Source organism: Bacteroides sp. D1 (genome assembly GCF_000157095.2).
GTDB classification, from domain to species: domain Bacteria; phylum Bacteroidota; class Bacteroidia; order Bacteroidales; family Bacteroidaceae; genus Bacteroides; species Bacteroides xylanisolvens.
In genome coordinates this window covers 379-58,049 of sequence record NZ_JH114330.1, presented here as the reverse complement: position 1 = coordinate 58,049, position 57,671 = coordinate 379, and the positions used below count along the sequence as shown (strand labels likewise).

The 57,671-nt window shown below is 43.6% G+C and carries 39 protein-coding genes and 1 pseudogene (1 of these 40 running past the window's edge); 31 read left to right on the top strand and 9 right to left on the bottom strand.

Annotation, left to right across the window (positions count from 1 at the left end):
* The 11 genes from mutA to BSAG_RS22295 form a co-directional block, all read left to right on the top strand.
* Positions 1-1,810: the 3' portion of a methylmalonyl-CoA mutase small subunit gene (gene mutA, locus BSAG_RS22245; RefSeq protein WP_008770738.1), read on the top strand. Its footprint begins 92 nt before the window's first position; 1,810 of the gene's 1,902 nt are visible here — the last part of the coding sequence; its start codon lies beyond the left edge, outside the window; the stop codon is at positions 1,808-1,810.
* A gap of 1 nt (position 1,811) precedes the next feature.
* On the top strand, positions 1,812-3,959 hold the full coding sequence (gene scpA / locus BSAG_RS22250) for a methylmalonyl-CoA mutase (RefSeq protein WP_008641116.1): 2,148 nt from the start codon (positions 1,812-1,814) through the stop codon (positions 3,957-3,959).
* A 148-nt stretch (positions 3,960-4,107) separates the two neighbouring features.
* Positions 4,108-4,659, top strand: a complete 552-nt coding sequence (locus BSAG_RS22255; protein ID WP_004313560.1) for an RNA polymerase sigma-70 factor — start codon at positions 4,108-4,110, stop codon at positions 4,657-4,659.
* Between the two features lie 63 nt (positions 4,660-4,722).
* Complete coding sequence (locus BSAG_RS22260) at positions 4,723-5,730, top strand: FecR family protein (protein ID WP_004313561.1); 1,008 nt, start codon at positions 4,723-4,725, stop codon at positions 5,728-5,730.
* A gap of 206 nt (positions 5,731-5,936) precedes the next feature.
* Complete coding sequence (locus BSAG_RS22265; protein WP_004313562.1) at positions 5,937-9,299, top strand: TonB-dependent receptor; 3,363 nt, start codon at positions 5,937-5,939, stop codon at positions 9,297-9,299.
* Between the two features lie 5 nt (positions 9,300-9,304).
* On the top strand, positions 9,305-10,945 hold the full coding sequence (locus BSAG_RS22270; protein WP_004313563.1) for a SusD/RagB family nutrient-binding outer membrane lipoprotein: 1,641 nt from the start codon (positions 9,305-9,307) through the stop codon (positions 10,943-10,945).
* A 25-nt stretch (positions 10,946-10,970) separates the two neighbouring features.
* On the top strand, positions 10,971-11,873 hold the full coding sequence (locus tag BSAG_RS22275) for a glycoside hydrolase family 18 (protein ID WP_004313564.1): 903 nt from the start codon (positions 10,971-10,973) through the stop codon (positions 11,871-11,873).
* A gap of 12 nt (positions 11,874-11,885) precedes the next feature.
* On the top strand, positions 11,886-13,181 hold the full coding sequence (locus BSAG_RS22280) for a DUF1735 and LamG domain-containing protein (protein ID WP_004313565.1): 1,296 nt from the start codon (positions 11,886-11,888) through the stop codon (positions 13,179-13,181).
* Between the two features lie 22 nt (positions 13,182-13,203).
* The gene (locus tag BSAG_RS22285; protein ID WP_008015585.1) at positions 13,204-14,757 is read left to right on the top strand and encodes a glycosyl hydrolase family 18 protein; all 1,554 of its coding nucleotides are present in this window, start codon (positions 13,204-13,206) and stop codon (positions 14,755-14,757) included.
* A gap of 188 nt (positions 14,758-14,945) precedes the next feature.
* Positions 14,946-15,713, top strand: coding sequence for a DNA-binding domain-containing protein (locus tag BSAG_RS22290; RefSeq protein ID WP_004313567.1), 768 nt, complete (start codon positions 14,946-14,948; stop codon positions 15,711-15,713).
* A 285-nt stretch (positions 15,714-15,998) separates the two neighbouring features.
* Positions 15,999-17,717 (top strand): ATP-binding protein, encoded by a 1,719-nt coding sequence (locus tag BSAG_RS22295; protein WP_008015586.1) that lies wholly within the window; start codon positions 15,999-16,001, stop codon positions 17,715-17,717.
* Positions 17,718-17,764: 47 nt separating this feature from the next.
* Here the strand turns inward: BSAG_RS22295 and BSAG_RS22300 are convergent, their stop codons facing one another.
* Positions 17,765-19,327 carry an ATP-binding protein gene (locus BSAG_RS22300; RefSeq protein WP_008770741.1) on the bottom strand — a complete coding sequence of 521 codons (1,563 nt, stop codon included), beginning with the start codon at positions 19,325-19,327 and terminating at the stop codon, positions 17,765-17,767.
* Between the two features lie 123 nt (positions 19,328-19,450).
* Here BSAG_RS22300 and BSAG_RS22305 point away from each other — a divergent pair, with 123 nt between their 5' ends.
* Both BSAG_RS22305 and BSAG_RS22310 read left to right on the top strand, forming a co-directional pair.
* Positions 19,451-21,628: a DNA topoisomerase 3 gene (locus BSAG_RS22305; RefSeq protein ID WP_004313571.1), complete on the top strand. Its 2,178-nt coding sequence runs from the start codon at positions 19,451-19,453 to the stop codon at positions 21,626-21,628.
* Between the two features lie 109 nt (positions 21,629-21,737).
* The gene (locus BSAG_RS22310) at positions 21,738-23,774 is read left to right on the top strand and encodes a hypothetical protein (RefSeq protein ID WP_004313572.1); all 2,037 of its coding nucleotides are present in this window, start codon (positions 21,738-21,740) and stop codon (positions 23,772-23,774) included.
* 27 nt (positions 23,775-23,801) lie between these two features.
* On the opposite strand, the pseudogene BSAG_RS25875 reads toward BSAG_RS22310, so the two are convergent.
* Positions 23,802-23,945 (bottom strand): annotated as a pseudogene (locus BSAG_RS25875) (formylglycine-generating enzyme family protein); the annotation flags it as partial.
* 181 nt (positions 23,946-24,126) lie between these two features.
* Between BSAG_RS25875 and BSAG_RS22315 the strand changes: the two are divergent.
* Entirely contained in the window at positions 24,127-25,185 is a 1,059-nt protein-coding gene (locus BSAG_RS22315; RefSeq protein ID WP_004313574.1) for a linear amide C-N hydrolase, read from the top strand.
* Positions 25,186-25,298: 113 nt separating this feature from the next.
* On the opposite strand, the gene BSAG_RS22320 is transcribed toward BSAG_RS22315, so the two are convergent.
* Together BSAG_RS22320 and aroC are read right to left on the bottom strand one after the other, a co-directional pair.
* A complete protein-coding gene (locus tag BSAG_RS22320) occupies positions 25,299-26,663 on the bottom strand; it encodes a dipeptidase (protein ID WP_004313575.1) in 1,365 nt (454 codons plus the stop codon).
* Positions 26,663-27,739, bottom strand: a complete 1,077-nt coding sequence (aroC, locus tag BSAG_RS22325) for a chorismate synthase (RefSeq protein WP_004313576.1) — start codon at positions 27,737-27,739, stop codon at positions 26,663-26,665. Before aroC ends, BSAG_RS22320 begins: the two co-directional genes overlap by 1 nt.
* A gap of 162 nt (positions 27,740-27,901) precedes the next feature.
* Here aroC and BSAG_RS22330 point away from each other — a divergent pair, with 162 nt between their 5' ends.
* Entirely contained in the window at positions 27,902-28,468 is a 567-nt protein-coding gene (locus tag BSAG_RS22330) for a calycin-like domain-containing protein (protein WP_004313577.1), read from the top strand.
* A 105-nt stretch (positions 28,469-28,573) separates the two neighbouring features.
* On the opposite strand, the gene BSAG_RS22335 is transcribed toward BSAG_RS22330, so the two are convergent.
* The gene (locus BSAG_RS22335; protein ID WP_008997271.1) at positions 28,574-29,359 is read right to left on the bottom strand and encodes a porin family protein; all 786 of its coding nucleotides are present in this window, start codon (positions 29,357-29,359) and stop codon (positions 28,574-28,576) included.
* A gap of 121 nt (positions 29,360-29,480) precedes the next feature.
* Complete coding sequence (locus BSAG_RS22340; protein WP_004313579.1) at positions 29,481-30,566, bottom strand: PCMD domain-containing protein; 1,086 nt, start codon at positions 30,564-30,566, stop codon at positions 29,481-29,483.
* 133 nt (positions 30,567-30,699) lie between these two features.
* Between BSAG_RS22340 and BSAG_RS22345 the strand changes: the two genes are divergently transcribed.
* A complete protein-coding gene (locus tag BSAG_RS22345) occupies positions 30,700-31,986 on the top strand; it encodes a serine dehydratase subunit alpha family protein (protein ID WP_004313580.1) in 1,287 nt (428 codons plus the stop codon).
* A gap of 127 nt (positions 31,987-32,113) precedes the next feature.
* On the opposite strand, the gene BSAG_RS22350 is transcribed toward BSAG_RS22345, so the two are convergent.
* Positions 32,114-32,692, bottom strand: coding sequence for a peptidylprolyl isomerase (locus BSAG_RS22350; protein ID WP_004313581.1), 579 nt, complete (start codon positions 32,690-32,692; stop codon positions 32,114-32,116).
* A 480-nt stretch (positions 32,693-33,172) separates the two neighbouring features.
* Between BSAG_RS22350 and ilvD the strand changes: the two genes are divergently transcribed.
* From ilvD to BSAG_RS22380, 6 genes are all read left to right on the top strand, one after another.
* Positions 33,173-34,972, top strand: a complete 1,800-nt coding sequence (ilvD, locus tag BSAG_RS22355; protein WP_004312414.1) for a dihydroxy-acid dehydratase — start codon at positions 33,173-33,175, stop codon at positions 34,970-34,972.
* A 124-nt stretch (positions 34,973-35,096) separates the two neighbouring features.
* A complete protein-coding gene (ilvB, locus tag BSAG_RS22360) occupies positions 35,097-36,791 on the top strand; it encodes a biosynthetic-type acetolactate synthase large subunit (protein ID WP_004313582.1) in 1,695 nt (564 codons plus the stop codon).
* Positions 36,792-36,848: 57 nt separating this feature from the next.
* Complete coding sequence (gene ilvN / locus BSAG_RS22365) at positions 36,849-37,406, top strand: acetolactate synthase small subunit (RefSeq protein WP_004299476.1); 558 nt, start codon at positions 36,849-36,851, stop codon at positions 37,404-37,406.
* 5 nt (positions 37,407-37,411) lie between these two features.
* Positions 37,412-38,155, top strand: coding sequence for an acyl-[acyl-carrier-protein] thioesterase (locus tag BSAG_RS22370; RefSeq protein ID WP_008015591.1), 744 nt, complete (start codon positions 37,412-37,414; stop codon positions 38,153-38,155).
* A gap of 67 nt (positions 38,156-38,222) precedes the next feature.
* The gene (ilvC, locus tag BSAG_RS22375; protein ID WP_008015592.1) at positions 38,223-39,266 is read left to right on the top strand and encodes a ketol-acid reductoisomerase; all 1,044 of its coding nucleotides are present in this window, start codon (positions 38,223-38,225) and stop codon (positions 39,264-39,266) included.
* Positions 39,267-39,457: 191 nt separating this feature from the next.
* On the top strand, positions 39,458-41,425 hold the full coding sequence (locus tag BSAG_RS22380) for an LruC domain-containing protein (protein ID WP_004313294.1): 1,968 nt from the start codon (positions 39,458-39,460) through the stop codon (positions 41,423-41,425).
* Positions 41,426-41,568: 143 nt separating this feature from the next.
* On the opposite strand, the gene BSAG_RS22385 is transcribed toward BSAG_RS22380, so the two are convergent.
* Positions 41,569-43,506 carry an AAA domain-containing protein gene (locus BSAG_RS22385; RefSeq protein ID WP_008997269.1) on the bottom strand — a complete coding sequence of 646 codons (1,938 nt, stop codon included), beginning with the start codon at positions 43,504-43,506 and terminating at the stop codon, positions 41,569-41,571.
* A gap of 66 nt (positions 43,507-43,572) precedes the next feature.
* Between BSAG_RS22385 and BSAG_RS22390 the strand changes: the two genes are divergently transcribed.
* The 9 genes from BSAG_RS22390 to BSAG_RS22430 all read left to right on the top strand — a co-directional run bounded on the left by BSAG_RS22390 (position 43,573) and on the right by BSAG_RS22430 (position 56,879).
* A complete protein-coding gene (locus tag BSAG_RS22390; RefSeq protein WP_008770744.1) occupies positions 43,573-45,816 on the top strand; it encodes an aconitate hydratase in 2,244 nt (747 codons plus the stop codon).
* A gap of 3 nt (positions 45,817-45,819) precedes the next feature.
* Positions 45,820-47,016: an NADP-dependent isocitrate dehydrogenase gene (gene icd / locus BSAG_RS22395; protein WP_004315788.1), complete on the top strand. Its 1,197-nt coding sequence runs from the start codon at positions 45,820-45,822 to the stop codon at positions 47,014-47,016.
* Positions 47,017-47,036: 20 nt separating this feature from the next.
* The gene (locus tag BSAG_RS22400; protein ID WP_004299485.1) at positions 47,037-48,380 is read left to right on the top strand and encodes a citrate/2-methylcitrate synthase; all 1,344 of its coding nucleotides are present in this window, start codon (positions 47,037-47,039) and stop codon (positions 48,378-48,380) included.
* Positions 48,381-48,574: 194 nt separating this feature from the next.
* Positions 48,575-49,336, top strand: a complete 762-nt coding sequence (locus BSAG_RS22405; protein ID WP_004315787.1) for a DUF1295 domain-containing protein — start codon at positions 48,575-48,577, stop codon at positions 49,334-49,336.
* Between the two features lie 51 nt (positions 49,337-49,387).
* Positions 49,388-50,611 carry an NADH:flavin oxidoreductase gene (locus BSAG_RS22410; protein WP_004315786.1) on the top strand — a complete coding sequence of 408 codons (1,224 nt, stop codon included), beginning with the start codon at positions 49,388-49,390 and terminating at the stop codon, positions 50,609-50,611.
* On the top strand, positions 50,608-51,459 hold the full coding sequence (locus tag BSAG_RS22415) for an SDR family oxidoreductase (RefSeq protein WP_008770745.1): 852 nt from the start codon (positions 50,608-50,610) through the stop codon (positions 51,457-51,459). The genes BSAG_RS22410 and BSAG_RS22415 overlap by 4 nt, the downstream gene beginning before the upstream one ends.
* A gap of 191 nt (positions 51,460-51,650) precedes the next feature.
* Positions 51,651-54,065 (top strand): TonB-dependent receptor, encoded by a 2,415-nt coding sequence (locus BSAG_RS22420; protein WP_008997267.1) that lies wholly within the window; start codon positions 51,651-51,653, stop codon positions 54,063-54,065.
* 40 nt (positions 54,066-54,105) lie between these two features.
* The gene (locus BSAG_RS22425) at positions 54,106-55,494 is read left to right on the top strand and encodes a DUF4374 domain-containing protein (protein ID WP_004315782.1); all 1,389 of its coding nucleotides are present in this window, start codon (positions 54,106-54,108) and stop codon (positions 55,492-55,494) included.
* A gap of 89 nt (positions 55,495-55,583) precedes the next feature.
* Entirely contained in the window at positions 55,584-56,879 is a 1,296-nt protein-coding gene (locus BSAG_RS22430) for a PepSY-associated TM helix domain-containing protein (protein ID WP_004315781.1), read from the top strand.
* Between the two features lie 568 nt (positions 56,880-57,447).
* Here BSAG_RS22430 and BSAG_RS22435 read toward each other — a convergent pair.
* Positions 57,448-57,671 (bottom strand): transposase (locus BSAG_RS22435; protein WP_008997266.1); only part of this gene is annotated, 224 nt, incomplete at its 5' end.

Below are 57,671 nucleotides of genomic sequence, written 5' to 3'. Positions count from 1 at the left end.
TGATTTTGAGAAGAAGCTCGTTTGGAAAACAAACGAAGGGTTTAAAGTGAAACCTTTCTACCGGATGGAAGATCTGGAGGGTTTAAAAACTACTGATGCGCTTCCCGGAGAGTTCCCTTATCTGAGAGGAACTAAAAAAGACAACAATGAGTGGTTGGTTCGCCAGGAAATCAGGGTAGAATGCCCCAAAGAGGCCAATGCAAAAGCACTGGACATCTTAAATAAGGGTGTTGATTCACTATCTTTCCATGTAAAAGCAAAAGAACTCAATGCGGAATATATCGAGACGCTGTTGAATGATATTCAGGCAGAGTGCGTTGAATTAAATTTCTCAACTTGCCAGGGGCATGTTGTGGAGTTGGCTAATTTGCTGGTGGCTTATTTCCAGAAGAAAGACTATGATGTGAAGAAGCTGAAAGGCTCTATCAATTATGATTTCTTCAATAAGATGCTGACTCGCGGTAAGGAAAAAGGGGATATGGTACAGACAGCGAAAGCGTTGATCGAAGCTATCCAGCCGCTTCCTTTTTATCGTGTATTGAATGTAAATGCAATCTCATTAAACAATGCCGGAGCTTATATCTCTCAAGAGTTGGGTTATGCATTGGCTTGGGGTAATGAATACATGAATCAGTTGACTGATGCCGGTATTCCTGCTGCCGTAGTAGCTAAAAAGATAAAATTCAACTTCGGTATCAGTTCCAATTACTTCCTTGAAATTGCGAAGTTCCGTGCCGCACGTCTGTTGTGGGCAAATATCGTAGCTTCTTATAAACCTGAATGTCTGCGTGATTGTGATAATAAGGGAGCTAACGGCGAATGTCGTTGTGCAGCAAAAATGGCGGTTCATGCTGAAACTTCTACTTTTAATCTAACTTTGTTTGACGCACACGTGAATTTGCTTCGTACACAGACTGAAGCAATGAGTGCCGCTTTGGGTGGGGTCGATTCGATGACAGTCGTTCCGTTTGATAAGACTTATGGGACTCCGGATGAGTTATCAGAACGTCTGGCTCGCAATCAACAACTATTGCTGAAAGAAGAATCTCATTTCGATAAAGTAATTGATCCGGCTGCCGGTTCTTATTATATTGAGAACCTGACTGTATCTATTGCTAAACAAGCGTGGGAACTTTTCCTTGCTACCGAAGAAGCAGGTGGTTTCTATGCCGCATTAAAGGCTGGTACAGTTCAGGCAGCAGTAAACGAAAGCAATAAAGCTCGTCATAAAGCAGTGGCACAGCGTCGTGAAATTCTGTTGGGTACTAACCAATTCCCGAATTTTAACGAAAAAGCCGGTGACAAGAAACCTGTGGAAGGAAAATGCTGCTGTGGAGGTGACTCTCATACTTGTGAGAAAGATGTGGATACATTGGTATTCGATCGTGCAGCCAGTGAGTTTGAAGCGTTACGTCTTGAAACGGAAGCATCGGGCAAACGTCCAAAAGCGTTTATGCTGACAATCGGTAATTTGGCGATGCGTCAGGCACGTGCACAATATTCTTGCAACTTCCTGGCTTGTGCCGGTTATGAAGTAGTCGATAATCTAGGATTTGAAACAGTAGAGGCAGGAGTAGAGGCAGCGATGGCTGCGAAAGCTGATATTGTTGTCATCTGTTCCAGCGATGATGAATATGCTGAATATGCGGTTCCTGCTTTCAAGGCCTTGAATGGTCGTGCTATGTTTATCGTTGCCGGTGCTCCGGCTTGTATGGATGACTTGAAAGCCGCAGGTATCGAAAACTTCATCCATGTTCGTGTCAACGTATTGGATACCTTGAAAGAGTTTAACGCTAAACTATTGAAGTAAGATGAGAAAAGATTTTAAAAACATCGATATATATGCCGCATTTCAGCCTGCTAATGGTGCTGAATGGCAAAAGGCTAACGGTATCTCCGCTGACTGGAAAACACCGGAACACATTGAAGTGAAGCCTGTTTATACAAAAGAAGACCTCGAAGGAATGGAACATCTCGGCTATGCTGCCGGACTTCCTCCTTATTTGCGTGGTCCGTATTCAGTAATGTACACCCTTCGTCCCTGGACCATCCGTCAGTATGCCGGATTCTCTACTGCCGAAGAATCCAATGCTTTCTATCGCCGTAATCTGGCTTCCGGTCAGAAAGGTTTGTCAGTAGCATTTGACTTGGCTACTCACCGCGGTTATGACCCCGACCACGAACGTGTAGTGGGTGACGTAGGTAAAGCAGGTGTATCTATCTGTTCATTGGAAAACATGAAGGTTTTGTTCGATGGTATTCCTTTGAATAAGATGTCTGTATCCATGACGATGAATGGTGCTGTACTTCCGATTATGGCATTCTATATCAATGCCGGTTTGGAACAAGGTGCTAAACTCGAAGAAATGGCAGGTACTATCCAGAACGATATTTTGAAAGAATTCATGGTGCGTAATACCTATATTTATCCGCCTGCATTCTCTATGAAGATTATTTCTGATATCTTCGAATACACTTCACAGAAGATGCCGAAGTTCAACTCTATTTCTATCTCCGGTTATCACATGCAGGAAGCAGGTGCTACCGCAGATATTGAGTTGGCTTATACATTGGCTGACGGTTTGGAATATCTCCGTGCCGGAACAGCAGCAGGTATTGATATTGATGCATTTGCTCCGCGTCTTTCTTTCTTCTGGGCAATCGGAACCAATCACTTCATGGAAATTGCCAAGATGCGTGCCGCACGTATGCTGTGGGCGAAGATTGTGAAACAGTTTAATCCGAAGAACCCGAAATCACTGGCCTTGCGTACTCACTCACAGACTTCCGGATGGTCATTGACGGAGCAAGATCCGTTCAACAATGTAGGACGTACCTGTATTGAGGCTATGGCTGCAGCTTTGGGACATACCCAATCTTTGCATACCAATGCATTGGATGAGGCTATTGCTCTTCCGACAGATTTCTCTGCACGTATCGCACGTAACACACAGATTTATATTCAGGAAGAAACTTACATCTGCAAGAACGTTGACCCATGGGGCGGCTCTTACTATGTAGAATCTCTGACGAACGAACTGGCACACAAGGCTTGGGAACATATTCAGGAAATTGAAAAACTGGGTGGTATGGCGAAAGCTATCGAAACAGGTATTCCTAAAATGCGTATCGAAGAAGCGGCTGCACGTACACAGGCTCGTATCGACAGCGGTCAGCAGACCATTGTGGGTGTGAACAAGTATCGTTTGGAAAAAGAAGCTCCGATTGATATCCTTGAAATTGATAATACGGCAGTTCGTCTTGAACAGATTGAAAACCTGAAACGTTTGAAAGAAGGACGTAATCAGGCTGAAGTGGACAAGGCATTAGCAGCTATCACTGAATGTGTGAAGACCGGCAAGGGTAACTTGCTTGAACTGGCAGTTGAAGCAGCTCGTGTTCGTGCTACTTTGGGCGAAATTTCTTATGCGTGCGAACAGGTTGTAGGACGTTATAAAGCAATAATTAGAACTATATCAGGCGTGTATTCATCAGAAAGTAAAAACGATAGCGACTTCAAGCGTGCTTGTGAACTGGCAGAGAAGTTTGCGAAAAAAGAGGGACGTCAACCTCGTATCATGGTTGCAAAGATGGGACAGGACGGTCATGACCGTGGTGCCAAGGTAGTAGCAACGGGTTATGCGGACTGTGGTTTCGACGTGGATATGGGACCGTTGTTCCAGACTCCGGCAGAAGCTGCTCGTGAAGCGGTAGAAAACGATGTTCATGTAGTAGGTGTTTCTTCACTGGCTGCCGGTCATAAGACATTGGTTCCGCAGATTATTGAAGAACTGAAGAAACTGGGACGTGAAGACATTGTGGTGATTGCCGGTGGTGTTATTCCTGCACAGGATTATGACTTCCTGTATAAGGCAGGTGTAGCTGCTATCTTTGGTCCGGGTACTCCGGTGGCGAAGGCTGCTTGTCAGATTTTGGAAATTCTGATGGATGAAGAATAACTTCTGAGATTCTTTAGAATCTTATAATATTCCCACCTTTTAGACTTGTTTTGGTTTAAAAGGTGGGATGTTTTTTTTGTTTGCATCCATTGCCTGAAATTAATTTTGCCTATATTTGCCCCGGGTTTCATAGTAAAAGACTCGACAGATGAACGAAACGATAGCAGAATTGGATATCCGTTTTGAGCAGTTTTATGCCGCTAACTTCCCTCGTGTGAAGAACTTTGCGAAGTTGTTGACCAAGTCGGAGGAGGATGCGGAAGACATTGCCCAGAATATATTTCTTAAGTTATGGACACGTCCTGAACTTTGGCAAGATCAGGAAACCATGACTGGTTATCTCTATACTGTGACTCGGAATGAAATATTCAACCTGTTCAAGCATCAGAAGGTAGAGCAGGAATATGAAGACAAAGTTTTGAAAGCCCAGTTGTTGGGTGAACTTTGTGACGAAGATTCCTCCCTGTTAGAAAATCTATACTATAAAGAAGTATTAATGCTTATTAGGATGACACTCAGTCAGTTGCCTGATCGCCGTAGACGGGTTTTTGAGATGAGCCGTTTTGAAGGACTTTCTCATAAAGAAATAGCAGATAAACTGCAAATCCCCTTGCGTACCGTAGAAGATCACATCTATAAAACATTGACGGAACTCCGCAAAGTGTTAATGTTTGTTATTCTATTCCGTCTTTTCCCGTAGTTGTCCTTGCTGAGTAGTGATATTTACGTAAGCGTTTCTAAACAGAACAATAAATATCACCTTATGAAGAATTATATTCGCGATGTAATCGACCGTTATATCAATCACGACTATCCGAAAGAAGTCGATCAGGATTTCCGTACATGGCTGACCGACGAAGAACGTGCCGATGAAAAAGATCATGAACTCAATCAACTTTGGGAAGCTACCGAATCGGCAACGACTTCCGGCTACCGTCATTCTTTGGAACGGATGCGTGAACTGACAGGCATCGGAACGAGGCGCAGGATACATTCTTTACGTACTCATCTGGTAGTGTGGCGCGTAGCGGCAGCTTTGTTGATTGCATTTTCTTCCGTTTCTATCTATCTGGCTTTGCAGAACCGGCAGGCACCAGATTTGTTGCAAGCATATATTCCTACCGCCGAGATGCGGAACATCACTTTGCCGGATGGTACGCAGGTATTGATTAATTCCCAAAGCACTTTACTTTATCCACAGCAATTTAAGGGTGATACCCGTTGTGTGTATCTTGTGGGAGAAGCCGGCTTCAAGGTGAAACGTGACGAAGAGCATCCTTTTATCGTGAAGTCCTCGGACTTTCAGGTGACGGCACTCGGAACGGAATTCAACGTGACAGCCTACCCCGACGAAGAGGAAGTGACAGCTACCCTGATTTCCGGAAAAGTGTTGGTAGAGTACAATAATCAGCAGGGGCAGGAGATCTTGAAGCCGAACGAGCAACTGGCTTATAACAAACGTACCCGCTCCGGAAACGTACTTCATCCTGATATGCAGGATGTCACTGCTTGGCAACGTGGCGAAATCGTTTTCCGCAGTATGACATTGGAAGAAATCTTCACCCGTCTCGAACGCAAATACCCTTACACCTTTGTTTATAGTTTCCGTAGTCTGAAAGAAGACCGGTTCAATCTTACTTTCGGGCAAAATGCTTCTATGGAAGAAGTGATGGATATTATCGCTCGTGTGACGGGAAATCTGGACTATAAAATAGTGGGAGACAAGTGCTATATTTCAGGCACCGGGGAAGGGCGTCTCCGGCACCGATGAAGATAGGCTCCGGCACCGGGGAACAAAATAGAACTTGTAAACACTGAATATTAACCTTAAAATACATTGAGCCTATGCGGAAAAAATATCCGGGAGAAGCTGCAACCTTCCCCCGGATGTGAAATCGAAATTCTTACTATTAGCGTTAACCAGACGCTACTAAATTCGAGAATCTAACTTTATCTGTATAAACTAATACTAAGAAGATGCAGCAAATTTATGAATTTATAGCCAATAAGCAGGCAATCAGTCGAGTATTTATGCTTTTTTTGTGCTGTCTGCTCCTTTCTGCTCCTACTTTTGCTCAAAGTAGCAATGTCCGGATTACGATCCATAAGAAAAACATATCGGTCATCGAGGCATTGAAAGAGGTGGAAAAACAAACGAAACTGTCCGTTGGTTACAACGAGTCGCAGTTGAAAAACAAACCCTCCATCAATTTGGCGTTAGAAAAAGCCACGCTGGAGAGTTCTCTCAAAGAAATCCTTAGAAATACGGGATATACCTATCAGTTAAAAGGAAAATATGTAATCATCGTTCCACAGGAAAAACAAGAAGCGGAAGCAGCTTCTGTCAAACGTATCACCGGCCGTGTGCTGGATGATAACGGAGAGCCGTTAATTGGTGTCAATGTACATGTAGAGGGAACGAGTGTCGGTTCTATTACGGATATTGACGGTAATTTTATACTCGAAGCTCCTGTTGGAAGTGTGTTGAGTATCAGTTATGTAGGTTACACTCCACAGACGGTAAAAGTAACCGGACAGAATACATATAGCGTGCAACTGGCTTCGGATACAAAACTGTTGAGTGAAGTTGTTGTAACAGCACTTGGCATCAAACGCGAGCAGAAAGCATTGAGCTACAACGTACAGCAAGTAAAGTCCGACGAACTGACCCAGATTAAGGATGCTAATTTTGTAAACAGCCTGAATGGTAAAGTTGCGGGTGTTACTATCAATACGAGCTCTTCCGGTGTCGGTGGGGCAAGTAGAGTGGTGATGCGTGGAACAAAGTCTATTGAACAGAGTAGTAACGCCTTGTATGTGATTGACGGTATTCCGATGTATAATTTCGGTGGCGGAGGAGATACGGAATTTGGTTCAAAGGGAGCTACCGAGGCCATTGCTGATATTAATCCGGAAGATATAGAAAGCATTTCCGTACTGACTGGAGCGGCAGCTGCCGCCCTTTATGGTAGTAATGCGGCAAACGGTGCGATTGTGATTACTACAAAAAAAGGACAGGTAGGTAAGCTGCAAGTAGGTGTATCAAGTGGCATCGAATGGTTGAATGCTTTTAAGATGCCCGAGTTCCAGGACCGTTATGGTACAGGTAGTAATGGTAAAACAGGAAATTCCAATATTTATAGCTGGGGACCGAAGTTAAACTCGGCTGCTCAAACAGGATATGAGCCGGATGATTTTTTTGATACGGGTGCGGTATATACAAATTCCGTTACGTTGTCTACCGGAACGGATAAAAATCAGACTTTCTTTTCTGCGGCTGCCGTCAATTCGGCAGGGATGGTTCCCAACAATAGGTATAACAGATATAATTTCACTTTCCGCAATACGACCAGTTTCTTGAATGACAAGATGAAACTGGATGTAAGTGCAAGCTATATTCTTCAGAACGACCGTAATATGACCAATCAGGGGCAGTACTCCAATCCGTTGGTTTCTGCTTATCTTTTCCCTCGTGGGGATGATTTCTCTATAGTGAAGAATTTCGAGCGTTGGGATGAAGCCCGGAAAATTAGCGTACAGTTTTGGCCGCAGGGCGAAGGTGACCTTCGTATGCAGAATCCTTATTGGATTGCTTACCGTAATCTCCGTCTCAACAATAAGAAACGCTATATGGCTTCAGCAGGTTTGAGTTACCAGATTCTTGACTGGCTGAATGTGGCAGGGCGTGTTCGCATCGACAATACTCATAGCGAATATGAAGGCAAGCTTTATGCAAGCAGTAGCAACACGCTGACTGACGGTAGTTCACAAGGCCATTATACAGTAAATAACGGACAATATTCGCAGACTTATGCCGATGTGTTGGTGAATATTAATAAACGTATTCAGGATTTTACGATTGTAGCCAATATCGGTGCCAGTTATAGTGGAGTGACTAGTAAGGAATTGGGCTATGCGGGGCCTATACGAGAAACTGGTATTCCTAATCTGTTCAATGTTTACGACCTTGACAACGCAAAAAAACGTGCTACGCAGGTGGGTTGGCGCGAAGCGACCGAATCTATTTTTGCCAGTGCCGAAGTAGGGTGGAAAAGTATGCTTTATCTCACCGTTACAGGACGTAACGACTGGGCTTCGCAGCTGACACATTCTCCGCAGGCTTCATTCTTCTATCCTTCCGTAGGGCTTTCGGCTGTCATCACTGAAATGTTGAAACTGCCTGATTGGGTGGATTATCTTAAAGTACGTGGATCGTTCAGTTCCGTAGGTAATCCTTATCCTCGTTTTCTTACCTATCCTACTTACTCGTATGATGCCAATAAGCAGGACTGGAAATCGCAGACGAATTATCCCATTGGTAAACTATACCCTGAGCGTACTGACTCATGGGAAGTAGGTCTGGATGCAACCCTGTTTAAAGATTTCAAATTGAGCGGATCTTTCTATTACGCCAATACTTATAATCAGACATTTGATCCTCGGCTTCCTGTTTCGTCAGGATATGACAAATTGTATGTACAGACCGGATATGTACGCAACTATGGTTTCGAGGCTATGTTGTCTTATGGGCATCGTTGGGGAGATTTCGGCTGGGACAGCAGCTTTACTTTCTCGGCCAACAAGAATGAAATCGTCGAACTAGTGAAGGATTATGTTCACCCGGAAACGGGCAAAACTTACAACGTCGATAAACTGGAACTCAAAACCGATGAAGGTCGCGGATTCGGAAAGGCGAAATTTATCCTGAAGGAAGGTGGTACGCTGGGCGATCTTTATACCCATGCCGATTTAAAGCGTGATATTAACGGTAATGTCCTGATTGACGATAGCGGCAATGTGACAGCCATCGACAATGCCGGTGACATAAAGTTGGGAAGCGTACTTCCTAAGGCAAATTTAGCCTGGAATAATAGCTTCTCTTATAAAGGTATCAATGCCGGTTTCTTGTTGACAGCCCGTTTGGGCGGAATCGTTTATTCGGCAACACAGGCTTATCTTGATCTCTACGGAGTATCTGAAACATCTGCTGCCGCGCGTGATGCCGGAGGAGTATGGATAAACGGCCGTAGCCGCGTGAATCCGCAAAGCTTCTATGAAGTGGTAGCATCGCAGAGCGGATTGCCTACCTACTATACTTATAGTGCTACCAACCTGCGTCTGCAGGAGGCACATATCGGTTACACCGTTCCGCGCCGCTGGCTGGGCAATGTTTGTGATATCAATGTATCCCTTGTGGGCAGAAATCTCTGGATGATCTACTGTAAAGCTCCTTTCGATCCTGAAGCAGTAGCTACTACGAACAACTATTATCAGGGAATCGACTACTTCATGATGCCGAGTACCCGGAATATAGGATTTAACATAAAGATTAACTTCTAAATACTATGATGGACATGAAACGAATATATAACATTCTTCTGATAATGATCCTTTCATTATTTCTGCTTCCGTTGGGCGGTTGTTTCGACAGCGACATCAACCGGAGTATGTACGAAGCGGACGGAGATGAAATGCAGCGTGAGAATCATATTGTAGGTGCTACGCTCAAAGGAATGCAGGGATTGGTGATTCCTACACGTGAACACCTTTACCAGTTTATGGATGCCATGGCAGGAGGAGCATACGGTGGTTATCTGGAAGGAATTGTAGACACTTGGGTGATGAAATTCTCTACTTTCAATCCCGAACAGGGATGGCTCAAATCCCCGTTTGCCGATCCGATTAAAGATATGTACCCGCAGTACCGCGATATGATGAACAAGACGGATGACCCTGTGGCTTTAGCTTTTGGTAAAATTCTCCGGGTGTGTATCATGCATCGTGTGACGGACATTTATGGTCCGATTCCTTATTCGAAGATGATGGATAATGATAATTCGGGTGAAGACCTGGCTGTCGCTTACGATTCGCAGGAGCAGGTATATACACAGATGCTGAAAGAACTGGAAGAAGCGGATAAAGTGTTGGAGGAAAACAAAGACCTGTCGTCCGAGGCTTTCCGCAAACTGGAAGACTTGTATTACGGAAATATTTCCAAATGGCGTAAGTTTGTACATTCCATGCAACTTCGCATTGCCATGCGTATGAGCTATGTCAATCCTACCGAGGCGCAACGTATTGCGCAGAAGGCTGTGGAAGCGGGAGTGATTGAATCGAATGAGGACAACGCCATGCTTCATGTGGCGGAGAACCGTTCGGAGTTACTGTTTAATAACTGGAATGACTACCGTATTAGTGCCGATTTAGTTTCTATTATGAAAGGTTATGAAGATCCGCGTTTGGATAAGATGTTTGTCAAAGGTGTGCAGACAGTCGATCAGGATGGCGAGAAAGTCGATGTATACGATTATTACGGTGTACGTATCGGCATATTTACCCAGAAGAAAGACGACATGATTAATCTTTACTCAAAGCAGGTGATTTCCAGCACCGACCCTTATCTCTGGATGAATGCGGCGGAGGTGACTTTCCTTCGTGCCGAGGGCGCGTTGCGTGGTTGGAATATGGGAGGCGATGCGCAGGCATTGTATGAAAAGGCTATTGCCCTTTCATTCGAAGAGCGTGGCGGAGCCACCGGAGCGGACCAATATGTGAAGGATGCGGAGAAAAAGCCTATAGACTATGTGAACCCGATGGACGGGGCTGATATTAAGTATAGCCATCCGGCGGTAAGTACCATTACGATTGCCTGGGAACCAGGAGCGGAGTATTTCGAGCGGAACCTGGAGCGTATCATTACTCAAAAATGGATTGCAATATTCCCGCTGGGGCTGGAAGCATGGGCGGAACATCGTCGTACGGGCTACCCGAAGTTGTTGCCTGCCGTGGAGAATAAAGACCCCAATAATAGTGTGAATGTAACAATCGGTCCCCGTCGTCTGCCTTTCCCGGCCGATGAATATACAGGGAATCCGAAATACATCGATCAAGCTGTAGAAATGCTGAATGGTCCCGATGCCGCAGGAACTAAACTTTGGTGGGATAAGAAAGACCATTCCATTGAGAATAGTCAATCCTCAAACTAGAACGAACCTTTAAATCAATGAGATTATGAAATATAAATCAATCTTTAAGTTATGCCTACTGACTACTTTCCTGTCGGTTACCACCATCAGTTGCGACGACTGGACGGAAATGGAAATACACGATAGTCAGGTGAATGGGTTTAAGGAACAGAATCCGCAGGAGTATGCAGCGTACACACAGAATCTTCGTGCATATAAAGCAACGAAACATGCTGTTGTTTATGCCCGGTTGGATAATGCTCCGGAAGTATCTACCGGTGAGAAGGACTTTCTCCGTGCGTTGCCGGACAGTATCGATATAGTGACGATGCGTAATGCCGACCGTCTGTCCGAATATGACCGGGAGGATATGAAGTTGGTACGTGAGGATTATGGTACGAAAGTGCTTTACTATATAGATTGCACGGCTAAAGATAAACTGAATACCTCTATTACTTCTGCTGTTGAGGCAGTGCGTACAGGGACATTTGACGGGCTTGCCCTCGGTTCGGAAGGCTCTGCGGTAGACGTCTCGGCGTTAAAGTCGCTGCTGGATGCTTTGGGACAGACCCCGTGTCTGTTAGTTTTTGAGGGTACTCCTTCCTTGTTGCCGGAAGCGCAGCGCAGCCTTTTCAACTATTTCGTACTCGATATTTCCGGTGCATCCGATGAATATGATATAGAAACCTCTGTATTCTATGCCACCGGATATGGCAAGGCCGCTCCGGATCGCCTGCTGTTGGCTGTCACTCCTGACGGTACATTGACCGACTATAACGGAGTGACGCGCAATGCCATCGCCGGAGCTGCTTACGGTGCTCTCAATATGGAAACACCATTGGGAGGTATTGCTATTTACAATATCTCTGCCGATTACTACGATACTGATATTATTTATAAACAGACCCGTGGAGGTATTCAATTCCTGAATCCTGCTTCGGCTCACTAAACGATGTAAGCTATGAGAATACATAAACTTTATCAGTGCTTTGCAGCCGCAGTTTTGTTATTTCTGCCGGTTGCCTGTGATAATACGGATTACAGCGAAAAGTCACCGTTTGACAATTCGGCGTATCTGAATATAGCTGCTAGTAAGAATACAGAAACTTTCACTTTTAATCGGAAGGTGACAAGCCAGACGAAACTTTTTACAGTGAAGTTGTCTTATCCTTCGGGGGATGATGTGAAGGTCAGCTTGAAGGTAGACGCTTCGTTGACTAGTGAATATAATGCAAAGAACGACACGCATTATGAAGTGCTGCCTGAAACATATTATCAGCTATTGAAAACAGAAGTGGTAATTCCTGCCGGAAAGACCACTTCTGAAGAAGTAGGCATTAAATTCTCCAAACTCGATGAGTTGGAGATTGACGTTACTTACCTCTGCCCGCTTTCCATTGGAGGAGCTGAAGGAGTAGGTATTATGGATGGTTCACGCACGATGTATTATTTGGTACGTCGTTCCAGTGCTATAACAACAGCTATGAATTTGAAAAATGTCTATGTCACTGTTCCGGGATTTGATAAAGGAAGTCCGACAGCGGATGTGGTGAATAATTTGACGGCAGTGACAATGGAGGCTATTATACGAGTCAACAATTTCCAGCAAGAAATATCCTCTATCATGGGCATAGAACAATATTTCTTGATGCGTATCGGTGATGCAAACTTTCCGAATCAACAGTTGCAGACGCAAACAACATTCGGCAAATTTCCAGAAATCAGTAACCAGAAATTACTATTGGCAGGTGAGTGGTATCATGTGGCATTGACATGGGACATAGCTACTGCTACTATTGCTTTCTATGTAAACGGACAATTACAAAGCATAAGTACCAGTCATGGCAAAAGTGACTTGACTAGCATCAGTTTGGGAGATAAGTTACCTGATGATGAATTTGGGAATGGGGGTGATTTTAACTTCTATTTTGGGCGTTCTTATGGAGAGTCGCACGATATAAGCCGCCAGTTTGATGGTGAAATATGTGAAGCTCGCATTTGGAATGTAGCTCGTACTCAAGAACAGATTTGGGAGAATATGTATGATATTCCCGACCCTACTGAAGAACCAGCTTTGTGTGCCTATTGGAAGTTTGATGAGGGAACAGGGATGGAAGTCAAAGACCGTACTGGACATGGGAACAATGCGAAAGTAGTCCCTTATTGGAAAGCAAGCGACCATGTTGAAGTTTATAGTAAAACGGATGCTGAACTATGGCCAAGTGGCATTGAGGTGCCGAAAATAAATCAGGAATAGGAGATTACAGATAACTATTAAAATGTATATGATTATGAAACGAATAATACGAAATATCTCTTTGTGCGTGTTATTGGCACTGGTGATGGGAGCTTGCGAAGAAGATGCGGCGTTGGTGGCTCCGAACGTAGCACATGACAAGTCTACAGTATCACCGGAGGAAGTTGGGGAAGCTGCTTTCCTGCAAAGTGCTTCAGAATCGGGAAATAAATTTATTTTTCTTGATTTTGTAGAACAGGGAAGTGATGAACTATATGTAGAATTGGTGGAGCCGGCAGAGCGGGATATGACATTCACAATTGGTATAAATACTTCATTAGTTCTCCAGGATATACCATCGATTACAGAGCAATTTTATAAAGTGGGTGCAAATTTTGTGGAAGATTGGGAGAATAAATTTACGATAACTAATGGAGGAAAGGTGACGGTAGCGGCAGGTGAACGAAAATCGACACGGATAAGTTTTACTGTGTCAAATATGGAGCTTATTGGTTCTTATTATTTATTGCCATTGTTGGCGACGGATGAAGATGGTAATCAGTACAAGCTTTTCTATTATATCTGCCAAGTGGAAATGGAACGTCAGGACAGGTCGAATAAACCGTATACAGTGGTGGCGTATATTGATACTGAAATGATGAATCCTTTGATTGCTGACCAATATACTTCTAAATTGCAGTATATGAAATCCCGTCGGGATAGAAAAACTATTTACGAAAACGTCCCGGTATTTGATATAGTGAATTTACGAAAAGCTTTGTTGAAATACGACGAGTCTTCCCGTAGAGCAATTTTGAAATTTACACCTGATATAGAACATGTGTTGAAAAACTATGCTCAATATATTCAACCATTGAAGCGGAGTGGTATAAAAGTCTGCCTTTCCATCGAAGGTGGAGGAACAGGCATAGGTTTTGCCAATTTAACAGATGTGCAAATTGCTGATTTTGTAGCACAAGTCCAAGTGGCTGTGAAAATGTATCAACTGGATGGCGTCCATTTGCGTGATGAAGGTGCCGGATATGACAAGACTGGAGCACCGGAGTTAGATGAAACTTCTTATCCAAAATTAGTTAAGGCACTGCGTGAAGCGATGCCGGACATCATGTTGACTCTTGCAGATGATGGAGGAACTACGGCAATGATGGACAAAGAACAGGGTGGCATTGTAGTAGGCGATTACATTGATTTGGCGTGGAATGTTGTGTGGGATACTGCGGTTAACCCTTGGGCAAGCGGGTCGGAACGCAAACCTATAGCGGGGATAACGAAAGAACGATATGGGGGCATTTCTTTTTATATAAAGCCGATAATGACAAATGAAGAAGGTTTATTCTTTGAGAATCTGCAGGATGAATCCCGTGCAATCGCCCTGAATGAGGGACTTGGAAAAGTAGCTGTTGCAGAGAATATTCCTTATAGAGACTATATACAGGAAGTTGCAAATGTTATGAGAATTATGGGGCTTTTAAGCTGTTTTCATGATACTAACAATGGAGAATATCCTCGATATAACGTAGAGGTAACGGAGGCGTTGGCAGCGTCATATTATTTTGCTTTCCGAAAAGATTGGTAAATTGAAAAGTGCTCTCTATTGATGTAATAGCTGTTTGTAAGAACCCGAGATTGTGGGAGATGGTTCGTATAGTTGGTTTACTAATTTACATATATCACACAAAGCGAGTGGGTATTATCAGTATCGTAAAGACTGCTAATAGCAGTAATTGTATTTATTTGAATGATAACTAATTAATAAGAAAAATTATGAAGAATGTATTGAAAATCTGGTTAGTCGACAACACTGTAACCGTCGACAACAAAGACGATAAGATCGGTCAGCTCGAATCGTCCGGTAATCTTTCGTTGCAGGATATACTCGATGAGATGCACAAGGAAGACACCGGGCTCCGTCCCGAAACCATCGAGCACGTCGTGAAGCTCTACAACCGTGTTGTGAGCGATCTCATCCTTAGCGGATATAGTGTCAACACCGGTCTTTACCACGCCGTAGCGCAACTCCGCGGTGTTATCGATGGCGGAAAATGGAATCCCGAGAAGAATTCCGTCTACGTCTCCTTCACCCAAGACAAAGAACTGCGTGAAACTATCGCCCAAACCTCTATCAGTATTTTGGGCGAACGCCAAAGCGTGATGTACGTTGCCGGATTCTCACCTGCCACCGCCACTGCAGGCCGTCCGTTCACGGTCAATGGCCGTATGTTGAAAATTGCAGGTACGGATTCTTCCGTCGGCATCACTATCACCGACAGCAAAGAACAAACCACACCTGTCGACCTCAATATGTTGGCCGTCAACAACCCGTCACAACTCACATTCATTGTTCCTGCCGGTCTGGCCGATGGCGAATATACCCTCACCGTCACTACACAGTATGCAGGAAGCACGCTCCTGAAGACACCCCGAACCGCTATCGCTACTTTCTACGTCGGCACGAAACCCGATGCAGGAGGCGGCTCCGGTTCCGGTGGTAGCGAAGGCGGCGGAGGAGAGGCGCCCGATCCTGCGGCATAAATGTTCTCTTGGCCTGGCGGAGCAATGTCCCGCCAGGTTTATGCAGAGAGGCTGCATAGCTCTATACACGCATCATGTATAGAGTTGTGCAGCCTTCGTGTATAGGGCTATACATGATAAATGCATAACTTTGATCTTTTTCTCTGTTTTGCCCTCTTTTTCATCAAAGACTTATGTATATAGCCATAATTGAGCTTGGTATTTATTTATCTTTTTCGCATTATCTTTTTTATGGTACTAATTTATTAGTACTTTTGTCTTTACCGAAAGAAAAGATCAACGATTATGGCAAGAATAACGATTCCATACGCAGTGGCCGACTTCGCAGAAATGCGTGAACGTGGCTTTTATTATGTTGATAAGACAAATTACATTCCGGGGCTTGAAGACTATAATGCTCCCATCTTTCTCCGTCCCCGTCGTTTCGGGAAAAGTCTGCTCATCTCCATGTTGGCCCACTACTACGACCGTACGAAAGCGAATCGTTTTGAAGAACTTTTTGGCGGCACCTGGATTGGCGAACATCCTACGGAAGAACATAATCAATATTTGGTGATTCGTTATGACTTCTCGGCTATGGTGATGGCGGATGATATGGAAGGGGTGGTACAGAACTTCAATGACCTGAATTGTGGACCCGTGGAAGTTACGGTAGAACATAACCGAGACCTGTTTGGTGATTTTCAGTTTACAACTCGAGGAAATGCTGTGCAGATGTTGGAGGAACTTTTGGGTTATATCAGCTCACATGGATTGCCTAAAGCATATATATTGATTGACGAATACGATAACTTCACCAATCAACTGCTTACTTCCTATAATGACTCACTTTATGAGGAAGTAACCACTAGTGATAGTTTTCTTCTCACCTTTTTTAAAGTTATCAAAGCGGGTATCGGCGAAGGCACGATTCGCACTTGTTTCTGCACAGGCGTATTGCCTGTCATCATGGACGACCTGACCAGCGGGTACAACATTGCGGAAATCCTCACATTCAAACCCGTTTTTTTGAATATGCTCGGCTTCACCTATGAAGAAACGAAAACATACTTGCGCTATGTACTTGATAAATATGCTCCCGGTGCAAGCGAAGAACGCTTCGAGGAAATCTGGCAGCTTATTGTGAACAACTACGACGGTTATCGTTTTAGCCCTGTCGGTGAACGTCTTTTTAACTCCACTATCTTAACTTATTTTTTTAAGAAATTTGCCGCTAATGCCGGAAGTATTCCCTCCGAACTGATCGATGAGAACCTGCGTACGGACATCAACTGGATTCGCCGCCTGACTCTTTCGCAGAACAACGCCAAAGAGATGCTCGATGCCCTGGTGATAGGCGGTGAATTGTCATACAACGTCAGAGATCTGTCCGGCAAATTCAACAAGAAGAAATTTTTTGAGAAAGAATTCTATCCCGTCAGCCTGTTCTACTTAGGTATGACTACCCTGAAGAGTGCATACCGCATGGTGCTCCCCAACATGACCATGCGCAGCATCTACATGGATTATTACAACCAACTGAACAAGATCGAAGGTAACGCCAGTCGTTACGTCCCGGTTTATGAACTTTATGATTCCAATCGTAGTTTTGAACCCCTTGTGCAGAACTATTTCGAGCAATATCTGGGACAATTCCCCGCACAGGTTTTCGATAAGATCAACGAGAACTTTATCCGTTGTTCTTTCTACGAGCTTGTCTCCCGCTATTTGAGCCATTGTTACACTTTTGCCATCGAACAAAATAACTCCGTCGGTCGTTCGGATTTTGAAATGATCGGCATCCCCGGCACGGATTATTACACGGACGATCGCGTGGTGGAATTTAAATACTATCGTTCCAAAGATGCCGACCGTATGCTTGCGCTCACCGAACCGCTGGTAGAACACGTAGAGCAAGTGAAAGGTTATGCCGCAGATACAAAAAGAAAATTCCCCAATTACCATGTTCGTTCGTACATTGTGTATATCTGTGCCAACAAAGGGTGGAAGTGTTGGGAGGTTTAATATGAATCATTTGTAGATAAATATGAGGAAGAAGTAATTATACTCTCTTATTCCTCGGGTAGCCATCGACTGACATTTCGTGTGTCAGTACTGAATTCTACTCCAACCTTTTTGACTTCCCGTTCATCTGCCTGATAAGGGATAAGATATCCTTTATCTTCGATTTGCTGTAATGCTTGCTCGGCTGTGCCATTTAGTTTGAATTCGAATACATAAATATACTTCGGTGTTTTGACAACTGCATCAGCCCGTCCTTTTGCACTGCGTACTTCTGCTTGTGTGAACTGTCCCATGAGTTTGAATATCAGATAGAAAACAGTCTGGTAATGCCGCTCTGTCTGGTCATTCAGTTCGTAAGGTATATCGGCAAAGAAGGCTTGAAGGCGGGTTAGAAAAGCATTGATATTGCCACTTTCCAACTCATGGACAAATTTGCCAATATAGAAATCTTGCTCATTATCGGGAATATTAGAGTAGAATGGCAGAAGGAAATTCATAAAGCCATATCTCACTTCATCATTGGGAAAAGCAAGTTGATAAGTCTTGAAACGAGGGTCGTATTCTTTAATCGTCAGATACCCGCTTTGATAAATCAGCGGAATAGGATTCCTGCTTTCTGCCCGGTACTCGTTGAATGACGCTGCGTTTGCTTCCACTCCGTCAATGAGCGTTCGCAGGTCATAGTTGCTATCCATCAGCATCTTGACAAGGAAAGTAGGAGTGCCTGTCTGAAACCAGTAATTCTCAAATTTATATCCATCGAACACATTTAATACACTGAACGGATTGAACATGCCTTCTGCATATTCACAGAAATGATACCCGTCGTAAAGTGAGGTCATCTTATGGATTGTATCTTCTGGTGTCATCCGGTTGTATGAGGCCAGCTTATCCAATTCCGGAGTGAATGTATCTATCAGTTCCTGCTTGGTGATGCCGCAAATGGTGGCATAAGGCGGTTTCATGCTGATATCATTCAGTTGATTCAAATCACTGAATACACTGACTTGTGAGAATTTGGTAACACCTGTCAGAAATACGAAACGCAGATAGCGGTCAGCACTTTTCAATACTCCATAGAATGCTTTTAGCATTTTGCGGTATTCTTCAAACAAGAGCAGATTATCCAGAGCTTGCAAAAGAGGTTTGTCATATTCGTCTACTAATACGACTACTTGCTTTCCGGTTTGCACACATGCGCGTTCTATAATATAGGCGAATCGTTCTTCCGGTTGTCGATCTTGCTTTTCGGTTCCGTAGATTGCTTCCCATTTTTCCAGATGTTGGTTGAGCATCGCTATCAGATCTGCCGGAGAATCATACTTGCGTGCATTCAAGTCAATATGAAAAACCGGATAGACTTGCCAGTCAACTTCCATTTGTGAGATGGCTAGTCCTTCGAATAAGTCCTTGCGTCCCAAAAAGTAAGCCTCGAAAGTGGAAATCAGCAGGCTTTTTCCGAAACGTCGGGGACGGCTAAGGAAATAGGGGATGCTTGTGGACACCATTTTTCCGACAAGGGCGGTTTTATCTACATACAGATAATTTCCTTTGCGGATTTTCTCGAAAGTTTGTATTCCGATGGGCAATTTGCGGTTTAAATCAATCATACTTGTTCTTTGTTATAAGAATTCTACTCTTGCAAAGGTAACATATTTTGTGGGATATTGTTCTTTTAGACAAATATTCGTGTAACTTTGCAAATTGATAGTTTAAAAACAAGAAGAGAAAAAATGATAGTTTGCATAGCCGAAAAGCCGTCTGTAGCACGTGATATAGCCGAAGTACTCGGCGCTCATACCAGAAAAGAAGGATATATAGAAGGAAACGGATACCAGGTGACCTGGACATTCGGGCATCTTTGTACCCTGAAGGAGCCACATGAATACACCCCTAACTGGAAATCATGGAGCTTGAGCAGTCTGCCGATGATTCCGCCACGTTTCGGTATCAAGCTGATTGGGCATGATCCGGGTATTGAGAAGCAGTTTCATGTGATAGAGTGGCTGATGCAGAATGCGGATGAAATCATCAATTGCGGTGATGCCGGGCAGGAGGGAGAATTGATTCAGCGCTGGGTGATGCAAAAAGCTGGCGCACGCTGTCCGGTGAAGCGCCTGTGGATTTCTTCGTTGACGGAAGAAGCTATTCGTGAAGGATTCTCGAAACTGAAAGACCAAGCTGAATTTCAATCACTTTACGAAGCCGGTCTTTCCCGTGCGATGGGTGATTGGCTGTTGGGAATGAACGCTACCCGTCTTTATACCCTTAAATACGGTCAAAACAAACAGGTGCTCTCTATCGGTCGTGTACAGACACCGACGCTGGCATTGATTGTCAACCGTCAATTGGAGATAGCCAATTTTGAACCCAAACAATATTGGGAACTGAAAACAAACTATCGTAATACCACTTTCTCTGCACTCATTCGCAAAAGTGATGAAGAAATTGCCGCGGAAGAGGAAAAGAACGGCGGAAAAAAGAAAATAGATAACCCGGGCATCGACCCTATTGCCAACCGGGAAGAAGGCGAAGCATTGGTAGAACGTATTAAAGACCTACCTTTTGTAGTCACCAATGTCGGCAAGAAAGACGGGAAGGAATACGCTCCACGTTTGTTCGATTTGACTTCCCTTCAGGTAGAATGTAACAAGAAATTCGCTTATTCGGCCGATGAAACACTGAAACTGATCCAGTCTCTTTATGAGAAGAAAGTGGCTACCTATCCGCGTGTGGATACCACTTTCTTGAGCGATGATATTTATCCGAAATGTCCTGCTATCCTGAAAGGACTCCGTGATTACGAAGTCTTGACAGCTCCGTTAGCTGGCACTACACTTCTTAAATCAAAAAAGGTATTTGACAACTCGAAAGTGACGGATCACCATGCCATTATCCCAACCGGAGTCTATGCTCAAAACTTGACGGATATGGAACGTCGTGTCTACGACTTGATAGCCCGTCGTTTTATAGCCGTGTTCTATCCGGACTGTAAAATTTCTACTACCACCGTAATGGGAGAAGTGGATAAGATAGAGTTTCGGGTAACCGGAAAACAAATTCTGGAACCGGGATGGCGTGTCGTGTTTGCCAAGGAAGTAAAAGACCCTACTGAAGAAAAAGAGGAAGAGGATGAAAATGTACTTCCTGCTTTTGTGAAGGGTGAAAGTGGTCCTCATATTCCGGACCTGAATGAAAAATGGACACAGCCGCCCAGACCTTATACTGAAGCAACCTTGCTTCGTGCAATGGAAACAGCCGGAAAACTGGTGGACAATGATGAACTTCGCGATGCTTTGAAAGAGAATGGTATCGGTCGTCCGTCTACCCGTGCTGCAATCATTGAGACGTTGTTCAAGCGAAATTATATCCGTAAGGAAAGAAAGAACCTGATTGCCACCCCGACAGGAGTGGAGTTGGTGCAGCTTATTCACGAAGAATTATTGAAATCGGCAGAATTGACAGGTATTTGGGAAAAGAAGTTGCGTGAGATTGAAAAGAAAACATACGATGCCCGCCAGTTCCTCGAAGAACTAAAGCAGATGGTTTCAGAGATCGTAATGAGTGTACTTTCTGATAATACGAATCGACGCATAACTATTCAGGACGCAGTTGCTGCAAAAGCCGAAGAGAAAGAGAAGAAAGAACCTAAAAAGCGTGAACGAAAACCGAGTACACCGAAAGAAAAGAAACCAAAAGCGGAAAAAACGACGAATGAAGTGAAGACTGATTCGCCCGGTTCTCCTGCTCCGGTGGCCATGGCAGCTTCAACTCCTTCTACGGCAGGTGAGGTAGATGCGTTTGTAGGTCAACCCTGTCCACTTTGTGGTAAAGGAACCATCATTAAAGGGAAGACTGCTTACGGGTGTTCGGAATGGAGAAATGGATGTACTTTCCGGAAGAATTTCTAATTTTCCGCACAGTAACAAGGTAAAGTGTATGGCTGAAATAGTTTAGTGGAAAACTACTTGATTTATAGAAAAATACACTATATTTGTACATAAATCTATATGGACTACTATGAACCGTTTTGCAAACTACTACAAGAAGATATTCTCGCAAGAGTATATAGATCGCACCATTTCGGGCGGTATCAAGTCACAGCTCACCTTGCTACTCGTTACCATTGCTACGGCGCTGGCTATCTTTTTTATTATCGCGATGCTCTTTTCCATCCAATTGCATGGACACGAGGAATGGGGAGAAAGGCTCTGGGCAGTGTACAACAACTTTGTCGATCCCGGTAACCAAATAGAAGAGACTGCCTGGCCTAACAGGATATTAGTGGGGCTTATCAGCATTTCGGGATCCGTTTTACTGGGCGGTGTGCTCATCTCTACTATCTCTAATATTATAGAGCGGCGTGTGGGAGTGGTATACGCGGGGCGAATGACCTACCGTAATATAAAAAATCATTATGTACTGATCGGATTCAACGAATTGTCTATCAATATGATACGTGAACTGTATGACGAATGTCCTTCGGCACGTATTTTGCTGATGAGCGGTATGGAGTCGGCAACGGTGCGGCATCGTATACAGTCGGCCCTGCCTGTTGAAGTTGAGCGACAAGTGCTTGTTTACTTTGGCAACATTGAGTCGATCGAAGAACTTCAGCGGTTGAACATAGAGAGTGCTATTGAAGTATATGTGCTGGGTGATGAAGAACGTTACGGGCGCGATGCTAAAAATATAGCTATTGTGCACTTGGTAAGTACTCTGCGTGGTAAATGTTATGATGGTAAGATGATGCCTGTGTATGTACAGTTTGATAGCATCCCTTCGTATTCTAACATACAGAAAATGAATCTGCCGCCCGAAGTCTTTTGTATAGAAGGCAAGCCTAATATTTTCTTTCGGCCCTTTAATCTCCATGAAAACTTGGCCCGGCAGCTATGGAGCCTTTATGGAGCTGATTGTGAAAGGCGTTATGATCCGCTGGATTATCGCCCCATAAGCATTACACAACAACCTGATGGAAGTTGGAGTGCTACCAGTCAAGACTATGTGCATCTGGTTATCGTGGGATTCAACCGAGTGGGACGTTCGTTGCTACTCGAAGCATTGCGTATCTGTCATTATGCCAATTATGATGACCGTCTGCCTGCAGATGAACGTATACGTACCCGTATCACTTTAGTGGATCGCGAGATGGAGGCACAGAAAGACTACTTCAAAGCTCAATTCCCCTATATAGAGAGCCAAATAGATGATATTGAGGTGGAATATTGCCATGATGATATTTGCAGTACTGCTATGCGTACCCGCCTGCAGCAGTGGGCACAAAATAAGCATTGTATGCTTACAGTGGCCATTTGTGTGCATGATCCTGATTTGAGTCTTTCATTAGGACTCAACTTACCACATGAAGTTTATCAGTATCAGTGTCGTGTGCTAATCCGTCAGGAGTTTAATAATGATTTGTCGTCGATGGTGGACGACGAGAAGGGACGCTATCGCTATGTCAAGGTGTTTGGTATGGTAGACAGGGGAATAAAGAAAAACATCTTGCAAGATAAACTGGCTTTGTATGTGAACTACTTATACGATTGTTGTTATGCTGATGAAAGCCTCAAACAAAAAGAGGTATTGAAGAAGATGTATGAATCCTATGGTAACCATTCTGCCGACTTTATTTTGATGAACCACCAGGCGCAGTATTTGTGGAATAAACTAAGCGAGCCGTTGCGTTGGGCTAACCGCTATCAGCTGGATGCCTATAGTGTATTTTGTCGCACACTGGGCTACGGCATCAGACGGAGTGACCACTCACCGGCACACATATCCGAATCTATGTTCAATGAAGATCTGCCAGCTCAAGTTTTGTATCTGTTAGTACGCATGGAGAAGTACCGATGGAATGCCGAGCGTACGGTGGCCGGCTGGAGACGTGCTAAGGTGAAGGATAAGGTATTTTTGCAACATCCTCTTATTATGCCTTTCAGCGAATTACTACAAAAGTATCCCGAGGAGGTAGAGAAGGATGCTGATGTAATTTATAATCTGCCCTACATACTGGCATTGGGAGGATATGAGCTTTATAGATTGGCCGATTAATAAGCCGACTTAACATTTATACATAAGTTAGAGAGACACTACTAACCGCAACCCGTAATCAATATCCCACCGTTGTGGGGTCACTCCATAACGGCTGGTGACTTTACAGTATTTCTCGAAGGTGTAATAACTGCCTCCGCGTAATACTTTATGCATATCCTTTTCATTTATTTAATATCTATCGCTAGAAATGAGTTCTGCGATGATAACTATCATGCGTCGAAAACCAAAAACTTCCTCATTCACTGAATAAATTCTTTTTTTTCATTAAAATCATCTTTCTTGTAGGCAATAATCGTGGCATATTTGTTATTTATAAAATGAGAGTATCAATTATTTAAATAGAAAGAATATGAAGAAAAGATTAGTAGGAGTTGCATTGGTGTTGGCTGCCGTCTCTTTGGGGAGTATACAGCCTGTGGAAGCATGTACGCGTGCAGTATACATAGGTCCTGATCAGATGGTGATAACGGGGCGTACCATGGACTGGAAAGAAGATATCATGACGAATATCTATGTGTTTCCACGTGGTATTCAGCGTGCGGGACATAACAAGGATAAAACGGTGAACTGGACTGCCAAATACGGAAGTGTAATTGCCACAGGATATGATATTGGTACTTGCGATGGAATGAACGAGAAAGGATTGGTGGCGAGTCTGCTTTTCTTACCGGAATCTATTTACTCTCTTCCCGGTGATACCCGTCCGGCAATGGGAATCAGCATTTGGACACAGTATGTGCTTGATAACTTTGCTACGGTACGCGAAGCCGTGGATGAACTGAAAAAAGAGACTTTCCGGATTGATGCTCCCCGTATGCCGAATGGGGGACCGGAATCTACCTTGCATCTGGCTATAACCGATGAAACTGGGAATACGGCTGTATTGGAATATTTGGATGGAAAATTAAGTATTCACGAAGGGAAAGAATACCGGGTGATGACAAATTCTCCCCGATATGACTATCAATTGGCTATTAATGATTATTGGAAAGAAATTGGTGGCTTACAGATGCTACCGGGAACAAATCGTGCGAGTGACCGCTTTGTCAGGGCTTCTTTCTACATTCATGCCATTCCGCAAACTGCTGATGCAAAAATTGCAGTTCCCAGTGTATTGAGTGTGATGCGTAATGTTTCCGTGCCATTTGGTATTAATACGCCGGAAAAGCCTTATATTTCTTCTACCCGTTGGCGTTCCGTTTCCGATCAGAAGAATAAAGTGTATTATTTCGAATCTACTTTGACACCAAATATGTTTTGGCTGGACCTGAAGAAAATAGATTTTAGTCCGAAAGCAGGGATTAAGAAATTGTCTCTGGCAAAGGGAGAGATTTATGCAGGTGATGCAGTGAAGGATTTGAAAGACAGTCAATCGTTTACTTTCCTTTTCCAGACTCCGGTTATGTAATTTGTTGGTATCTGTAAATATATAAAAAGAGCGGTGGACGGGTTTGTAATCATACACTTGTCCATCGCTCTTTTTTATATACCGTTTGTAATTAGACTTTTTGTCTGTCCGCTTTATCGTCTGGCATACTCCTGATGAAATTCAATGACTGCCTCTATCCCTTTACGGAAAATATCCAGTGAAAAGTTTTCGTTTGGTGAATGGATGGCGTCTGATTCCAAACCGAATCCCATCAATACAGTTTTGATTCCCAAGACTTGTTCAAAAGTAGAAATGATAGGAATACTACCACCACGGCGTACTGCCAGCGGTTTCTTTCCGAAAGCAATTTCAAAGCCTTTTTCGGCAGCCTGATAAGCAGAAAGCGAAATCGGGCATACGTATCCTTGTCCTCCATGCATTGGAGTCACTTTCACCTGAACAGTTTCCGGAGCAATGCTTGAAATATACTCTGCAAACATCTGCGAAATCTTATGATGATCCTGATGCGGAACTAATCGGCAGGAAACTTTGGCATACGCCTTTGAAGGAAGTACGGTTTTAGAACCTTCTCCCGTATATCCGCCCCAAATGCCACATACGTCAAAAGACGGACGACAGCTGTTACGTTCTAATGTGCTGTATCCTTTTTCTCCGAAAAGCTCTTTTACGCCGATTGCTTCTTTGTATTTCTTTTCGTCAAAAGGAATATGCGCAATCATTTCCCGTTCGGCTTGCGGAACTTCTTCCACATCGTCATAGAATCCGGGAACGGTAATCCGTCCGTCAGCATCCGTCACCTTGCTGATAATCTGGCAAAGTGTGTTGATGGGATTAGCCACCGCACCGCCGAAATGTCCGGAGTGTAAATCACGGTTCGGCCCAGTCACTTCTATTTCCCAATAAGCCAGTCCGCGAAGACCGGTTGTTAAAGACGGAAGTTCAGCTCCCAGCATACTCGTATCTGAGACAAGGATGACATCTGCCTTCAGCAACTCTTTGTGCTCTTCGCAGAAAGCTTCCAGGCTGGGTGAGCCTATTTCTTCTTCACCTTCGAAGATGAATTTTACATTATTCTTCAGCAATCCGTTTTTGACGAGATACTCGAACGCTTTCACCTGGATGAATGATTGTCCTTTGTCGTCATCTGCTCCACGCGCCCAGATATATCCGTTCCGTATTTCCGGTTCAAATGGTTGGCTCTTCCAAAGTTCCAGCGGTTCGGCCGGCATTACATCGTAATGAGCATAAACCAATACGGTCTTTGCGTCCGGGTCGACCATCTTTTGAGCGAAAACAATCGGATTGCCCTTTGAGGGCATCACCAATGCTTCGTCTGCTCCAGCTTCAAGTAACAACTGCGCCCAGCGTTCTGCACAAGCCAGCATATCATCGTGATGCTCCGGCAGAGCACTGATACTGGGGATACGGATGAGACTGAACAGGTCATTCATCATTTCCGGTTCGTGCGCTATTATGTATTTCTGAATTTCGTTCATTACAGTTGTGTCGTTTTATCCAGTAAGTAATAATCAAGTATAGTCATGGCGGCCATTGCTTCCACGATAGGCACGGCACGGGGCAGTACACAAGCGTCATGGCGTCCGCGTGCTTTCAGGGTGGTGTCGATACCATCAATGTTGACGGTTTCCTGTTCCATCAGCAACGTTGCAATCGGTTTGAATACTACACGGAAATAAATATCCTGACCATTACTCAATCCTCCCTGGATACCTCCGGAGTGGTTGGTATGTGTCTCGATGCGTCCGTTGTTATTATAGAAAACATCGTTCTGTTCGGAACCTTTCATTTTTAGTCCTTTGAATCCTTCGCCGTATTCGAATGCTTTGGCAGCATTGATGCTTAACATGGCGTTGCCCAAGGCAGCATGGAGTTTGCCGAAAACAGGTTGTCCAAGTCCGATGGGGCATCCCTTGATGACGCAGGTCAGTGTGCCGCCGATGGTGTCACCTTCTCCTTTCACCTTATATATAAGGTCTGCCATTTCTTTTGCTTTTTCCGGGTCTGGACAACGTACATCGTTTGTTTCTATTAAATCGAGGTCGTAATCCGAGTAAGTACCCTCCAGCTTGATAGGACCTACCTGTGAAGTGTAAGCTGTGATGCTGATGCCCAGTTGACGAAGCGCTAACTTAGCCAATGCACCGGCTACCACGCGCGAAATCGTTTCGCGTGCGGAAGAACGTCCGCCGCCACGGTGGTCACGGATTCCGTACTTCACTGTGTACGTGTAATCAGCGTGTGAAGGACGATATACATTTTTCAGATTGTTGTAGTCATTGGAGTGTTGGTTTTCATTCCAAACGATAAAACCAATAGGGCATCCGGTGGATTTCCCTTCAAAAATGCCTGAAAGAAACTCAACTTTATCAGCTTCTTTACGTGCAGTGGTAAGAATGGATTGTCCCGGACGGCGGCGATTAAGTTCTTGTTGTACAAATTCTTCGTCGATGACAATTCCTGCCGGAAATCCGTCAATCACTCCTCCAACTCCTTTTCCATGAGACTCACCGAAACTTGTGAGCCGAAAGATATTGCCAAATGAATTAAACATAGTTGTGGCTTTTTTAAAATTACTATATGCAAATATAACAAAGTTTTCGATAAGAAAGTTGTGAACTCGAAATATCTTCGAAAAAGGAAGCATATTGAACCTTTTTTCTTCTTTTTAGTTTATAAGGGACGAAATTTATTATAATAACTAAACCAAAGACGTATGAAAAAGAATCTATTGTATTTATTGGCATTGGTCTGCTCTCTTACTTTCTTTGCTGCTTGTAGCAGTGACGATGACGACAGTGATAACAAGAATAATGGGAATCCTCCTGAAGAGGAAGCTGCGATAACGGCTCCGGATGTAGTCGGAACGTATTGGGGAAATCTGGATATATCCATGATACCGGATGGTTCTGACCAGGAAATTGTCATAGGAGATGGAATAGAGAAGTTTATCACTCTCTCGCAAGTCAGCAATACGGAAGTGAAGATTGAATTGAAGGAGTTTGAACTGTTTATCAACCAACAGATCCTGAAATTTGGAGATATTGTTGTTGATAAGTGCGAAGTGAAGAAGGGGGAAGGGGTGTCTACATTTACCGGACAGCAAGACCTTACGTTTGAGGGAAATGCCGCTGCTTTGGGTACCTGTCCTGTAACTGTTACGGGAACGGTAGAAGATGGAAATGCAGACATGACCATTAACGTGAAAGTGTCTACATTGCAACAGACTGTAAAAGTGACCTATTCCGGAGTGAAACAGGTGGCGGAGTCTGGTGGAAATTAATTCCTTATTCACCACAGATTACACAGATTAACACAGATTGATTTATAAGTCATAGACTATCAATATAAATCAATCTGTGTTAATCTGTGTAATCTGTGGTGAGACTTAAAATGCGTACCCAAAACCTATATTCAAATAGATAGGATACATTGCAAAAGTGATTGTATTAAAATCGCTTTTAAATATATCGTTCAATCCCCAGGTGAGATCAGCATACACATTGAGGTGCTTGAAAGCTCGCCATCCGGCTCCCACCTGTAATCCCCACTGGAAATGTCTCAAGTCGTCCGAGAAATCGTAGGTTGCAATTTTGCCGTCGGTAAATTCTACTTTCGGACCGGTGGGATCATCTTCCCGCAAATATCCTTCGTATACATGACCTGAAAATTCTCTTGAAAGCAGATACGAGAAATAAGGTCCGGCTTTGATGTTCCATCGGTTACTTAGTTTGTAGGTAGCCATTAGAGGTATAGTCAGTCCGGCGGTATGTACTTTGGTTTTCACTCCGCCCGTCCATACTCCGCTGATTCTTTCACCTCCTTGTCCGAGAATTTCCATGTTGTAATTTTTTACGGTGGCTTCGGTGGTCATTGCTTTGTTTTCGAGCCGGAGTCCGACTATGATTCCGAGTTTGTTCTGAACGGCAATCCATTTGGTTACTTCGCCCCCTATGCTGATGGCCAGTGTCGGGTTATATCCGTCAATCGAACGGATTTCTACCGGAAGGGGAAGCGGGGCTGTGCCGCCAATGCTGAAACCTGCTTTGATTTCATATTCCAGTCCGTGAAGGGCGGAACGGATCAGCGTTTCATTTCGGTCTACCTGTGAATAGCCGGGGAGAGCTATTCCTATACAGGCTAATAAACTGAATATATACGGATAGATTTTCATCATTATGGTTGTTATAAAGTTATTTAATTCCGTTCGTTTGATAATGTGCACGTTTTGTGTGGGTACATTGCTTGAGTGTATTATGAGGTATTGTTATGGAAAATCCTTCATCGAAATCCCGCTAATTTTCCGAGTGATAGATTAACTCGGCCTCGTCGATCAGTAATGTACTTCCGATTGCTCCGTTAAAATGATCTCCTTCCAGACTTGAGGTAAACACAATGGCTATATTATATTTCCCATCCCTTAGCTTCTCCTTATCAATGAATTTTCCGGGGAGAGTGATGAAAGGAAGTTTAAAGTAAGTCCATTCGTTCGTTTCTTTGGCATTATTAATCCGTGCTGTTGAAATCAGGTTCGGACTGGTGAATGCATTCGTTCCGTCGAGAGTGGGAACAGATTCACTGGTTTCGTACATGATGGCATATATGTCACAGATGTCCCGTTTCCCGTTCACAGGTTTTCCTCCCTCTGTAAACTGATCTCCTGCTTTGTATTTATAATAACCAGCTAGATAAGTGGGTACATGCCGGAAAGGGAGGCCGAATTTAGTCGCTTTCAGTGGATTGCTCATTGCGTTACTCACATCGAAAGAACCGATAAACAGATTTCCTGCTGCAATAGGCATTCCTGCTAGCTGACCGAAGAATCCGGTACTGCGTGTCACTAAGGAGAGGCATTTGCCGGCTTTTCCGTCCGTTATTTGGAAAGTGGGATAATCATCGGCTGTTTTGGCTACTCCGGTCATGGCATAACCCGCATTTCCGCTGGCCCATTCCATGACGACCTTATCTCTTTCGCGTTCTACAAATATGTAGTACTTCTTTCCGCCCAGTGTATCTTCGAAGTTATAGTTCGTGGCAAGTTCCGTGTCGATCACTGATACTGTATATGCTTTTTTCCAAATACCGTCGGCAGCTGTGACAGTATATTCCTGTGGGGTATTGAAATTTCGTTCTGTGCCGCTAAGTGGACTGATCGTAGCTCCTGGAGTCAATGTAAATTCAGGTTTGAGTTCTGAAATATCAGTTCCCGGACCGACAAAGATAGTTATGGAATTATTGTTAATAATAGGGCTGGTTGTCATGGCTACTCCCGGTAGTATACAACTTAATATGTCTGCTTCTGCATTGAGAGCTTCTTCGCGGATGCATGAAGAGGAAACAATAGCTAGTAGCAAATAGACAATTACGTGTTTTGCTTTCATTTTTCTATCAATTCTTTCTGTTAAAGTTTGGTATATGGGAGATTTTATAACAATATGAGATTTTATTTGTTCATTATAGAATGTTGGAAAAGAAAGAATTTCCTATTTTTGTGGAATCAAAACTTATAAGTCTATGACTGAATCAGAAAGAAGGCAAATTATAGAATTGATTAAGAAGGAGGTCATTCCGGCTATCGGATGTACGGAACCTATCGCAGTAGCACTTTGTGTAGCTAAAGCTGCCGAAACACTGGGAGCGAAACCGGAAAAGATAGAAGTCCTGTTAAGTGCTAATATATTAAAGAATGCCATGGGAGTCGGAATACCGGGAACGGGTATGGTCGGGCTTCCCATAGCGGTTGCTTTGGGTGCGTTGATTGGCAAATCAGATTATCAGTTGGAGGTATTGAGAGATTGTACGTCGGAAGCGGTGGAACAGGGAAAACTGTTTATCGCAGAAAAACGGATTTGTATTTCTCTAAAAGAAGATATTACGGAAAAGCTTTATATCGAAGTAATCTGTAAAACGGAAGATAAAACGGCTAAAGCCATCATTGCCGGTGGACATACTACCTTTATATATATAGCCAAAAATGAACAAACGTTGCTCGACAAGCAACAGACAGTCAGCGAGAAAGAGGAAGAGGCTTCGCCCGAACTAAACTTGCGTAAAGTATATGACTTTGCACTGACTGCTCCGCTGGATGAAATCCGTTTCATCCTTGACACAGCCCGTTTGAACAAAGCTGCTGCCGAACAAGCCTTTAAAGGTAACTACGGACATTCTTTAGGGAAAATGCTTCGGGGAACTTATGAACATAAAGTGATGGGGGATAGCGTGTTTTCTCATATCCTCTCTTATACGTCGGCTGCCTGCGACGCCCGTATGGCCGGTGCTATGATTCCTGTAATGAGTAATTCCGGCAGTGGTAATCAGGGGATATCCGCTACACTTCCTGTCGTTGTCTTTGCAGAAGAAAACGGAAAAAGTGAAGAAGAACTGATTCGTGCTTTAATGCTTAGCCATCTCACTGTTATATATATCAAACAAAGTTTGGGACGTCTGTCTGCTTTGTGTGGTTGTGTGGTAGCTGCCACAGGTTCCAGTTGTGGAATCACCTGGTTAATGGGAGGAAACTACAATCAGGTTGCCTTCGCTGTTCAAAATATGATTGCCAATCTGACAGGAATGATTTGTGACGGCGCAAAACCGAGTTGTGCTTTGAAGGTAACCACCGGAGTTTCGACAGCCGTACTGTCTGCCATGATGGCAATGGAAAACCGTTGTGTGACTTCTGTAGAAGGAATTATAGATGAAGATGTAGACCAAAGCATCCATAACCTGACAAGAATCGGCTCGCAAGCCATGAACGAAACGGATAAAATGGTACTTGACATCATGACGCACAAAGGATGCTGATTTTAAGTATTAGGTATCAAGTATTAAGTATTAGGTATTAGCCGGAATGACGGCATAAAAAAAGTATTAAGTATTAAAACTCCGGCTATATCCGCACGGAATTAATACTTAATACTTTATACTTCAATTAATGACAGTGTCCGCCTTCGCAACCGCAGTCGTCGCCACAGCCATCACCGCAGCTGTCGCATCCGCAACCGCAACCACCTTCGCCACTCATCATTTTCACCAATTCCTGGATTTCTTCGTTGGTAGCAGGACGGCTTTCCAGTATTTCACCTTCGAAAATCAGGTCGGCACCAGCCAACGGGTGATTGAGGTCAACTACTACAACATCCGGTTTGATTTCTACTACGCTGGCATTTACGCGCTGACCGTCACCAGTCATCAAAGGTACGATGTTACCTTCTTTAATACGTTCGCTGTCAAACTTGCCATCTATTTCAAAAATATTTTTGGGGAGGTCAATAACGTGTTGTTCGTCATATTGTCCGTAAGCCTTATCTGCCGGAATGGTAAAATCAAATTTATCACCTTTAGAAAGAGCAGTTATCTGATTTTCGAAATCTTCGAGTGTTGTTCCTAATCCTGAAATGAATTGAAAGGGATGTTCTGCTTTTGCTTCTTCGAACAACTCTTTTTCACCATCTTCCATTGTATATAGTTTGTATGCAACGGTAATGTACTTGTTTTCTACTGTTTCCATCTGATCTTTTTTGTTTCTGATTAATAATTCCCGTAAATACGGGTCTACAAAGATACGAATTATTTGCTTGTACTCTGGTATAGGGAGGGTAAATTTCAGATTATTAAGTGCTTTTGTCAGAAAAAGAAAGTGAGGTGCGCAGTTAGATAATAGTTGCAAATTTAACCTTTAAGTGATAAAATAGAGAAATAATACCTCTCTTTTCTTACAATTATTCGCTTTTAAGTGATTTTTTTCTTCGATTTGTTTGGATATAATAAAAAAGCCCTTACCTTTGCAGCACGAAAATAAAGAAAAGAAGATATGAATATGTTACATACATCTATTAACCTAGCAGTCCTGCATATTATTCGCGTCGTGGTGGTCCCATCAAGAGCGTGAGAAAGGTTTTGTGTTGTATGTGTTCGTACCATAAAAGATAGAATTTAGAGCCTTTCTCACTTGTGTGAGGAAGGCTCTTTAATTAAAAGATAGATTGAAATGAAAAAGCAATTACGCAGTTCGTTTAGTACACAAGGCCGTCGGATGGCGGGAGCCCGTGCATTGTGGGCAGCCAACGGCATGAAGAAGAATCAAATGGGTAAACCCATTATCGCTATCGTCAATTCGTTCACACAGTTTGTCCCGGGGCATGTACACCTACATGAAATCGGTCAGCTGGTGAAGGCAGAGATTGAGAAGCTGGGATGCTTCGCTGCGGAATTCAATACAATAGCTATCGACGACGGTATAGCAATGGGACATGACGGTATGCTTTATTCGCTTCCTTCACGTGACATCATTGCAGACAGCGTAGAATATATGGTTAATGCGCACAAAGCGGATGCAATGGTATGTATCAGTAATTGCGATAAGATCACTCCCGGAATGTTGATGGCGGCTATGCGTCTGAATATTCCTGCCGTATTTGTATCGGGTGGTCCGATGGAAGCGGGAGAATGGAATGGCCAGCACCTGGATTTGATCGATGCGATGATTAAATCGGCCGACGAAAGTGTTAGCGATCAGGAAGTAGCGAATATCGAGCAAAATGCTTGTCCTACTTGCGGATGCTGCTCCGGTATGTTTACCGCCAACTCGATGAACTGCCTGAATGAAGCAATCGGACTGGCTCTTCCCGGCAACGGAACCATTGTAGCGACACACGAAAATCGTACGCAACTTTTCAAAGACGCTGCGGAACTGATCGTGAAAAATGCAAAATTATATTATGAAGAAGGAGACGAAAGTGTACTTCCCCGTAGCATCGCTACCCGTCAGGCTTTCCTGAACGCCATGACGCTGGATATAGCAATGGGGGGATCTACCAATACGGTTCTTCACTTGTTGGCCGTTGCTCACGAAGCAGAGGTAGACTTCAAGATGGATGATATCGACATGCTTTCCCGCAAGGCTCCTTGTCTCTGCAAGGTGGCTCCCAATACACAGAAATATCATATTCAAGATGTAAACCGTGCCGGTGGTATCATTGCCATTATGGACGAACTGGCAAAGGGAGGTTTGATAGATACATCCGTTCGCCGGGTAGATGGAATGTCACTGGCAGAAGCCATTAACGAATATTCAATCACCAGCCCGAATGTAAGCGAAAAAGCAATTAAGAAATATTCGAGCGCAGCCGGAAATAAATTCAATCTCGTACTTGGTTCACAAGGTATGTACTATAAGGAACTGGATAAGGACCGTGCAAACGGATGTATCCGTGACTTGGAACATGCTTACAGCAAAGACGGCGGACTGGCCGTATTGAAAGGCAATATTGCTCAAGATGGTTGTGTAGTAAAAACAGCAGGTGTAGACGAAAGTATCTGGAAGTTTACCGGACCTGCCAAAGTATTTGATTCGCAAGAAGCAGCCTGTGAAGGTATCCTCGGAGGTCGAGTCGTCAGTGGTGACGTCGTCGTCATCACGCACGAAGGTCCGAAGGGTGGTCCCGGTATGCAGGAAATGCTTTATCCTACCTCTTATATAAAATCCCGTCATCTCGGAAAAGAATGTGCTTTGATTACCGACGGACGTTTCAGCGGTGGAACTTCCGGATTGAGTATCGGACATATTTCTCCTGAAGCGGCAGCTGGAGGCAATATCGGAAAAATTGTAGACGGAGACATTATCGAAATCGATATTCCGGCCCGGAAGATTAACGTGCGACTGACGGATGAAGAACTGGCGGCCCGTCCGATGACTCCTGTTACTCGTGACCGTTATGTACCGAAGAGCCTGAAGGCGTATGCCAGCATGGTAAGCTCTGCCGATAAGGGAGCAGTGAGAATTATATAATATAGTTGGTGATAGTTGATAGGTAATAGTTAGCTGCGCAGCACTTAGCGCAATGATTGTAAACCATTCATTTTCAACTGTCATTTCTCAACTATCATTTATCATTTATCAACTATCAACTAATATGAAAGATTTAATAACAGGTGCAGAGGCTTTGATGCGCTCCTTGGAACATCAGGGAGTGACTACCATCTTTGGTTACCCCGGTGGTTCTATTATGCCGGTATTCGATGCCTTGTACGATCATCAAAATATATTGAATCATATCTTGGTTCGTCACGAACAGGGAGCTGCCCATGCCGCACAGGGTTATGCCCGTGTATCGGGTGATGTAGGTGTTTGCCTGGTGACGAGCGGTCCCGGAGCAACCAATACGGTAACAGGCATTGCGGATGCGATGATCGATAGTACGCCTATCGTAGTGATTGCCGGACAGGTCGGAACAGGCTTTCTTGGGACGGATGCTTTTCAGGAAGTTGACTTGGTAGGTATCACCCAGCCAATCACTAAATGGAGTTATCAGATTCGCCGTGCGGAAGATGTAGCCTGGGCGGTAGCACGTGCGTTTTACATTGCTCGTAGTGGTCGTCCGGGGCCGGTGGTACTGGACTTTGCCAAAAATGCGCAAGTAGAGAAAACGAAATACGAACCGACGAAAGTCGATTTTATCCGTAGCTATGTTCCTGTTCCCGATACGGACGAGGAGTCTGTACAGGCTGCTGCCGAACTGATTAATAACGCTGAACGTCCGCTTGTATTGGTTGGACAAGGTGTTGAACTGGGAAATGCACAGAGCGAATTGCGCGAGTTTATCGAAAAAGCGGATATGCCTGCGGGTTGTACGCTGCTCGGGCTTTCGGCTTTGCCAACAGAACATCCGTTGAATAAAGGTATGTTGGGTATGCACGGCAATCTGGGACCGAATATCAATACCAATAAATGTGATGTGCTGATTGCTGTCGGTATGCGTTTTGACGACCGTGTGACCGGTAATTTGGCTACTTATGCCAAACAGGCAAAAGTGATTCATTTTGATATCGATCCTGCGGAAGTTAATAAGAATGTAAAGGTAGATGTAGCTGTATTGGGAGATTGCAAGGAAACACTGGCTTCTGTGACGAAACTTCTGAAAAAGCACACTCATACCGAATGGATTGATAGCTTCAAAGAATATGAGAAAGTAGAGGAGGAAAAAGTAATCCGTCCTGAACTTCATCCTGCCACAAACTCGTTGAGTATGGGGGAAGTGGTACGTGCGGTAAGTGACGCTACTCACCATGAAGCTGTTTTGGTAACAGATGTAGGTCAAAATCAGATGATATCTGCACGCTACTTTAAATATACGAAAGAACGCAGTATCATTACTTCCGGAGGACTTGGAACAATGGGCTTCGGGCTTCCCGCAGCTATCGGGGCAACTTTCGGAGCACCGGAACGTACCGTATGCGTATTTATGGGAGATGGCGGACTGCAAATGAATATTCAGGAACTGGGTACGATTATGGAGCAGAAGGCTCCGGTGAAGATTATCTGCCTGAACAATAATTACCTCGGAAACGTACGTCAGTGGCAAGCTATGTTTTTCAACCGTCGCTATTCGTTTACCCCGATGTTGAATCCGGATTATATGAAAGTGGCCTCGGCTTATGATATTCCTTCCAAACGTGCTTTCACTCGTGAAGAACTGAAGGAAGCTATTGCTGAAATGCTGGCAACGGACGGTCCGTTCCTGCTCGAAGCTTGCGTGGTGGAAGAAGGCAATGTTTTGCCGATGACTCCTCCAGGTGGTTCGGTAAACCAGATGTTGCTGGAGTGCTAGGAGAAGTTGAGAGTTGAGAATGGAGAGTTGAGGGTTCGCATTTAAAAAATTAGAGTTATGAGTGATAAAACGTTATATACAATCATTGTTCATTCGGAGAATATAGCCGGGTTGCTGAATCAGGTAACTGCTGTATTTACCCGTCGGCAAATAAATATTGAGAGTCTGAATGTATCTGCTTCTTCTATTAAAGGTGTACATAAGTATACAATAACAGCCTGGACTGATAAGGACATCATTGAGAAGGTAGTGAAACAGATCGAAAAGAAGATCGACGTGATTCAGGCACATTATTTCACAGAGGATGAAATTTATTTCCACGAGATTGCATTATATAAGGTGTCTACTCCTGCTTTTCAGGAGAATCCGGAAGCATCCAAGCTGATCCGTAGATACAATGCACGTATAGTGGAAGTCAATCCGGTATTTTCCATTGTCGAGAAAAATGGAATGAGCGAAGATATAACTTCGCTCTATGGTGAACTGAAGGCTTTGAATTGTGTTTTGCAGTTTGTTCGTTCGGGACGTGTAGCGATTACTACCAGCTGTTTTGAACGGGTGAATGAGTTTCTCGATGGACGGGAAGCTATGTATAACCAAAGTAAAAACCAATAAGAATAATGAATGAAGAAAATAGAATAGGGACTTATCAGTTTGTGGCAGAACCGTTCCATGTTGACTTCAACGGACGTCTGACTATGGGGGTACTGGGAAATCATCTGCTGAATTGTGCAGGTTTTCACGCCAATGACCGTGGTTTTGGTATTGCAACGCTGAATGAGGACAATTACACATGGGTGCTTTCACGTCTGGCTATTGAGTTGGATGAAATGCCTTATCAGTATGAGAATTTCTCGGTTCAGACGTGGGTGGAAAATGTCTACCGCTTGTTTACGGACCGTAATTTTGCTATTATTGATAAGGATGGGAAGAAGATTGGCTACGCACGTTCCGTATGGGCAATGATTAATCTTAATACCCGCAAGCCTGCCGACTTGTTGACTTTGCATGGGGGAAGTATCGTAGACTATGTCTGTGATGAGCCTTGCCCGATTGAAAAGCCTTCACGCATCAAAGTGACAAGCGATCAGCCGATAGCTACCCTGACGGCAAAATACAGTGATATAGATATCAACGGTCATGTAAACAGCATCCGTTACATCGAGCATATCCTTGATTTGTTCCCGATTGAATTGTATAAGACCAAACGTATCCGTCGTTTTGAAATGGCGTATGTGGCGGAAAGCTATTTTGGTGATGAACTCTCTTTCTTCTGCGATGAAGTGAACGCAAACGAGTTTCACGTAGAAGTGAAGAAGAATGGCAACGAAGTTGTTTGCCGCTCGAAAGTGATATTTGAATAAATGTGAGAATATAAAATCAATTAATAACAGATGGCGTAAGTCATCAAAAACTAAAAACAAAAAGAAAATGGCACAGTTGAATTTTGGAGGTACTACTGAAACTGTAGTAATCCGTGACGAATTTCCATTGGAAAAAGCTCGTGAAGTATTGAAAAATGAAACAATCGCTGTAATCGGTTATGGCGTACAGGGTCCTGGACAGGCGCTGAACTTGCGTGATAACGGTTTCAATGTAATCGTTGGTCAACGTGAAGGAAAAACATACGATAAGGCAGTAGCGGACGGATGGGTTCCGGGTGAAACTTTGTTCGGTATCGAAGAAGCTTGTGAGAAAGGTACTATTGTAATGTGTCTGTTGTCTGACGCAGCAGTAATGTCTGTATGGCCTACTATCAAGCCTTACCTGACTGCCGGAAAAGCTCTTTATTTCTCACACGGTTTTGCTATCACTTGGAACAACCGTACAGGTGTAGTTCCTCCTGCTGATATCGACGTTATCATGGTTGCTCCTAAAGGTTCGGGTACATCTTTGCGTACTATGTTCCTCGAAGGACGTGGCTTGAACTCTTCTTATGCTATCTATCAGGATGCTACAGGCAAGGCTTACGAAAGAACTATCGCACTAGGTATCGGTATCGGTTCCGGTTATCTGTTCGAAACAACTTTCCAACGTGAAGCTACTTCTGACTTGACAGGTGAACGTGGTTCATTGATGGGTGCTATCCAAGGTTTGTTGCTGGCACAGTACGAAGTATTGCGTGAAAACGGTCATAGTCCTTCTGAAGCATTCAATGAAACAGTGGAAGAACTGACACAGTCATTGATGCCGTTGTTCGCAAAGAACGGTATGGACTGGATGTACGCTAACTGCTCTACTACTGCTCAACGTGGTGCTCTCGATTGGATGGGCCCATTCCACGATGCTATCAAACCGGTAGTTGAAAAGTTGTATAACAGTGTGAAGACTGGTAACGAAGCACAGATTTCTATCGACAGTAATTCACAACCTGATTATCGTGAAAAATTGAACGAAGAACTCCGTCAATTACGCGAGAGCGAAATGTGGCAGACTGCTGTAACTGTTCGTAAACTTCGTCCGGAGAATAATTAAACTGGATAAATTATACAAGTTTTAAGAGGGGAGAGAGCAAATAGTTCTCTCCTTTTTTATTGGAAATACATTGTATAAAAGGAGGAGTGAATCCTTTAAATTGCTTTTTTTAGAAAAATATATCTATAATATGACTAAAATATGCAAGTTTATGTTTATATTTGCACCATCAAATAAAATAAACGAGAAGTATGATGTATTTTAACTTGCCCAAAAGAATGATTAACATTACTAAATTAGTATGTGTTATTGGTGTTGTTTCTGTTGCTTTCTCCAGCTGTTTGCAGAAAGATGTATATGATCCTGCTAATTCAGGAGATAAAGAAGAGGAGGTTACTTTAGATAACTATTTCGACTTTGCTACTACTAAAAATATTCAATTGAATATTGATTATGGAAAGGAATGTCCTAGAGCTTATTTTGAAGTTTATGCTGAAAATCCGCTTTCTTATGTGGCAGAAGGCGGTCAGATTATAAAGAAAGCAGGGGTGTCACACATTGCAACCGGATTTACAGATATACAAGGACGTTATATCAAACCGGCTTCTTTCCCGACAGCTGTTTCAGAAGTTTATATTTATTCTCCGGATTTTGGTGTGCCGACTTTGTATAAAACTAAAGTTGTCGGTTCGGATGTCAGCGCAAAAATAACCTTCGAGAATGCTCTTGATGTTACTCCTGTGGACTCATCAACGAGAAGTGCACAAACAAGATCCTCTTTGAAATTTATTACAAATGTAATTCCGAATGTATTAGGAACTTGGAATGTAAATACTGGTAGACCTAACTATCTGGATACTTCCAAAAAAATAAATGTGGACGCAACTCTCAAGAGTTATATAACGACATATTTTCCGGAAGGAAAGAATAATGTAGGAACTAATTTAGTCTCTGATGATGCTGATATTCTGATAAAAGAAGATGCGAATGTCGTTGTCAACTATTTCGGAGGAGATACAGGTGCGCAAAGTGTGTTTGCTTACTATTGTTATTCGGAAAATGCCAGTATTGATGAAATAAGACAAGCTGCAAAGCATGCATGTGTAATCTTCCCTAATGCACATAAAAGTAATCTGGGTAATTATAGTGGGGTTGCGGTAAATTTGAAATATATAAATGAGACAGGCAGCTTTCCGGAAGAAGAACCGGAACGTATCCCAGCAGGTACAAAGATTGGTTTCCTAATTTGGAATGACGGTTGGAGAGGTGTTAAGGCTAATGGGAATATGTTCTACTCAACCAAATCTTTGAATAGTGATAAAATTTCTCATACTGCAATTTTTGCAGCAAAAAATAAAGCAGGTGACAGAGTGAATGTTATTACGATGGAAGATTGGAAAAATGGAGAAAATGACTATAATGATGTTGCTTTCGTCATCTCTTCTAATCCTATTGCTGCTATTGAAGTGCCGGATGTTCCTAATCCGGGGGATCGGCAAGGAACAGAAAAGTATTCTGGAGTACTTGGTTTTGAAGATAACTGGCCGGAACAAGGAGATTATGACTTGAATGATGTAGTTATGAAATATCAGTCAAGCGTTGATTATAATATAGATAATAAGGTGCTTAATATTATTGATAAGTTCACTCTGGCTTGGACGGGAGCTAATTATAAGAACTCGTTTGCTTATGAAGTTCCTTTCGATTTGAGTAAAGCTTCTAAAGTAACGGTTAATGGTAGTGAAACTTCTTCCTATTCAGGTAATGTGATAACATTATTCAAGGATGCTAAAGCTGAATTGGGAGTATCCAATGTGAATGCGGAGGATATGATTAATCAGAATATTCAAGAGAAGACATATACGGTATCCATACAATTTAATAACCCTACTCTTGATAAATCAGTGGTGGTAGCTCCTTATAATCCTTTTATAAAAGTATTCAACTCTGCCACAGAAGTCCATCTGACAGATCATAAGCCGACGACTGGTGCGAATAATCGTTTCCCTTCCGGAGCTGATATTTCTCGTGGTGATGTAGATGGTACCTATTTCATTTGCAAGGATGGTTTTCCGTTTGCTATTCATGTAGATGCACGTTTGGACGCTTCTATTTTGAATTTAGATCTTAAAAAGGAGAATCAGCGCATTGACAAAACATATCCTAAATTTGCAGAATGGGCAAAAACGCGCGATCCGCAAATAAAATGGTGGAAATAGTTGGAGCGCATTAGAATAATCGACTATCTTTGAGGATGAAAAATTAAGAATAGTACTGATGTAAAATATTGTTTGTTTTGTTTGTGTTAAAAAAAGTGTGGTTTCGGGAGAAAGTGTGCTTTGTTAAAAGGAGGATTAAGTATTTAATCCTCCTTTTTAATGAATAACATCAACCTTTTATAGAAAGGATGCTTGGCAAGGGTGGAGGTATCTCCTAATATAACAAGTTTCATTCGTGCCCGCGTAATCGCTACATTCATTCTTCGCAAGTCATTTAGAAATCCGATTTGTCCGTCCTCGTTGGCACGTACGAGACTGATGAAAATAACGTCTCGCTCCTGTCCCTGAAAGCCGTCTACCGTATTCACGGTGATGAGGCTGCGGAAAGGACGTAAAAAGCTGCTTCCTTTTATTTTTCCTCTCAAATATTGCACTTGTGCCTTGTATGGCGAAATCAGACCGAAATCAATTCTTTCATCCAGTATTCGCTCTTTGCCGATACGTTCGATGTAAGTTTCCAGTTCTTGTAGTAGTAGGTTGGCTTCCTGCTTATTGATGCGTCCGAAGCTTTCGCCTACAAAATCTTCGTGAAAGTCCATCTCTGAAGTATCGATCCAGTTCATGGGAGTGTCGAAATCAAGAATCCCCCGATAGCGTACTTCCGGAGCAGCTTCCAGTTCTCCGTGATAAAACCAGTCGGAGGGAAACTGCATGATGGTTTCATGCATTCTGTACTGTACTTTTAATAGAGAGACCGCGGAAGGTTTTTGCTGAACCACTTTTTCCATTAACGTATGATCCAATCCTCCACGGGAAGCTTCTATACATTTGATAGTCGGCGGAAGTTGACAATGATCTCCTGCAAGGATGACCCGGTCTGCTTTGCGGATAGCGATCCAGCAGGCAGCTTCGAGGGCTTGTGCAGCTTCGTCGATGAATAAAGTCGGAAAACGACGTCCGTTGAGCAGGCGGTGGTTGCTGCTGACTAGGGTAGAAGCAATCACACGGGCACTGTCGAAAAGATCGGCATTGATTTGTATTTCCAACTCCGTGGCACGGTCGCGGAGACGACTCATGCGATTACGCATTCCTTCCCGTTCAGAATAACTACCCCGGCGCATCCGGCTACCCATTTCGCGGATAGATTTACGGATTCCCCAAAGCTCCGGATAGGCAGGATGACTTTCAAACCGGCGTTCGTAGGTGGATGAAAGCATTTTGTCGTTGACTCGGGTCGGATTTCCAATGCGGAGCACGGGTACTCCCCGGTCTACCAGTTTCTCACAAATCCAGTCGACAGCCGTGTTGCTTTGTGCACAGACAAGCACTTGTGGTTCCCGGTGTAACGTTTCGTAAATCGCTTCGACAAGAGTCGTTGTCTTTCCGGTTCCCGGAGGACCGTGAACAATAGATACGTCACGCGTACATAGCACCTTGTTGACTGCTGTTTCCTGTGTACTGTTCAGCCATGGAAAGCGGACAGGATATAATTCGCGGAATCCCGGCTTTTGGGTACCCAGCAAAATGTCGCGCAGTTCCGCCAGGCGGTTGTCCTTGGCACGTATCGTGTCTTCCAGTGCCTCGAACATGGCCCGGTACGATGTTTCGTCAAAATAAAGTTGTACTCCCAGTATACCGTCAGTTTGCAGTTCCGCTAAAGCTCCCGCTCCGGGGAGTACAACGACCATTCGTTCTTCGTCGGCAAAGCTGACGGTAGCGATGAAATCCATATACTTCACTTTTCCTTCGAATGACTGGTGGAAAAAGCAAACAGGGCGACCGAACTCAAAGGAATGCTCTATTTCTTTATTTTCGGTCCGTGTAATATCTATTACAAGCTGATTCAGCGAATTGTAGTAACTTCGGCCAAGAGAGACAGGATACCAGCAGAGACCGCGCTTCACTTTACGGGCAACGCCCATTGTTTCGGTCTGCCGCTTAAATTCTTCCTTCTCATATTCATACTCCATCCGCAGGAGGAGTTGCTGTTGCTGAAGATCTATAATGGGACTTTTCGGATTATTACTCATAATAGGCGCAAAGGTAACAAATCTTCGTTCCGGGTAGAAAAAATATTTCATTTTGTTAAACATTACTCGAACGTCGTTCGTTATTTTAATAGATAGACTAAAAAAACAAAAAGCAATATGGTATATGATGTGACTATGTTAGAAGCTTTCTACGCTGCTTATAAAGGAAAGGTAGAACACGTACGGGCTATACTGAAACGCCCTTTGACGTTGGCCGAGAAGATTTTGTATGCTCATCTGTATGATGTAGCCGATTTGAAAGATTACAAACGGGGGGAGGATTATGTGAATTTCCGTCCCGACCGTGTGGCTATGCAGGATGCAACTGCGCAGATGGCTTTGCTTCAATTTATGAATGCAGGTAAGGATCAGGTGGCTGTGCCTTCGACAGTGCATTGCGATCACTTGATACAGGCGTATAAAGGTGCAAAGGCGGATATTGCTACGGCAAGACTGACCAATGAAGAAGTATACGACTTCCTCCGTGATGTATCTTCCCGTTATGGCATTGGCTTCTGGAAACCGGGAGCAGGAATTATCCATCAGGTAGTGCTCGAAAACTATGCTTTCCCCGGCGGTATGATGGTGGGAACAGACTCTCATACGCCTAATGCAGGCGGACTGGGCATGGTGGCTATCGGTGTCGGTGGCGCGGATGCCGTGGATGTGATGACAGGAATGGAATGGGAGCTGAAAATGCCGAAGATTATCGGTGTCCGTCTGACCGGAAAACTAAGCGGTTGGACCTCTCCGAAAGATGTAATCCTGAAATTGGCCGGCATCCTTACCGTAAAAGGAGGAACGAATGCTATTATCGAATATTTTGGTCCCGGAACCGAATCCCTTTCTGCTACCGGGAAAGCCACCATTTGCAATATGGGTGCCGAAGTTGGAGCTACTACCTCTTTGTTCCCCTTTGACGGGCGCATGGCTACTTATTTGAGAGCTACCGGAAGAGATTGTGTAGTTGATTGGGCTGAATCTGTTGATGCAGATCTTCGTGCAGACGACATTGTGACCGACGAACCATCCAACTATTACGACCGTGTGATTGAAATAGATTTGTCAGAACTCGAACCTTATATAAACGGGCCGTTTACACCGGATGCCGCTACTCCTATCTCTGAATTTGCAGAAAAAGTGTTATTGAACGGCTACCCCCGTAAAATGGAGGTGGGCTTGATAGGTTCATGTACCAATTCTTCTTATCAGGATTTGAGCCGTGCAGCTTCTCTGGCAAAGCAGGTGACAGAAAAGAATTTGAGCGTCGCTTCTCCGCTGATCGTCAATCCGGGTTCGGAGCAAATCCGGGCTACTGCCGAAAGAGACGGTATGATTGAAGCTTTTGAACGGTTGGGAGCCACGATTATGGCAAATGCTTGTGGACCTTGTATCGGTCAGTGGAAACGTGAGACGGACGATCTGACACGAAAGAACTCAATCGTCACCTCTTTCAATCGTAATTTTGCCAAACGCGCTGACGGTAATCCCAACACATACGCGTTTGTAGCTTCTCCGGAACTAACGATGGCGTTAACGATAGCCGGTGATCTCTGTTTCAACCCGTTGAAAGACAGACTGGTGAATCATAACGGAGAAAAAGTGAAACTCTCCGAGCCTGTAGGAGATGAACTTCCTTTGAAAGGTTTTGAACAGGGAAATGAAGGGTATATTGCCCCGCACGGAGCAAAAACGGAAATCAGGGTAAAACCGGATTCCCAACGTCTCCAGCTTCTGACTCCTTTCCCGGCATGGGACGGACAGGATTTGCTGAACATGCCTTTATTGATTAAAGCACAGGGAAAATGTACTACCGACCATATCTCTATGGCAGGTCCATGGCTCCGCTTCCGGGGACATTTGGAGAATATTTCTGACAATATGCTGATGGGAGCTGTCAATGCTTTCAATGGTGAAACGAACCGTGTTTGGAATCGTTCGACAAATACTTATGGAACAGTTTCCGGTACGGCAAAGATGTATAAATCCGAAGGTATTCCGTCTATTGTTGTTGCCGAAGAGAATTATGGAGAAGGTTCCAGCCGTGAACATGCAGCCATGGAACCACGCTTCCTCAATGTACGTGTCATTTTGGCTAAGAGTTTTGCCCGTATCCACGAAACAAATCTGAAAAAACAAGGAATGCTTGCTCTTACTTTTGTAGATAAAGCAGACTATGACAAGATTCGGGAACACGATCTTTTGTCCGTATCAGGCTTAGTCCATTTCGCACCGGGGCGCAATCTGACGATTGTTCTTCATCACGAAGACGGAACGAAAGAAAGTTTTGAAGTGCAACATACCTATAATGAACAGCAGATAGCCTGGTTTCGTGCCGGTTCTGCCTTAAATGCAAGATAAAAAATGAGCAAAATAACCATGCAAACAGATGGTACGCTGTTGGTACCCGATGTGCCTACCGTACCTTATATTACCGGCGATGGAGTAGGAGCCGAAGTGACTCCTGCCATGCAAGCCGTAGTGGACGCAGCTATCCGGAAAGCATACGGTGGCAAACGTCGTATCGAATGGAAAGAAGTGTTGGCGGGAGAACGTGCCTTCAACGCGACTGGTTCCTGGTTACCGGATGAAACAATGGAAACCTTTCAGGAATACCTGGTAGGAATCAAAGGTCCGTTGACAACTCCTGTCGGAGGTGGAATCCGTTCGTTGAACGTAGCACTGCGTCAGACACTTGATTTATACGTCTGTCTTCGTCCGGTTCGTTGGTATCAGGGAGTACAGTCGCCTGTCAAATCACCGGAGAAAGTGAATATGTGTGTGTTCCGTGAAAATACGGAAGATATTTATGCAGGTATCGAATGGGAAGCCGGAACTCCGGAAGCTGAAAAGTTCTATCAATTCCTGAAAGACGAAATGGGCGTGACAAAAGTCCGTTTCCCGGAAACCTCTTCTTTCGGTGTGAAACCTGTATCACGTGAGGGCACGGAGCGTCTTGTACGTGCTGCCTGCCAGTATGCGATCGACCATCATTTGCCTTCCGTAACGCTGGTGCATAAAGGGAATATCATGAAGTTTACCGAAGGTGGTTTCAAAAAATGGGGCTACGAACTGGCGCAACGTGAATTTGGCGATGCTTTGGCAGATGGCAGACTGGTGATAAAAGATTGCATTGCAGATGCTTTCTTGCAAAATACACTCCTGATTCCCGAAGAATATTCCGTAATAGCCACCTTAAACCTCAACGGAGACTACGTTTCTGACCAACTGGCGGCTATGGTAGGCGGTATCGGTATCGCTCCGGGAGCAAATATCAACTACCAGACAGGTCATGCCATCTTTGAAGCGACTCACGGAACAGCCCCCAATATTGCGGGAAAAGATGTGGTGAACCCTTGTTCTATTATCCTTTCGGCAGTAATGATGCTCGAATATTTTGACTGGAAAGAAGCGGCTGCTCTGATAGAGAAAGCCTTGGAACAAAGCTTCCTGGACGCTCGCGCTACACACGATTTAGCCCGTTTTATGCCGAATGGAACCTCCCTCTCTACTTCCGCTTTCACTCGTGAGATCGTGGAAAGAATTGAAAAACAAAAGTAACGAATAAAAAACGAAGAAAGATGAAAAAAGAGTACTTGATTTACAAGCTTTCCGAGGAAATGAAGGAAGCTACCCGGATTGATACAGAATTGTTCTCCAAGTTTGATGTGAAGCGCGGATTGCGTAATGAAGACGGCACAGGTGTATTGGTAGGTTTAACCAGAATCGGTAATGTAGTAGGATATGAACGTGTTCCGGGTGGTGGACTGAAACCCATACCGGGAAAACTGTTCTATCGCGGTTATGATGTAGAAGATATTTCTCACGCTATAATCAAAGAGAAACGCTTTGGCTTCGAAGAAGTGGCTTACCTATTGCTTTCCGGACGTCTGCCGGATAAAGAAGAATTGCTTTCTTTCCGTGAGTTGATTAATGACAATATGCCGTTGGAACAGAAAACGAAAATGAACATCATCGAGTTGGAAGGAAACAACATCATGAATATTCTTTCACGCAGTGTATTGGAAATGTATCGTTTTGACGCAAATGCGGATGATACCTCCCGGGATAACCTGATGCGTCAGAGTATTGAACTGATTTCAAAGTTCCCCACTATCATCGCTTATGCTTATAATATGCTTCGTCATGCTACTTTCGGACGTTCTCTGCATATCCGCCATCCGCAGGAAAAGCTCTCTATTGCCGAAAATTTCCTGTATATGCTGAAAAAAGACTATACCGAACTGGATGCACGCACCCTTGATTTGTTATTGATTCTTCAGGCAGAGCACGGTGGTGGTAATAACTCCACTTTCACCGTTCGCGTTACTTCTTCTACCGGAACAGATACTTATTCGGCCATTGCCGCAGGTATCGGTTCGTTGAAAGGCCCGCTTCACGGAGGTGCCAATATTCAGGTTGCCGACATGTTCCAGCACCTGAAGGAAAATATCAAAGACTGGACAAGTGTAGATGAGATAGACACTTACTACACCCGAATGTTGAACAAAGAAGTGTATAACAAAACCGGATTGATCTATGGTATCGGACATGCCGTTTATACCATCTCCGACCCTCGTGCTCTTCTATTGAAAGAACTGGCTCGCGACCTTGCCCGTGAAAAAGGCAGAGAAAGCGAATTTGCTTTCCTCGAACTGTTGGAAGAACGTGCCATCGCTACTTTCGGACGGGTTAAAAACAATGGAAAGACAGTGTCCAGCAATATCGACTTCTATTCGGGCTTCGTGTATGAAATGATCGGTTTGCCGCAGGAAATCTTCACCCCATTGTTTGCCATGGCACGTATCGTAGGCTGGTGTGCACACCGCAATGAAGAATTGACCTTTGACGGTAAACGGATTATCCGCCCGGCTTATAAAAATGTACTTGATGATTTGGCTTATATCCCAATTAAGAAACGCTGATAAGAACAAATCCTTTTATTGAATAGATAAGTAATCCCGGATGTGTGCCCGATCATTTCAGAAGCGCATCCGGGAAATTTTATATTTTCTCCTTTTTTATGTTCGTAAAAGAATGTACTTCAGATTCTTTCTATTTTTTTGTATCGTCGTTTATCTCATTTTTGTTATTTTTGCGTGTTACAAAATAGATCGGTATGAGTATAGATACTTTTAATCTGTTTCTGGGGGTGATGAGCCTGATTGCTTTGTTTGTTTTTATCGCCCTTTACTTTGTGAAAGCCGGATATGGTATTTTCCGCACGGCATCGTGGGGCGTAGCTATCTCCAATAAACTAGCCTGGATATTGATGGAAGCTCCGGTTTTTGTGGTGATGTGTGTGATGTGGATCTATTCCGAACGTCGGTTCGAGTCGGTGATTTTCACTTTCTTCCTCTTCTTTCAAATTCACTATTTTCAGCGTGCTTTCATCTTCCCTTTGCTATTGAAAGGAAAAAGTAAGATGCCGCTGGCAATCATGTCGATGGGAGTTCTTTTTAATCTGCTGAATGGTTATATGCAAGGAAAATGGATTTTCTATCTTGCTCCCGAAACGATGTATCAATCCGGTTGGTTCACTTCACCGTGGTTTATTATCGGCACACTGCTCTTTTTCGCAGGTATGCTGTTGAACTGGCAGTCGGATTATATCATCCGTCATTTGCGCAAACCGGGAGACACCCGGCATTATCTGCCTCAAAAAGGAATGTACCGTTATGTCACTTCCGCCAACTATTTCGGTGAGATAGTAGAATGGGCAGGTTGGGCGATACTCACTTGTTCACTTTCCGGTCTGGTCTTCCTTTGGTGGACGATTGCTAACCTTGTTCCCCGTGCCAACGCTATTTGGTGCCGTTACCGCGAAGAATTCGGAGACGCAGTGGGAGAACGGAAACGAGTGTTCCCTTTTCTTTATTAGGGGCGCTTTTCATCACGACTTACGTATGACTTAAATAAAATATCAACTACTATGGAATCTAAACTTTTTAGCCCGGTCACCTTTGGTCCTTTGACGCTGCGGAATCGAACAATCCGTTCGGCAGCTTTTGAGAGCATGTGTCCGGAGAATACTCCCACGCAGATGTTGCTGGATTACCATCGGTCGGTAGCTGCGGGGGGAGTGGGTATGACAACAGTGGCTTATGCTGCCGTGACACAAAGCGGACTTTCTTTCGACCGTCAGTTGTGGTTGCGTCCGTCCATTATTCCCCGTTTACACGAACTGACAAAAGCCGTGCACGATGAAGGTGCCGCAGTAGGTATACAAATCGGGCATTGTGGAAATATGTCCCATAAAAATATATGTGGTGTCACTCCTATATCCGCATCTTCAGGCTTCAACCTCTATTCTCCTACGTTTGTGCGTGGAATGGAAAAAGAGGAGCTGCCGGAAATGGCGAAAGCGTATGGAAATGCAGTCAATCTGGCGAGGAAAGCCGGATTTGACGCCGTTGAAGTACATGCGGGGCACGGCTATTTGATTAGTCAATTCCTGTCTCCCTACACCAATCATCGGAAAGATGAATATGGCGGTTCGCTCGAAAACCGGATGCGTTTTATGGATATGGTGATGGAAGAAGTGATGAAAGCGGCAGGCAGTGATATGGCAGTTTTCGTAAAAATGAATATGCGCGACGGTTTCAAAGGAGGAATGGAGATTGACGAATCCATACAAGTGGCTAAACGACTGTTGGAACTTGGCGCTCATGGATTGGTGTTGAGTGGTGGTTTTGTCAGCAAAGCGCCGATGTATGTAATGAGAGGTGCCATGCCGATTCGTTCGATGTCTTACTATATGAATTGTTGGTGGCTGAAATACGGAGTCCGTATGTTTGGCAAATGGATGATACCCTCTGTGCCCTTCAAAGAGGCCTATTTCCTTGAAGATGCACTGAAATTCCGTGCGGCTCTTCCGGATGCGCCGTTGATTTATGTCGGTGGTCTTGTTTCCCGTCAGAAAATAGATGAAGTGCTCGATTCCGGTTTTGATGCCGTGCAGATGGCGAGAGCATTACTGAACGAACCGGGATTCGTGAACCGGATGAAACAGGAGGAACAAGCACGCTGCAACTGTGGACACAGTAATTATTGCATAGGACGTATGTATACGATAGAAATGGCTTGTCATCAACATTTGAAAGAACAATTACCTTCCTCTTTACAAAAGGAGATTGATAAACTGGAGAAAAAATGAGTGAAATGAAATGGGCAATCATCACCGGTGCGGACGGAGGAATGGGAACAGAAATAACACGTGCCGTAGCCAAAGCCGGTTATCGAATCATAATGGCTTGTTATCATCCGAAGAAAGCGGAGGTTGTTCGTGAACGTTTGAGCAAGGAAATTGGAAACCCGGATTTGGAAGTAATAGCTATCGATTTATCTTCTATGCAATCCGTAGTTGCTTTTGCCAGTCAGATCTTAGAAAGGAATCTTCCCATCTCTTTGTTAATGAATAATGCCGGAACGATGGAGACAGGTTTTCATACTACTTCCGAAGGATTCGAACGAACAGTAAGTGTGAACTACATGGGACCTTATCTGCTTACCCGGAAATTAATTCCGTTGATGGTGCGTGGAGCGCGTATCGTAAATATGGTTTCCTGTACATACGCAATCGGCAAGCTCGACTTCCCAGATTTCTTTCATAGAGGGAAAACGGGAACGTTTTGGCGGATTCCTGTTTACAGTAACACGAAGTTGGCTTTATTATTGTTTACTTTCGAGCTTTCCGAGCAACTTCGAGAGAAGGGGATTACCGTCAATGCTGCCGATCCGGGAATTGTTTCTACTGATATCATCACTATGCACAAGTGGTTCGATCCGTTAACGGATATTTTTTTCCGTCCTTTTATCCGTAAACCCAAGAAAGGGGCTTCTACGGCAATCGGTTTACTGTTGGACGAAAAGGAAGCCGGTGTGACAGGACAACTGTATGTCAATAACCACCGGAAAAACTTGTCTGATAAATACACGAATCATGTGCAAAAAGAGCAGTTGTGGGAGGTAACGGAACGTGCGTTGGCGAGTTGGCTGAAGTAGGTTTTCTTTTCTTTTTTTATTTAAATTATCCAGTATTTACTTATATATAGGTATTGTACATATCTATATATCTCATTTTTGTTGTCTTATTTTTACCAATAGATAGGGATTGTTTGGCATCCCTCTTTCTGCTTACCTTTGCATCGCTTTTAGAGCAATGAAAAGGTATAAAGTAAAAAGGTAAAAAGGAGATGAGCAATAAATATTTTTTGGTTTTTCTGGCATTCTTGTTTTCCGTATCCGTATATTCACAACATGGGCGTCACCGTAATAGTTTAATTTCGGGTAGAGTAATGTCCACGGAGAAAGAAGTGGTGGATTTTGCGACAGTTTATCTGAAAGGAACCAACCAAGGATGCTATACAGATGAAAAAGGTATATATCATTTGAAAACTACAGCCGGTGAATATACACTTGTCGTTTCGGCTATCGGTTATCAAACGGTAGAAAAGAAAGTTAAATTAGCCAAGGGAGAAAGAATAAAAGTAAACGTCACTATCGCGCCGGCGGTAAAAGAACTGGGAGAGGTGCTGGTCACGACATCCGGAGTCGGTCGTGTGAATCAGTCTGCTTTTAATGCGGTAGCCATTGATGCGAAGAAATTGCATAATAGTACGCAGACTTTGGCAGGTGCACTGACTAAAGTGCCCGGTGTAAAACTCCGCGAATCAGGTGGAGTGGGGTCGGATATGCAATTGTATATCGATGGCTTTAGCGGGAAACATGTGAAAATCTTCATTGACGGCATACCACAGGAGGGAGCCGGTGCCGCATTCGATTTGAACAATGTTCCTATTAATTTTGCCGACCGTATAGAAGTCTATAAAGGAGTAGTTCCTGTAGGATTCGGAACCGATGCTATTGGGGGAGTGGTTAATATTGTCACCAACAAGCAACCCGGAAAGTGGTTTATGGACGCTTCCTATTCTTACGGGTCATTTAATACTCATAAATCATACGTGCGCTTCGGACAAACGTTCAAGAATGGTTTTATGTATGAGGTCAATGCTTTTCAGAATTTCTCGGATAATGATTATTATGTAGACACTTATGTACGCGAATTTGAGATTAAAGAAGATGGAAGCGTACGTTTTCCGCCACTTGACAAAAATAAGATTTATCATCTGAAACGTTTTAATGACCAGTATCATAATGAAGCCGTGATTGGAAAAATCGGCCTGGTAGGAAAGAAATGGGCAGACCGTTTGGCGTTGAGTTTCAATTATTCCCATTTCTATAAAGAGATACAAACAGGCGTTTATCAAGATGTCGTGTTCGGTGAAAAATTCCGCAAAGGACATTCGTTGGTCCCTTCTTTAGAATATTACAAAAAGAACTTATTGGTGAAAAACCTGGATCTGCTGTTGACTGCCAATTACAATCATAATATCACCAACAATGTCGATACCGCTTCGCGGGCTTACAACTGGCGTGGAGATTTTTATGAAAAAGGCAGCCGGGGAGAACAGTCTTACCAGAACAGTGAATCTAAAAATAAAAACTGGAATGGGACGCTGAAGATGAATTATCATATCGGACAGGCGCATACGTTTACTTTCAGTCATGTAATCAGTGATTTTGAACGTACGAGCCGTTCTACCATCGGTGCTTCTTCCAAATTCACGGACTTTTCTATTCCTAAAATCACTCGTAAAAACGTCAGCGGGCTTTCTTACCGTCTGATGCCGTCGGACAGATGGAATGTGTCGGCATTTGCCAAATATTATCGGCAATACAACAAGGGACCGGTATCGCAGAATACGGATGGAATAGGCAATTATATCAATCTGTCCAATACGGCAAGCGCTCTTGGATATGGAGCGGCAGGTACCTATTTTATATGGAAAGATCTTCAGGTGAAACTTTCGTACGAAAAGGCTTTCCGCCTGCCGACCACGGACGAACTCTTTGGAGATGAAGACCTTGAAGCTGGCAAAATGAATCTGAAACCGGAGAAAAGTGATAATGTCAATTTGAGTTTCAGCTATAATCATCAGTTTGGCAAGCATGGATTGTATGCCGAGGCCGGTTTGATATATCGGGATACGAAAGATTACATAAAAAGAGGACTGGACGTATTGGGAGGAACAAGCTACGGATATTATGAGAACCACGGTCACGTAAGGACCAAAGGGTATAATTTGTCATTGCTTTATAGCTTCTCGCGTTGGTTTGATATAGGAGGAACATTCAATAGCATCGATACTCGTGATTACGAAAAGTTTCTGGCGGGTTCCTCTTTGCAAGAAAGCATGCACTATAAAGTGCGTATGCCGAATCTGCCCTATCGTTATGCTAATATCAATGCAAATTTTTATTGGAATGACCTGTTTGTCAAAGGAAATGTGTTGAGCATCGGCTATGATAGCTACTGGCAGCACGATTTTCCTCTTTACTGGGAAAATCTCGGAGATAAAGATTCAAAGAATATGGTGCCGGAACAGTTTTCTCATAATCTGTCTTTGTCCTACACCATGAAGAATGGACGTTATAATGTATCATTTGAATGTAGGAATTTCACCGATGCCCAACTGTTTGACAATTTTAGCCTGCAAAAAGCGGGGCGCGCATTCTATGGAAAGTTCAGAGTGTTTTTCGGTAAATAATAAGAGTAAGTTTTTAGTATCAATCAATAATAAAGAATATATGAAGAAGTTTTTATTACAGGCTTTTGCCGTAGCTTTTTGTTTGAGTAGCGGTGTGTTTGTGGCATCTTGCGACGATGATAATAATCCGGTGGATAACCCGCCGATTGATGGAGAAACGGCTTATGTGGTGGCTGCCACAACTGGTGAAGCAAGTTATTTGGTAGTAGCCAATTCTTTGGATGAAGGAACAGTGTCGACTCAAGGGAATGGAACCGAAGTGATTGGCGGTACCTATTGGGTATATAAAGGACTGGATTATGTGTTTGCTTTAGTTTATAATAAAGGTGGCGCAGGTACAGGAGCTTCCTATTATTTGGGGGCAGATGGTAAAATGAAAGAAAAGTACACATACACTTATAATCGTATCACGTCTTATGGGACCTGGGGGGATAAAGTGGTGACTGTTTCCACCGGGGACTCGAAAATAACGGATGAGGATCAGAATGTGGCTCAAGCATTGTTGTTCAACTATCTGGATGCAACCGACGGCAGTCAGGAAGAGGGTACCTTGCTTGCCGAAAATTACTTGGGTAATGGTGAAAAAGTTTCATGGGCAGGTCTGGTTGAAGCTAACAATAAGATTTATACATCTGTCATCCCAATGGGAATGAGTAAGTACGGTATTAAAAAATGGCCGGAAGCTGTGACAGATCAGGAACTTGTGACTAAGACTGACGGTGGTAGCGGCAGCGGTGCATATACAGCCGGTGTTATTCCTTCTACACAATACCCGGATAATGCTTACGTGGCAATTTATAATGGCACGAACTTTAATGAGACTCCGGTGATTGCCAAGACTGATAAAATAGGCTATGCATGCGGTCGTATGCGTTCACAATATTATCAGACCATTTGGGCCGCTGATAATGGTGACGTCTATGTGTTCTCTCCCGGATATGGACGTACGGCAGTTTCATCTTCAGATTTGAAGAAGGTAACAGGACAGAAGCCTTCGGGCGCAATGCGTATCAAAGCAGGTGCAACAGATTTCGATCCGGATTACTATGTGAACTTTGAAGAGATAGGCACTAAACATCCTATTTTCCGTTGCTGGCACATCTCTGAAGATTACTTCCTGCTTCAATTGTATAAAAAGGGAGCGGAAGATATGATTAATGGCGGTACAAGTGCAGATGTCAGCGAATTAGCTGTTTTCAAGGCGGAAGATCAGACGATTATGCCTGTTACAGGTCTGCCGGCTGACGGAAAGTTTGGTGGCGAGCCTTATGGAGAAAAAGGCTATGCTTATATGGCTGTCACTGTGACTACGGGCGAGAAACCGGCCTTCTATAAAATAGACGCAAAAACAGGCAAGGCAGTCAAAGGTTTGACGGTAGAAGCTGACGCTATCACTACGGTAGGTAAGATGGAATATCTTTCAAAATAATACAGTCGGTTAAATAGAGAATCTTTTGTAGATAAAAGCCTGCCGAGCGGAAAGCTTTGCAGGCTTTTTCAAGAAATAGGATTGAAAACATGAAAAAAATATTCAGAAAGATACATTTGTGGCTTTCCGTCCCTTTCGGACTGATAATAACTCTTGTCTGCTTCTCCGGTGCCATACTGGTATTTGAAAATGAGGTGAATGAGTGGTTTCGACGCGATCTTTACTACGTAGAAACGGTAAAGGAGTCTCCTCTTCCTATGGATAAGCTGCTTGAAAAAGTGGCAACGACATTGCCTGACAGTGTATCGGTGACCGGTGTCAGCATATCTTCTGATCCCGGACGTGCGTATCAGGTTAGTCTTTCCAAACCACGTCGTGCATCTTTGTATGTAGACCAGTATACGGGAGAAGTAAAAGGAAAAAGCGAGCGTAGCGGCTTTTTTATGTTTATGTTTCGAATGCATCGCTGGCTGCTGGATAGTATGAATCCGGGAAATGAAGGGATCTTTTGGGGCAAAATGATTGTAGGTGTCAGTACGCTTTTACTTGTTTTTGTACTGATTTCGGGAATTGTCATTTGGTGGCCGCGTACACGTAAAGCATTGAAGAATAGCCTGAAAATAACAGCAACAAAAGGTTGGAGAAGGTTTTGGTATGACTTGCATGTGGCAGGTGGAATGTATGCTCTGATCTTTCTATTGGCTATGGCACTGACGGGATTGACCTGGTCTTTTCCGTGGTATCGGACAGCTTTCTATAAGGTCTTCGGGGTGGAAGTACAGCAACGTGCCGCCCAAGGACATGAACAGAAAAGTGATGCTCAAAAGAGGGATACCAAACTGGCAGCCCATCGGGAAAAGAAAAGAGAAGGAAATGAGGTTCGAAAGGGTGAAAGAAGCGGACGTCCGGAAGGTCGGAGAAACAATAGAGAACATGCCAAAAATCGCAATACCGGAGAATATACAGGAGAGCAGCCTGATAGTAAGGGACGTCCGGAAAACAATCACAGTGATATGTACTCGGTAACTTCACCATTCGTTTATTGGCAGGAGATTTATGATAAACTAAGACGTCAAAATCCGGAGTATAAGCAAATCAGTATTTCTTCTGGTACGGCAAGCGTGTCTTTCAACCGTTTCGGGAATCAGCGGGCATCTGACCGTTATTCTTTCAATACGGATAATGGTGAATTTACAGAAACAAGTCTTTATCAACATCAAGACAAGTCGGGAAAGATTCGTGGTTGGATTTATTCTGTGCATGTTGGTAACTGGGGAGGAATGTTTACTCGCATACTTACCTTTATTGCTGCCTTATTGGGGGCTGCACTACCACTGACTGGATATTATTTATGGATAAAAAGACTCATAAAGGTACGGAAATGAATGAAATTTTTTCCTACTATAAAGTTGAAAAACATAAAAACATCTGCCACCTGCAACGAAACGCGTGTAATACACTAGTTAATAGATAGTTGTAACGTTGCAGATACCTGTGGCAGATAGGTTGCAGATAAAGTATCTGCAACACGTTATATAATCAAAGAAAAAGCCTTGATTCCTTTATCTAAAGCTATGGGATAATTGGGGTGACCCTATGGAGAAATGGTGGTGTCTCTACGGGGAAACGACAGTATCCTTACGTAGAAACTGTAGTGTCCCGCCTTAGAAACTGTCGTTTCCTGCCATGGAAACTGTAATTTCTAATGCAGGAAACGACAGTTCCCCGCCTGGAAACGGGAAGTTAATGTATACAATAAACTTTTGCCCTCTTGGAGAATTAGCTTATGCAAGGCTTATACTGTGTGGCAGATACTTTGATCTGCAACCTATCTGCAACAGTATCTGCAACGTTACAACTATCTATTAACTAGTGTATTACACGCTTTTCGTTGCAGGTGGCAGATGTTTTTATGTTTTTCAAGGTTCTTCGTCAAATTTGGTGGTACTTCTTCTATTGTGAATAAAGAATCTTGGCTCTCAGTAGTTTACTTCCTGCCCTATTGTACATCTGCCTTTTTACCGCTTTAATTTTATTCACTGTCCCCTCCAGTAATCCGTTATTAAAGGGGATATCAATAGCTGCCTGTACTGCCTCCCAGTCTTTTTCAATACCATATGCAAAGTTCGTCAGTGCCATATTCCGTGTTGCCTTCGCTTTTTCAATCCACTTTCTAA

Excerpts from the sequence above, each read along its gene's own strand:
- BSAG_RS22340 (WP_004313579.1), bottom strand. The coding sequence starts at position 30,566 with ATGAAAGCAAAACACGTAATTGTCTATTTGCTACTAGCTATTGTTTCC.
- BSAG_RS22420 (WP_008997267.1), top strand. The coding sequence starts at position 51,651 with ATGAGCAATAAATATTTTTTGGTTTTTCTGGCATTCTTGTTTTCCGTA.
- BSAG_RS22260 (WP_004313561.1), top strand. The coding sequence starts at position 4,723 with ATGAAGAATTATATTCGCGATGTAATCGACCGTTATATCAATCACGAC.
- BSAG_RS22285 (WP_008015585.1), top strand. The coding sequence starts at position 13,204 with ATGTATATGATTATGAAACGAATAATACGAAATATCTCTTTGTGCGTG.
- BSAG_RS22305 (WP_004313571.1), top strand. The coding sequence starts at position 19,451 with ATGATAGTTTGCATAGCCGAAAAGCCGTCTGTAGCACGTGATATAGCC.
- BSAG_RS22425 (WP_004315782.1), top strand. The coding sequence starts at position 54,106 with ATGAAGAAGTTTTTATTACAGGCTTTTGCCGTAGCTTTTTGTTTGAGT.
- ilvC (WP_008015592.1), top strand. The coding sequence starts at position 38,223 with ATGGCACAGTTGAATTTTGGAGGTACTACTGAAACTGTAGTAATCCGT.
- BSAG_RS22310 (WP_004313572.1), top strand. The coding sequence starts at position 21,738 with ATGAACCGTTTTGCAAACTACTACAAGAAGATATTCTCGCAAGAGTAT.
- BSAG_RS22320 (WP_004313575.1), bottom strand. The coding sequence starts at position 26,663 with ATGAACGAAATTCAGAAATACATAATAGCGCACGAACCGGAAATGATG.
- BSAG_RS22410 (WP_004315786.1), top strand. The coding sequence starts at position 49,388 with ATGGAATCTAAACTTTTTAGCCCGGTCACCTTTGGTCCTTTGACGCTG.
- BSAG_RS22345 (WP_004313580.1), top strand. The coding sequence starts at position 30,700 with ATGACTGAATCAGAAAGAAGGCAAATTATAGAATTGATTAAGAAGGAG.
- BSAG_RS22330 (WP_004313577.1), top strand. The coding sequence starts at position 27,902 with ATGAAAAAGAATCTATTGTATTTATTGGCATTGGTCTGCTCTCTTACT.
- BSAG_RS22300 (WP_008770741.1), bottom strand. The coding sequence starts at position 19,327 with ATGATTGATTTAAACCGCAAATTGCCCATCGGAATACAAACTTTCGAG.
- scpA (WP_008641116.1), top strand. The coding sequence starts at position 1,812 with ATGAGAAAAGATTTTAAAAACATCGATATATATGCCGCATTTCAGCCT.
- BSAG_RS22430 (WP_004315781.1), top strand. The coding sequence starts at position 55,584 with ATGAAAAAAATATTCAGAAAGATACATTTGTGGCTTTCCGTCCCTTTC.
- BSAG_RS22400 (WP_004299485.1), top strand. The coding sequence starts at position 47,037 with ATGAAAAAAGAGTACTTGATTTACAAGCTTTCCGAGGAAATGAAGGAA.
- BSAG_RS22270 (WP_004313563.1), top strand. The coding sequence starts at position 9,305 with ATGATGGACATGAAACGAATATATAACATTCTTCTGATAATGATCCTT.
- BSAG_RS22380 (WP_004313294.1), top strand. The coding sequence starts at position 39,458 with ATGATGTATTTTAACTTGCCCAAAAGAATGATTAACATTACTAAATTA.
- aroC (WP_004313576.1), bottom strand. The coding sequence starts at position 27,739 with ATGTTTAATTCATTTGGCAATATCTTTCGGCTCACAAGTTTCGGTGAG.
- ilvB (WP_004313582.1), top strand. The coding sequence starts at position 35,097 with ATGAAAGATTTAATAACAGGTGCAGAGGCTTTGATGCGCTCCTTGGAA.
- ilvN (WP_004299476.1), top strand. The coding sequence starts at position 36,849 with ATGAGTGATAAAACGTTATATACAATCATTGTTCATTCGGAGAATATA.
- BSAG_RS22290 (WP_004313567.1), top strand. The coding sequence starts at position 14,946 with ATGAAGAATGTATTGAAAATCTGGTTAGTCGACAACACTGTAACCGTC.
- BSAG_RS22295 (WP_008015586.1), top strand. The coding sequence starts at position 15,999 with ATGGCAAGAATAACGATTCCATACGCAGTGGCCGACTTCGCAGAAATG.
- BSAG_RS22390 (WP_008770744.1), top strand. The coding sequence starts at position 43,573 with ATGGTATATGATGTGACTATGTTAGAAGCTTTCTACGCTGCTTATAAA.
- icd (WP_004315788.1), top strand. The coding sequence starts at position 45,820 with ATGAGCAAAATAACCATGCAAACAGATGGTACGCTGTTGGTACCCGAT.
- ilvD (WP_004312414.1), top strand. The coding sequence starts at position 33,173 with ATGAAAAAGCAATTACGCAGTTCGTTTAGTACACAAGGCCGTCGGATG.
- BSAG_RS22415 (WP_008770745.1), top strand. The coding sequence starts at position 50,608 with ATGAGTGAAATGAAATGGGCAATCATCACCGGTGCGGACGGAGGAATG.
- BSAG_RS22385 (WP_008997269.1), bottom strand. The coding sequence starts at position 43,506 with ATGAAATATTTTTTCTACCCGGAACGAAGATTTGTTACCTTTGCGCCT.
- BSAG_RS22265 (WP_004313562.1), top strand. The coding sequence starts at position 5,937 with ATGCAGCAAATTTATGAATTTATAGCCAATAAGCAGGCAATCAGTCGA.
- BSAG_RS22315 (WP_004313574.1), top strand. The coding sequence starts at position 24,127 with ATGAAGAAAAGATTAGTAGGAGTTGCATTGGTGTTGGCTGCCGTCTCT.
- BSAG_RS22275 (WP_004313564.1), top strand. The coding sequence starts at position 10,971 with ATGAAATATAAATCAATCTTTAAGTTATGCCTACTGACTACTTTCCTG.
- BSAG_RS22255 (WP_004313560.1), top strand. The coding sequence starts at position 4,108 with ATGAACGAAACGATAGCAGAATTGGATATCCGTTTTGAGCAGTTTTAT.
- BSAG_RS22335 (WP_008997271.1), bottom strand. The coding sequence starts at position 29,359 with ATGAAAATCTATCCGTATATATTCAGTTTATTAGCCTGTATAGGAATA.
- BSAG_RS22280 (WP_004313565.1), top strand. The coding sequence starts at position 11,886 with ATGAGAATACATAAACTTTATCAGTGCTTTGCAGCCGCAGTTTTGTTA.
- BSAG_RS22370 (WP_008015591.1), top strand. The coding sequence starts at position 37,412 with ATGAATGAAGAAAATAGAATAGGGACTTATCAGTTTGTGGCAGAACCG.
- BSAG_RS22405 (WP_004315787.1), top strand. The coding sequence starts at position 48,575 with ATGAGTATAGATACTTTTAATCTGTTTCTGGGGGTGATGAGCCTGATT.
- BSAG_RS22350 (WP_004313581.1), bottom strand. The coding sequence starts at position 32,692 with ATGGAAACAGTAGAAAACAAGTACATTACCGTTGCATACAAACTATAT.